General features: G+C 49.6%; 60 protein-coding genes (1 of these 60 running past the window's edge). 6 read left to right on the top strand and 54 right to left on the bottom strand.

Translation table 11 applies throughout. The features are described from left to right. From C8D98_RS03865 to nifB, 3 genes are all read right to left on the bottom strand, one after another. Window positions 1-38: the start of an ATP-binding protein gene (locus C8D98_RS03865; protein ID WP_132872196.1), read on the bottom strand. Its footprint begins 1792 nt before the window's first position; the window shows 38 of its 1830 coding nt (coding positions 1-38); it begins with the start codon at window positions 36-38; its stop codon lies off the left edge, out of view. A 186-nt stretch (window positions 39-224) separates the two neighbouring features. Then, on the bottom strand, window positions 225-509 hold the full coding sequence (locus C8D98_RS03860; RefSeq protein WP_132872194.1) for a hypothetical protein: 285 nt from the start codon (window positions 507-509) through the stop codon (window positions 225-227). A gap of 17 nt (window positions 510-526) precedes the next feature. Continuing rightward, window positions 527-1879 (bottom strand): nitrogenase cofactor biosynthesis protein NifB, encoded by a 1353-nt coding sequence (gene nifB, locus C8D98_RS03855; RefSeq protein WP_132872192.1) that lies wholly within the window; start codon window positions 1877-1879, stop codon window positions 527-529. Window positions 1880-2154: 275 nt separating this feature from the next. Here nifB and nifV point away from each other — a divergent pair, with 275 nt between their 5' ends. Together nifV and C8D98_RS03845 are read left to right on the top strand one after the other, a co-directional pair. Beyond that, window positions 2155-3276 (top strand): homocitrate synthase, encoded by a 1122-nt coding sequence (nifV, locus tag C8D98_RS03850; protein WP_132872190.1) that lies wholly within the window; start codon window positions 2155-2157, stop codon window positions 3274-3276. Window positions 3277-3545: 269 nt separating this feature from the next. Further along, a complete protein-coding gene (locus C8D98_RS03845; protein WP_132872188.1) occupies window positions 3546-4109 on the top strand; it encodes a MarR family winged helix-turn-helix transcriptional regulator in 564 nt (187 codons plus the stop codon). Window positions 4110-4163: 54 nt separating this feature from the next. On the opposite strand, the gene C8D98_RS03840 is transcribed toward C8D98_RS03845, so the two are convergent. The 8 genes from C8D98_RS03840 to nifH all read right to left on the bottom strand — a co-directional run bounded on the left by C8D98_RS03840 (window position 4164) and on the right by nifH (window position 11879). After that, complete coding sequence (locus C8D98_RS03840; RefSeq protein ID WP_132872186.1) at window positions 4164-4595, bottom strand: DUF269 domain-containing protein; 432 nt, start codon at window positions 4593-4595, stop codon at window positions 4164-4166. 3 nt (window positions 4596-4598) lie between these two features. Then, window positions 4599-4979 (bottom strand): nitrogen fixation protein NifX, encoded by a 381-nt coding sequence (nifX, locus tag C8D98_RS03835; RefSeq protein ID WP_132872184.1) that lies wholly within the window; start codon window positions 4977-4979, stop codon window positions 4599-4601. A gap of 10 nt (window positions 4980-4989) precedes the next feature. Continuing rightward, window positions 4990-6300 carry a nitrogenase iron-molybdenum cofactor biosynthesis protein NifN gene (nifN, locus tag C8D98_RS03830; RefSeq protein WP_132872182.1) on the bottom strand — a complete coding sequence of 437 codons (1311 nt, stop codon included), beginning with the start codon at window positions 6298-6300 and terminating at the stop codon, window positions 4990-4992. Further along, window positions 6293-7663 (bottom strand): nitrogenase iron-molybdenum cofactor biosynthesis protein NifE, encoded by a 1371-nt coding sequence (nifE, locus tag C8D98_RS03825; RefSeq protein ID WP_132872180.1) that lies wholly within the window; start codon window positions 7661-7663, stop codon window positions 6293-6295. The genes nifN and nifE overlap by 8 nt, the downstream gene beginning before the upstream one ends. 19 nt (window positions 7664-7682) lie before the next feature. After that, a complete protein-coding gene (gene nifT, locus C8D98_RS03820) occupies window positions 7683-7895 on the bottom strand; it encodes a putative nitrogen fixation protein NifT (protein WP_132872178.1) in 213 nt (70 codons plus the stop codon). Window positions 7896-7899: 4 nt separating this feature from the next. Next, window positions 7900-9408: a nitrogenase molybdenum-iron protein subunit beta gene (nifK, locus tag C8D98_RS03815; protein WP_132872176.1), complete on the bottom strand. Its 1509-nt coding sequence runs from the start codon at window positions 9406-9408 to the stop codon at window positions 7900-7902. A 21-nt stretch (window positions 9409-9429) separates the two neighbouring features. Beyond that, on the bottom strand, window positions 9430-10875 hold the full coding sequence (gene nifD, locus C8D98_RS03810; RefSeq protein WP_132872174.1) for a nitrogenase molybdenum-iron protein alpha chain: 1446 nt from the start codon (window positions 10873-10875) through the stop codon (window positions 9430-9432). 134 nt (window positions 10876-11009) lie between these two features. Then, window positions 11010-11879: a nitrogenase iron protein gene (gene nifH / locus C8D98_RS03805; RefSeq protein WP_132872172.1), complete on the bottom strand. Its 870-nt coding sequence runs from the start codon at window positions 11877-11879 to the stop codon at window positions 11010-11012. A 487-nt stretch (window positions 11880-12366) separates the two neighbouring features. Between nifH and C8D98_RS03800 the strand changes: the two genes are divergently transcribed. Together C8D98_RS03800 and C8D98_RS03795 are read left to right on the top strand one after the other, a co-directional pair. Continuing rightward, window positions 12367-12813, top strand: coding sequence for a hypothetical protein (locus C8D98_RS03800; RefSeq protein WP_132872170.1), 447 nt, complete (start codon window positions 12367-12369; stop codon window positions 12811-12813). A gap of 98 nt (window positions 12814-12911) precedes the next feature. Further along, complete coding sequence (locus C8D98_RS03795) at window positions 12912-13433, top strand: hypothetical protein (RefSeq protein WP_132872168.1); 522 nt, start codon at window positions 12912-12914, stop codon at window positions 13431-13433. A gap of 14 nt (window positions 13434-13447) precedes the next feature. Here C8D98_RS03795 and C8D98_RS03790 read toward each other — a convergent pair whose 3' ends face one another. Together C8D98_RS03790 and draG are read right to left on the bottom strand one after the other, a co-directional pair. Further along, complete coding sequence (locus tag C8D98_RS03790) at window positions 13448-13882, bottom strand: macro domain-containing protein (protein WP_132872166.1); 435 nt, start codon at window positions 13880-13882, stop codon at window positions 13448-13450. After that, a complete protein-coding gene (draG, locus tag C8D98_RS03785) occupies window positions 13860-14762 on the bottom strand; it encodes an ADP-ribosyl-[dinitrogen reductase] hydrolase (protein ID WP_132872164.1) in 903 nt (300 codons plus the stop codon). The genes C8D98_RS03790 and draG overlap by 23 nt, the downstream gene beginning before the upstream one ends. A gap of 35 nt (window positions 14763-14797) precedes the next feature. On the opposite strand from draG, the gene C8D98_RS03780 reads away from it, so the two are divergent. Then, window positions 14798-15622, top strand: a complete 825-nt coding sequence (locus tag C8D98_RS03780) for an NAD(+)--dinitrogen-reductase ADP-D-ribosyltransferase (RefSeq protein ID WP_132872162.1) — start codon at window positions 14798-14800, stop codon at window positions 15620-15622. Between the two features lie 349 nt (window positions 15623-15971). Here the strand turns inward: C8D98_RS03780 and C8D98_RS03775 are convergent, their stop codons facing one another. Together C8D98_RS03775 and fdxB are read right to left on the bottom strand one after the other, a co-directional pair. Continuing rightward, a complete protein-coding gene (locus C8D98_RS03775) occupies window positions 15972-16244 on the bottom strand; it encodes a nitrogen fixation protein NifZ (RefSeq protein WP_132872160.1) in 273 nt (90 codons plus the stop codon). 56 nt (window positions 16245-16300) lie between these two features. Continuing rightward, entirely contained in the window at window positions 16301-16564 is a 264-nt protein-coding gene (gene fdxB, locus C8D98_RS03770) for a ferredoxin III, nif-specific (protein WP_132872158.1), read from the bottom strand. A gap of 230 nt (window positions 16565-16794) precedes the next feature. Here fdxB and C8D98_RS03765 point away from each other — a divergent pair, with 230 nt between their 5' ends. Next, complete coding sequence (locus tag C8D98_RS03765) at window positions 16795-18354, top strand: sigma 54-interacting transcriptional regulator (RefSeq protein ID WP_132872156.1); 1560 nt, start codon at window positions 16795-16797, stop codon at window positions 18352-18354. A 72-nt stretch (window positions 18355-18426) separates the two neighbouring features. On the opposite strand, the gene C8D98_RS03760 is transcribed toward C8D98_RS03765, so the two are convergent. From C8D98_RS03760 to C8D98_RS14045, 39 genes are all read right to left on the bottom strand, one after another. Then, entirely contained in the window at window positions 18427-19743 is a 1317-nt protein-coding gene (locus tag C8D98_RS03760; RefSeq protein ID WP_132872154.1) for an HlyD family type I secretion periplasmic adaptor subunit, read from the bottom strand. Beyond that, window positions 19740-21485 (bottom strand): type I secretion system permease/ATPase, encoded by a 1746-nt coding sequence (locus C8D98_RS03755; protein ID WP_207891235.1) that lies wholly within the window; start codon window positions 21483-21485, stop codon window positions 19740-19742. The genes C8D98_RS03760 and C8D98_RS03755 overlap by 4 nt, the downstream gene beginning before the upstream one ends. Next, window positions 21485-22789: a TolC family outer membrane protein gene (locus C8D98_RS03750; protein ID WP_132872152.1), complete on the bottom strand. Its 1305-nt coding sequence runs from the start codon at window positions 22787-22789 to the stop codon at window positions 21485-21487. Before C8D98_RS03750 ends, C8D98_RS03755 begins: the two co-directional genes overlap by 1 nt. A gap of 48 nt (window positions 22790-22837) precedes the next feature. Beyond that, entirely contained in the window at window positions 22838-25543 is a 2706-nt protein-coding gene (locus C8D98_RS03745; RefSeq protein WP_132872150.1) for a glycosyltransferase, read from the bottom strand. Continuing rightward, window positions 25540-25755, bottom strand: a complete 216-nt coding sequence (locus tag C8D98_RS03740) for a hypothetical protein (protein WP_132872148.1) — start codon at window positions 25753-25755, stop codon at window positions 25540-25542. Before C8D98_RS03740 ends, C8D98_RS03745 begins: the two co-directional genes overlap by 4 nt. Further along, complete coding sequence (locus C8D98_RS03735; RefSeq protein WP_132872146.1) at window positions 25752-26969, bottom strand: ABC transporter ATP-binding protein; 1218 nt, start codon at window positions 26967-26969, stop codon at window positions 25752-25754. Before C8D98_RS03735 ends, C8D98_RS03740 begins: the two co-directional genes overlap by 4 nt. Beyond that, window positions 26966-27754, bottom strand: coding sequence for an ABC transporter permease (locus C8D98_RS03730; protein WP_132872144.1), 789 nt, complete (start codon window positions 27752-27754; stop codon window positions 26966-26968). The genes C8D98_RS03735 and C8D98_RS03730 overlap by 4 nt, the downstream gene beginning before the upstream one ends. Window positions 27755-27887: 133 nt before the next feature. Then, on the bottom strand, window positions 27888-41837 hold the full coding sequence (locus tag C8D98_RS03725) for a DUF4347 domain-containing protein (RefSeq protein ID WP_132872142.1): 13950 nt from the start codon (window positions 41835-41837) through the stop codon (window positions 27888-27890). 539 nt (window positions 41838-42376) lie between these two features. Continuing rightward, window positions 42377-42730 (bottom strand): 50S ribosomal protein L17, encoded by a 354-nt coding sequence (rplQ, locus tag C8D98_RS03720; RefSeq protein ID WP_132872140.1) that lies wholly within the window; start codon window positions 42728-42730, stop codon window positions 42377-42379. Beyond that, window positions 42731-43735, bottom strand: a complete 1005-nt coding sequence (locus tag C8D98_RS03715; protein WP_132872138.1) for a DNA-directed RNA polymerase subunit alpha — start codon at window positions 43733-43735, stop codon at window positions 42731-42733. A gap of 23 nt (window positions 43736-43758) precedes the next feature. Next, window positions 43759-44385, bottom strand: a complete 627-nt coding sequence (rpsD, locus tag C8D98_RS03710) for a 30S ribosomal protein S4 (protein WP_132872136.1) — start codon at window positions 44383-44385, stop codon at window positions 43759-43761. A gap of 12 nt (window positions 44386-44397) precedes the next feature. Next, complete coding sequence (rpsK, locus tag C8D98_RS03705; RefSeq protein ID WP_132872134.1) at window positions 44398-44781, bottom strand: 30S ribosomal protein S11; 384 nt, start codon at window positions 44779-44781, stop codon at window positions 44398-44400. A 13-nt stretch (window positions 44782-44794) separates the two neighbouring features. Then, the gene (rpsM, locus tag C8D98_RS03700; RefSeq protein ID WP_132872132.1) at window positions 44795-45163 is read right to left on the bottom strand and encodes a 30S ribosomal protein S13; all 369 of its coding nucleotides are present in this window, start codon (window positions 45161-45163) and stop codon (window positions 44795-44797) included. 13 nt (window positions 45164-45176) lie between these two features. Beyond that, window positions 45177-45290: a 50S ribosomal protein L36 gene (rpmJ, locus tag C8D98_RS03695; RefSeq protein ID WP_132872130.1), complete on the bottom strand. Its 114-nt coding sequence runs from the start codon at window positions 45288-45290 to the stop codon at window positions 45177-45179. Between the two features lie 11 nt (window positions 45291-45301). After that, window positions 45302-45526, bottom strand: a complete 225-nt coding sequence (infA, locus tag C8D98_RS03690; RefSeq protein ID WP_132872128.1) for a translation initiation factor IF-1 — start codon at window positions 45524-45526, stop codon at window positions 45302-45304. Window positions 45527-45533: 7 nt separating this feature from the next. Beyond that, entirely contained in the window at window positions 45534-46277 is a 744-nt protein-coding gene (gene map / locus C8D98_RS03685) for a type I methionyl aminopeptidase (protein ID WP_132872126.1), read from the bottom strand. Continuing rightward, window positions 46277-46924: an adenylate kinase gene (locus C8D98_RS03680; protein WP_132872124.1), complete on the bottom strand. Its 648-nt coding sequence runs from the start codon at window positions 46922-46924 to the stop codon at window positions 46277-46279. Before C8D98_RS03680 ends, map begins: the two co-directional genes overlap by 1 nt. Further along, on the bottom strand, window positions 46924-48234 hold the full coding sequence (secY, locus tag C8D98_RS03675; protein ID WP_132872122.1) for a preprotein translocase subunit SecY: 1311 nt from the start codon (window positions 48232-48234) through the stop codon (window positions 46924-46926). Before secY ends, C8D98_RS03680 begins: the two co-directional genes overlap by 1 nt. Window positions 48235-48237: 3 nt before the next feature. Beyond that, complete coding sequence (rplO, locus tag C8D98_RS03670) at window positions 48238-48687, bottom strand: 50S ribosomal protein L15 (protein ID WP_132872120.1); 450 nt, start codon at window positions 48685-48687, stop codon at window positions 48238-48240. A 12-nt stretch (window positions 48688-48699) separates the two neighbouring features. After that, window positions 48700-49206: a 30S ribosomal protein S5 gene (gene rpsE, locus C8D98_RS03665; protein ID WP_132872118.1), complete on the bottom strand. Its 507-nt coding sequence runs from the start codon at window positions 49204-49206 to the stop codon at window positions 48700-48702. Window positions 49207-49216: 10 nt separating this feature from the next. Then, a complete protein-coding gene (gene rplR / locus C8D98_RS03660) occupies window positions 49217-49582 on the bottom strand; it encodes a 50S ribosomal protein L18 (RefSeq protein WP_132872117.1) in 366 nt (121 codons plus the stop codon). An 11-nt stretch (window positions 49583-49593) separates the two neighbouring features. Then, window positions 49594-50133, bottom strand: a complete 540-nt coding sequence (rplF, locus tag C8D98_RS03655; protein WP_132872115.1) for a 50S ribosomal protein L6 — start codon at window positions 50131-50133, stop codon at window positions 49594-49596. 12 nt (window positions 50134-50145) lie between these two features. Continuing rightward, entirely contained in the window at window positions 50146-50544 is a 399-nt protein-coding gene (gene rpsH / locus C8D98_RS03650; protein WP_132872113.1) for a 30S ribosomal protein S8, read from the bottom strand. A 19-nt stretch (window positions 50545-50563) separates the two neighbouring features. After that, entirely contained in the window at window positions 50564-50749 is a 186-nt protein-coding gene (locus tag C8D98_RS03645; protein ID WP_132872111.1) for a type Z 30S ribosomal protein S14, read from the bottom strand. After that, window positions 50750-51298: a 50S ribosomal protein L5 gene (gene rplE / locus C8D98_RS03640; protein ID WP_132872110.1), complete on the bottom strand. Its 549-nt coding sequence runs from the start codon at window positions 51296-51298 to the stop codon at window positions 50750-50752. It lies immediately after the preceding gene. Between the two features lie 16 nt (window positions 51299-51314). After that, the gene (rplX, locus tag C8D98_RS03635) at window positions 51315-51641 is read right to left on the bottom strand and encodes a 50S ribosomal protein L24 (RefSeq protein ID WP_132872108.1); all 327 of its coding nucleotides are present in this window, start codon (window positions 51639-51641) and stop codon (window positions 51315-51317) included. A gap of 12 nt (window positions 51642-51653) precedes the next feature. Then, window positions 51654-52025 (bottom strand): 50S ribosomal protein L14, encoded by a 372-nt coding sequence (gene rplN, locus C8D98_RS03630; RefSeq protein ID WP_132872106.1) that lies wholly within the window; start codon window positions 52023-52025, stop codon window positions 51654-51656. 6 nt (window positions 52026-52031) lie between these two features. Continuing rightward, the gene (rpsQ, locus tag C8D98_RS03625; RefSeq protein ID WP_186434592.1) at window positions 52032-52307 is read right to left on the bottom strand and encodes a 30S ribosomal protein S17; all 276 of its coding nucleotides are present in this window, start codon (window positions 52305-52307) and stop codon (window positions 52032-52034) included. Continuing rightward, complete coding sequence (rpmC, locus tag C8D98_RS03620) at window positions 52307-52504, bottom strand: 50S ribosomal protein L29 (protein ID WP_132872103.1); 198 nt, start codon at window positions 52502-52504, stop codon at window positions 52307-52309. Before rpmC ends, rpsQ begins: the two co-directional genes overlap by 1 nt. After that, window positions 52501-52926, bottom strand: a complete 426-nt coding sequence (gene rplP / locus C8D98_RS03615; RefSeq protein WP_132872101.1) for a 50S ribosomal protein L16 — start codon at window positions 52924-52926, stop codon at window positions 52501-52503. The genes rpmC and rplP overlap by 4 nt, the downstream gene beginning before the upstream one ends. Then, window positions 52926-53582 (bottom strand): 30S ribosomal protein S3, encoded by a 657-nt coding sequence (gene rpsC / locus C8D98_RS03610; protein ID WP_132872099.1) that lies wholly within the window; start codon window positions 53580-53582, stop codon window positions 52926-52928. The genes rplP and rpsC overlap by 1 nt, the downstream gene beginning before the upstream one ends. An 11-nt stretch (window positions 53583-53593) precedes the next feature. Further along, a complete protein-coding gene (gene rplV, locus C8D98_RS03605) occupies window positions 53594-53926 on the bottom strand; it encodes a 50S ribosomal protein L22 (protein WP_132872097.1) in 333 nt (110 codons plus the stop codon). A 1-nt stretch (window position 53927) separates the two neighbouring features. Continuing rightward, window positions 53928-54209, bottom strand: coding sequence for a 30S ribosomal protein S19 (gene rpsS, locus C8D98_RS03600; protein WP_132872096.1), 282 nt, complete (start codon window positions 54207-54209; stop codon window positions 53928-53930). Between the two features lie 12 nt (window positions 54210-54221). Beyond that, on the bottom strand, window positions 54222-55049 hold the full coding sequence (gene rplB, locus C8D98_RS03595) for a 50S ribosomal protein L2 (RefSeq protein ID WP_132872094.1): 828 nt from the start codon (window positions 55047-55049) through the stop codon (window positions 54222-54224). 14 nt (window positions 55050-55063) lie between these two features. Further along, window positions 55064-55351, bottom strand: a complete 288-nt coding sequence (locus tag C8D98_RS03590; protein WP_165871172.1) for a 50S ribosomal protein L23 — start codon at window positions 55349-55351, stop codon at window positions 55064-55066. Continuing rightward, window positions 55348-55974 carry a 50S ribosomal protein L4 gene (gene rplD, locus C8D98_RS03585; protein WP_132872092.1) on the bottom strand — a complete coding sequence of 209 codons (627 nt, stop codon included), beginning with the start codon at window positions 55972-55974 and terminating at the stop codon, window positions 55348-55350. The genes C8D98_RS03590 and rplD overlap by 4 nt, the downstream gene beginning before the upstream one ends. Before the next feature lie 12 nt (window positions 55975-55986). Further along, window positions 55987-56625: a 50S ribosomal protein L3 gene (gene rplC / locus C8D98_RS03580; RefSeq protein WP_132872090.1), complete on the bottom strand. Its 639-nt coding sequence runs from the start codon at window positions 56623-56625 to the stop codon at window positions 55987-55989. Between the two features lie 18 nt (window positions 56626-56643). Further along, on the bottom strand, window positions 56644-56952 hold the full coding sequence (rpsJ, locus tag C8D98_RS03575; RefSeq protein WP_132872088.1) for a 30S ribosomal protein S10: 309 nt from the start codon (window positions 56950-56952) through the stop codon (window positions 56644-56646). Between the two features lie 11 nt (window positions 56953-56963). Next, a partial coding sequence (locus tag C8D98_RS14045; protein ID WP_430726980.1) for an EF-Tu C-terminal domain-related protein occupies window positions 56964-57075 on the bottom strand: 112 nt, incomplete at its 5' end.

Genomic DNA, 57075 nt, shown 5'->3' with positions numbered 1-57075 from the left:
CCAGCAAGCATGAAAATCGTTCTGTTTTTTACCTTCAAGTGAGGTCTCCGATGTGGAAGTTTTCATGATTAGTATACAACAAAACGATTACTTAGACCAGTGTTTAGTGAACAAAAAAAGCGGGGCGGAGGACAGAACACTCCTCCGATGTACAAAGAAGATTAATCTTTTGTGGGGGTGACGGATCTTCTTTGTACGCCCCGCAAACCTTGCGATTGTGTGATCTATTTATTCAGTATCTTCCGCATCATATAGTTGATGTCACGGAAAACCAGAACGTCTTTGCCGTTCATCAGGCAATAGATGGGTCTGCCTGTCTCTGCGCCCGAAAGTTTTACGTCTTTCACAGGCAAAAGCAGGGAAACCAGTCTGTTGCCGGAGCGGATGGACATGCTGGCCGTAACATGGCCTATGTCCAGATCTTCAACCACTCCCTTGATGAGCTTATATCCGTCCTTTTTAAGCAGTGCGGAGATATCCGCCCTGTTGGTCAGTTCTGACTGCATCATAATTACACCCCTCCGCCTCAGGCGGTCATTGTGCATCCGGTGTCGGACAGTATTCTGCTGCCCGCTTCCCATGCGGCCTCTTCAATGCCTTTATAAGCCTGCCTCGTATCCACAGCTATGCCCTTAGCGTGCATTCCGTCGTATGCGCTTCTGCCGACAACAGTGCAAACCATCACGGCGCAGTCGCCTATCAGCTCCGCAACGTTTTTCAGGTGACCTGAAAGCTTGATACACGCCTGAGAGTTGTCATAGTCCAGTGTGCGTATCTCACGAAGATGTGCGCCCCAGCCCGAAACTTCGTAAACATAGAAATTTCTGGCATTTTTGAACGAAATATCCGCCATGCGGTGATTGTCACTGGCAACGGCAACCAGAATATGCCTGCTGCGGTCGTATGTTCTGACCTTCCACTCGCTGTTCAGCTGAACGGAAAAGTCGTATCTTCTGTTATTTATCACCTGATATTTCATCAGGTTGGATTTCTCTCTGACCTCGTCCTCAACACTGTTGAAATCCCAGTCCTGCCCCAGTTTGCCTATGGCGTCCGCACGGCACTGACGGCAATGCTGCATCACCGCATCGAACCCGCCCATTACCTCCGCACACTGGAAACGAACCTTTCCGATAAGCTCCGGCGTGGGTTCGGGAACTCCGTCGTTTGAGAACTTCGTTCCGTATTCGGGGCGGCTCATCAGAGGGATTATGTTGTGAATGAAGACTCCCAGCTCCTTGATCTTTTTCGCAACCTCCTGAACGTGGTTCTCATTTATTCCGGGGATAAGCACCGTGTTTATCTTTACCAGTATCCCCCGCTCAACAAGCCCCTTTATGCCCTCTATCTGGCGTTCCATAAGAATGCGTGCGGCCTCGGCACCGTGATACGTCCTGTCGTTGTAGTGTATCCAGCTGTATATCTTCTGACCGATATCGGGGTCGACCGCATTCATGGTAACTGTGACGTGTCCTATCTTAAGCTCCGCTATCTCGTCCAGATGGTCGGGCAGTGCCAGACCGTTTGTGCTGATGCACGGGATAAGCTCCCTGTCGTATGTTTTGAGCAGTCTGAGTGTTTCGAAAGTCGCTTCGGGGTTTGCCAGTGCGTCGCCGGGACCCGCTATGCCTACCACGGAGAGATTTTTGAGGGAGTGCTTCACCATAATCACCTTTTCCAGAGCATGCTCGGGAGTGAGAATCGCACTGGTAACACCAGGGCGGGACTCGTTGGAGCAGTCGTACTTTCTGTTGCAGTAGTTGCACTGGATGTTGCATGCGGGTGCAACGGGAAGGTGTATTCTGGCAAATTTATTGTGGGCATCCTTGCAGAAGCAGGGGTGCTTATCAATTTTCGCCTTAACAGTGTCTCTGTCCATATATGTCACCTCACGGTAAATTTAAAAGCAATGGGGATGCCAGTTTAATAAACCGATACTTCTCCCTATCTCCGAAAGGGAGGAGAATAACGGATATCACTGGCAATAAAGACAAATAGCCGTCTATGCTTTGTTGTTTAACAGGGTATGACAGCGGCAGACACTTGCGGCTGAATTAATAAGAATAAGTGGTCATTAGTTGCGCATTTGGTTCTTTTTTAACCATTTTACCCTCTGGCACAGCAATTGCAACAGAAAGTGCAATGGAGGCGCATATGATAATAGATGACACCACACTGAGAGACGGCGAGCAGACCCCCGGCGTGGCCTTCACACGAAGGGAGAGGCTTGAGATTGCCCGCAGGCTGGACGCCATCGGTGTTCAGGAGATAGAGGCGGGAATACCTGTAATGGGGATAGAGGAATCCGCAATGTTCGCTTCCATCATGGACTTGGGACTGAAAGCACGCATCATAGCATGGAACCGTGCACTGATTAAGGACGTTCAGGCATCGGTCATTGCGGGTGCGGAGGCCATAGAGATATCACTGCCCCTTTCAGACATTCAGATAGAGACCAAACTGGGCAGGACAAGAGAATGGGTGCTTAAACAGATAGCAGAGGTGCTTGATTATTGTGCAAGATACAACCTCTATATATCTGTGGGCGGCGAGGACGCATCCCGTGCCCATCCGGACTTCATAGAGCAGTATGTCCGCACCATCGAAGAGCACGGAGCATCACGCTTCCGTTTCTGCGACACCGTCGGCGTGCTCGACCCGTTCAAAACATATGAAATGACAAAACGTATCCGTGAGGTCACAAAACTTGACCTTGAGGTGCATACCCATAACGACTTCGGAATGGCCACTGCAAACGCTCTGGCGGCTGTGCGGGCGGGGGCAACTCACGTCAACACCACCGTCATGGGGCTTGGCGAGCGGGCTGGCAACGCACCGCTGGAGGAAATAATCATGGCGGCACGCCACGTCTACGGAATGGAGGATGAGTTCAACACGAAGCATCTGCGTCCCCTTTCCGAATACGTCGCTCAGGCCGCAGGCAGACAGATGGATCCCCAGAGGCCAGTCATAGGTGAATTTATGTTCACCCACGAATCGGGAATCCACACCGACGGCGTTCTGAAAAATCCCAAGAACTACGAACCCTTCGATCCCGAAGAGCTGGATATGACACGACACCTTGTTTTCGGCAATCAGTCGGGTCAGCACGTTCTGGAACACATGCTGAATCAGGAAGGACTGCATCTGGAAAAATGGCAGCTGACAGGGCTTCTCTGTGAAGCTAAGAAACTCGCCAGAAAGAACAAGGCGATCCTGAGGAACAAGGACGTTCTGGGGTTATGCGAGAAGATGGGGCTGTGTATTTCGGCTTAAAATTCCTGAAAAGACTTATAAATGAGACTCTTCGCCCTGCTCAGAGTGACGCTTTATTGTCATTCTGAGCGAAGCGAAGAATCTACATCAAATTAATTATTAGCTTTTATTAAATCCTAACTTTCATGTCTTTTTTATATTAAAATACGAATTCAATTTTCCTCTACGACCAATTTACTTAGGTACCTAAAATTAATTCTTGACTTTCCAATACCGTTTCGCTATTTTTCATTTAGGTACCTAAGCAAAATAATTTCAGGAGAATACATATGAACAACTCATCGGCAAACATACTCAAGTCTTTCATAAGACTGGCAAGGATGGTTCACAGAGAGAGCCACAAACACGTTCACGACGTTCAGGACCACAGGATGCATCGTGCTCAGGGACACCTGCTCTCAATCATCGCCGAAAACAACGGCGCAAAACAGATGGAGCTTGCGGAACTGATGGACATGCGCCCTTCTTCAATGACGGAGATGCTTACAAAACTGGCTCAGACAGAACTTATCGAAAGGAAGCAGGACGAGAAGGATCAGCGTGTCATGCGTGTATACCTCACAGAAAAAGGAGAGAACGCATTGAAAGCATCAAAGGCGGCAATAGTTGATATGTCGGATTCGCTTTTCGGGGTTCTCACCGAAGAGGAGCAGGCACAGTTCGCATCACTGATGGACAAGCTCACCAAAAACCTCGAAGAAAAGTGCGGAGGGCTTTCACACCACGAAGATTTCATGGGACACAGAGGACACGGCGAACACCGCAGGGCGGATTTCGGTCACGATTTCGGACACTGCCGCCATCACGGACATCATAATTTCAGAGGAATATAGAGGGTCAGACACCTTCGGGGTTGAAAAACCCCGAAGGCACCCGAAAATAAGACATCAGGCGGGGATGACCCCAAGCCTTCCGGCGTTCTCCAGAGTCTTTGCCACAAGCTTCTCCCCCTCCTCCAATACCTCTTCAAGCGTTGCAAACCCGAACTTGTGGGCGTTGCGGTGGAATTTCTGGAGAAGGATAAAATCTTCGTAAATAAGCAAAGCTCTGCCGAAGCCTTCTGTGTTAATATCGAGAACGGTTATTATCATCTGTCCGCAGCTTTCCTCCACAGCAAGCGCAACCGTCTCGTAGTAAAGCCTTATCTTTGCCACCGTTTCAGGAGAGATGGCCTTGAAAGCATCTATCTTCTTCTTTTCTTCTTTGGTCACAACATAATATCGGGTGATTAGCGTATCGTCCGCCACGTTCTTCCAGATGTTATGCGGATCATGGGAACGTATCTTTGTTATGAGCACATCTCTGAATGATCTTGCCATGGGTTATTCCGGCTGTCTGTCTCTGTAGAGTGCTTTTTTAAGCCAGGGAGCTGGATTGCCCGCCAGAGTCTTTTTCAGATTTTCCAGAATCTCGGCGATGGGCATAGGGTCGTTCACCTTTACGGGGTGAATCTTATTCTTGATAACGTGCGCCGCCGCAGGGCCGCCTATCTGGGCAACGTACAGGATTGCGCAGTCGCTGAGCTTTTCGGCCTTTGAGCCGGTGTCCAGCTTATGCTCCGTGCCCTCCTCCTGCTCGGGAAATTCCCTGACCTCGCTGAGTGCATAGGCCTTTTCGTCTATCTCGTAAATGGCGACCTTCGTTGCTCTTCCGTAGTGCTCGTCAACGGTCTCCATGTCGTTTGTGCAGAATCCTATTTTCATTTTATCCCCCTTAGTGTCCCGACTTTTCAATGTCGAGTGTCATACAGATGTTCCCTATGTCAAAAGCAAGCTGCATAGCCCCGTAATAGCCGATAAATGTTCTGTGGAAGTGCCCCAGATAGTCCTTTATAGGGTATCCGGCCTTATAGAGCGGCTTATGCACCCTGTGGCACATGGGTATTGCGTTTGAACTGGCCACAATGAAATCCGAATCCTTCGAAAACTCTTCAAGATCGTCAAGGTCGCCCATAATTATATTCTCTGCTGGCAGGTTCTCAAACTTTCCGCTTCTGGCTGTGGTGACTGCCGTTTCAAGGCGTATGCCCAGCTCCTTGGTGAAAAATCTGCCCAGCCCGTATATCAGGTCGGGTTCCCCCGCTATGGAAAAGGTTTTTCCGCCGAAGCTGAAATGTCCGTCCAGAAGGGCATCAACAGCCCTCTGACGCTGTATGCGAAGCCAGTTGGGAGCCTGTTTTCCAGTGTAGTCCATCAGCCATGATATAAACTCATCGGATGCCTCAAGCCCCGTGAGGGTGTCGAATTTTTTATAGGGAACGGTGCATCTTTCAAGCAGTATATCCGCTGATGCCTCCATGCTGCCGCCTATCACTATGGAAAAATCGGCATGCGCCATATTCTTTATCATATCGGCAGAAGTTCCCTCTTCCGGCAGTCCGTAGAAGTGGTTCACCTGTCCGCCCATGCTTGAAGACAGGTCGGGAAAGACTATCACATCCAGACCGAAGGCCTCGAAAACCCTTCTCAGCCAGTCTATGTCGCCTGCTGTCAGGTGCATTCCCGCAAGGATGTTCACCATTTTTCTGGTCTTATAGTCCCTGCGCACCTCCGGTGTTATGAACTGGCTCAGGGTGGCGGCACATGCGGCGGCGTAGCCCGTTTCCGCATCCCCTTTGAAGTCGGGGCAGGATACGGGAACAACGGGTGTCGAAGCATATTCAGGATATTTCTCACGGAAGCGGATAAGGCTTCCTTTGATATCATCGCCCCGAACCTCTGTCATACCTGTGGTCACAAGCCCTATAAAATCGGGCTTCTGCTTGTCTATAACGTTCTTTATCCCTTCGTGGAGGTTGCTGTCGTCACCTATGATGGTGGCTATATCGAACACAGCCGTTGACTGCATGGGAGTGACCTCCCGATAGTGCTGTGTGAGAAAGTTCTTCGTAAACGCCATGCACCCCTGCGCACCGTGCACCAGCGGCATAACCCTGTGCATGCCCAGAAATGCGGTGACCGCACCCATGAGGGAGCTTTTTTTCAGCGGGTTGATGGCCATTGGCTTGTCAATTATCTTAACCAAAGCTGACCTCCCACGGAGCGGGCTTCTTGACCAGCTGAAACACCGGTGATTCCAGTGTGGCGCATATCTTCTGCGCCAGAACTACGGAACCTTCGTATCCCGCAAATGCAAAATGTCTCTCCTGATTCACGTCAACGAAGGGAACCTGCCCTTTCATAGCGTTGTACATGTTCCTGCCGCCTGCAAGAAACAGGTCGGCATCATATTCCTTCATATATTTCAGAAGGGTCTTTCCGTCCCCTTTGGGCATCAGACCGTCTTCGTTTCCTTCAAAGTAATTGAGGATCCTTGCGATGTCCTCTTCGGTGGATTTTCTGGTGCTGGATTTTATTACTTCCATGCCCATTTCCTCAAGCTGTTTCAGAACCGACCAGCTTTTGACCCCGCCTGTGTAAACAAGCACCTTTTTTCCCTTCATCTTCGGCAGATAGGGTGCAAGTCTTTCGTAAGTCTCCTTCTCCTTGCGGGCGGTAAGCTCTTCGACCTTTCTTTTCAGCAGGTCGCTTCCCATCTGCTCCGCAATGCTCATGAGTGTCCTTTTCGTTTCGCCCATGCCGTAGAATGAGCCTTCGAAATAGGGTATCCCGTATTTTTCGTCCAGTTGCCGTGCAATGGATATCAGCGCACGGCTGCATATGACCACGCTCAGCTTTGAGCGGTGGGCATGGCAAAGCTCCTCATAAGCTGCGTTGCCTGTCATTTTGCTGAACAGGGTTATTCCCAGTTCATCGAAAAGCGGCTGAACCTGATACAGCTCTCCTGCAATGTTGTATTCCCCGATGAGGTTGATGGGGAACATGGGGATGCTTTCAGGCTCTTTTGTGCCGATGACGTGCTCGAAAAGAGCATTCCCTGCGAATTTGTTGCCGAGGTTCTTGCTTCCGGAGAATCCGGGGGAATCCACAGGTATCACCTGCATGCCCAGTTCCTCGGTCATCTCCTTTGCAACGGTGTGAATGTCCTCGCCTGTCATGGCGGTGACACAGGTTGAATAGATAAATATTGCTTTGGGTTTGAACTTTGCGGCAACATGGCGCACCGATGCCTTGAGCTTCTTTTCGCCGCCGAAGACGATGTCCAACTCGCTCATGTCGGTGGTCATGCCGTATTGGTGGAGGTTTCCCGCTGTTGTGCGGGTGCCTCTGTTGTTATAGCTCTGACCGCAGCAGGTTATGGGGCCATGAATGATATGCGCCACATCCGCCACAGGCAGAAGAACTATCTGCGCTCCGTCAAAAGCACAGCCCCCTGCTGTTGCGCCGGGTGTGGGCTTTTTGCATGCCTCTTTTTTCTGCTCTGCGGTTTTCTTCTGGTTATGGTCACAGCCCGGCTCTTCCGTAAGCTGTTGAATTGCTAGTCTCATAGCTTCTTCCCCGGAGAAATCATTCCCCTCTGGTGAGCAATTTGGCCTCCATTGTCTTCGGCAGTGCAGGTACTTCGTCCAATGTTTCAAACTCCAGCACCCAGCCGTTTGCCAGAGTAAATTCACCGCCCCATGCGCCCTTCTGCTCGATGGAGACCACGATCTGTTCCATGTCTTTTTTGGGGACGTATACCGAGTATACGTCCCCCTTTTTGTTGAGTGTAACTTTCATAAGCTTATCGAAGGATATCGTAGCTTGTTGTGTACATAGTCTTTTTGTCTATGTCGTCAAGCATGCGGTTAACGATCCATGTCAGCATCTGCACGCCGCCTTTGTATCCTATGGTAGGGTATCTGTGCAGGTGGTGTCTGTCCTGCAGGGGGAAGCCGATTCTGCAAAGAGCAATGCCTGTATCTCTTTCGAGATATTTGGCGTAGGAGTTACCGATTATCATGTCCACAGGCTCAGTGAAAAGCAGTGAGCGGAAGTGCCACATGTCTTTTCCTGCCCATATCTGAGCACCTTTGGCGAACTCATATTTGGAGAGGTTCTCTTTTGTCTCCGCCTCCCAGTCTTTTGAACCGTTGGAAACGAGGATGTGGATAGGCTCGCCGCCCATCTCCATAACGAATCTTGCAAGACCGTATGCCATGTCGGGGTCGCCGTTGATGCCGAAGGTTTTGCCGTGTATCCAGTAGTAGGAATCGGCGATGGCATCCACGAACTGGCCTCTCTCAAGCTCAAGCTCTGCGGGAACAGGCTTGCCTGTGAGTTCGGAAATGGCCATGATAAGTTCGTCGGAACCTTCAAGACCCAGAGGGTTGACCACTTTAACGGGTTGTCCCCAGTCTTTTTCGATGAACTCCGCAGTTTTGATCATAGACCATTTCTGAAGCAGCAGTGTCGCTTTAGAGTTGGGAGCGTCTCTGAGGTCGTCAAGGGGAGTGCCGCCTCTGTACATTTTATATTCGCCGTTGGTGGGTGAGTTCAGCGTTTCAGAAGGATCTGAAAGCAGGTTTATCTCAGCTCCGAACAGCTTGAAGATGCGTTTGATCTCTTCATAGTTCGCAAGGTAGGTGTCAAAGCCCATAATGACGTTGATCTTGTCATTTTTGGTCTCTTTCTTAACACCCATCTGCTGGAGGATGGCAAGCATTGTGTTGTCATAACCCACTATGTGAGAGCCCACGAAAGAGGGCGTGTGTGCGAATGTCACAGGGAAATCCGCAGGTATGAAGCCTTGTTCTTTCGCATTTTTCACGAATGAGTTCATATCGTCGCCGATAACCTCAGACATGCATGATGTCACCATTGTTATCATTTTGGGGCTGTAGAGCTCATATGTGTTCTGCAGACCCAGATAGAGCGCATTGTGTCCGCCGAAAACCGCAGCATCCTCAGTCATAGCGTCGCATGACGTGGGGAAGGGTTCACGGAAGTGGCGCATAAAGTGTGAACGGAAATAGGATGCACAGCCTTGTGAACCGTGGACGAAGGGCATTGTGCCTTCGAAACCGATTGCGGCGAACAGACCGCCGGAGGGCTGGCAAGCCTTAAGGGGATTTATTACCAGATCCTGTCTTGCGAAGTTCAGGTCTCTGTATTCCTGTGTTTTTGTCCACTCAAGCGTTTCCTGTACTTTTGCGGCTGTTTCTGCGTTTTCATATTTTTCTTTCGCAGCAAACATATCCTGATATTCGCATCCGTTGAACAGGGAAACGTGGTCGTTTATTTTTTCGCTCATTTTCAGTCTCCTTTCCTTAAACTACTTCTTCCAGGGGGGAGTGATGTGTTTCCAGACCGCTCCGTTGATGGCCATGTCGATGTCTCTTGCGAATACTTTGAAGCCGTCCACGCCGTGGTAGGGGCCTGAGTAATCCCATGAGTGCATCTGACGGAAGGGGATACCCTGTTTCTGTGTGGAGTATTTCTCTTTGATACCGGAACCCACTATGTCGGGGCGGAAGTTCTCAAGGAGTTTTTCCATCTCGTATTCGTTCATGTCGTCAACGATAAAGGTTGTATTCTCCACATATTCAAGGGTTCTTGCGTAGTCGTCGTTGTGAGCGAACTCATATCCTGTGATAACAACGTCTATACCGAGGTCACGGAAAGCGGGGATGATGTGTCTGGGGCGAAGACCGCCGACAAACAGCATACAGCTTCTGCCTTCAACTCTGGGTTTGAACCTTTTCAGTATCTCGTCGAACTGAGGCTGATATTTTTCAGCGATTATCTTTTCAGTCTTGGCCTGAATTGTTTCATCAAAATGAGAAGCTATTTTTCTCATACTCTTAACGATCTGAGTGGGTCCGAAGAAGTTGAACTCAACCCACGGGATCTGGTGCTTCTCTTCAACATACCTTGCAATGTAGTTCATTGAACGGTAGCAGTGGAGCAGGATCACTTTCGCCTTGGTCATGTTGGCGATCTCGCTTACGGTTGAGTCGCCTGTCGACTGGCAGATAACGTTGAGTCCCATCTCCTCAAGAATTTTTCTGGAGCTCCATGCGTCGCCGCCGATGTTGTAGTCGGCAAGGAGCGCAACGTTGTAGGGGCTGTCTTCAACCTCTACGCCCTGAACGTCCTTTTCGTATATCCAGTCACGCAGTGAGTCGTTTGCGATGTGGTGACCCAGAGACTGGGAAACACCGCGGAAACCCTCGCAGCGGCAGGGGATAACGGGTTTGCCGATATCTTTTGAAGTGGCTCTGGAAACCGCCTCGATGTCATCGCCGATGAGACCGATGGGGCACTCGGAGAGGACGGACACACCTTTGTTAAGGGGAAACAGCTTGTCAGCCTCGTGGATGAGGTTTGTCAGCATCTTGTCGCCGCCGAAAACGATGTCCTTCTCCTGAAAGTCTGATGTGATCTGCATTGTAACAAAGTTGCTTACGCCGGGAACGCCGTTTGCAAAGTTACGTCTGGCAGACCATGAATACTGGCCGCATCCTACGGGACCGTGGCTGATGTGGATCATATCCTTGATGGGTCCGAAAACCACACCTTTCGCTCCCGCATAGGCGCATCCTCTCATGGACATTACGCCGGGGCGTATCTTTCTGTTGGCGTTAATGCCGCATTTAACGTCTTCGGCCTTAACAACCTCTATTTTCTTTTTCCTGTCTTTCGCTGTTGCGTCGTTGTATCCGTTAAGGATATCCTCCATAACTTCAACGCCGTGTTCATGCACATTTTTATTAGACATAGGTTGACCTCTTAAATTTCACTGAACGCTTCTTTTAACGTGGCGTCTTAAAAATGCCTGAAGAATCCGGCCGCTTACCGCCGAATGGGAAAGACACTTTTTCAGACACGCCACTCCTTTTAATTCCTATGGGGTTAGGAAACCTTTTTCTGACCAACGATGCTCTCGTCCTCTTCCTTGATGATTCCGAACTCCATAAGGAGGTCTTCCAGTTCCTGCATGGAAACGGGAGTGGGGATGTTAAGCATTTTGTTGTTGATGATCTTGGTTGCCAGAGTTCTGTATTCGTTTGACTGTGAGCAGTTGGGGTCATACTCAACGCAAGTCATTCTGCGAAGCTCTGCATGCTGAACTATGTTGTTTCTGGGAACAAAGTGGATCATCTGAGTGTTGATCTTTGTTGCCAGAGCTGTGATCAGTTCATCCTCTCTGTCGGTCTGTCTTTCGTTGCAGATGAGACCGCCAAGACGAACGCCGCCGGAGTTGGCATATTTAAGGATACCTTTAGAGATGTTGTTCGCCGCATACATTGCCATCATCTCGCCGGATGTAACAATGTAGATCTCCTGAGCTTTTCCTTCACGAATGGGCATTGCGAAACCGCCGCACACAACGTCGCCGAGAACGTCATATGAAACGAAGTCGAGATCTTCTTCATATGCACCCTCTTCCTCGAGGAAGTTGATAGCAGTGATAACTCCGCGTCCCGCACAGCCTACACCGGGTTCGGGGCCGCCGGCCTCAACGCAGCGGATGTCAAGAAATCCTGTTTTAAGAACGTCGTCCAGTTCAAGGTCTTCAACAGAGCCGACTTCAGCAGCCAGTTCCATGATTGTTGCCTGTGCTTTGGCATGGAGGATAAGACGAGTGGAATCTGCCTTAGGGTCGCAGCCCACGATCATTATCTTTTTGCCCATCTCTGCCATTGCTGCCAGAGTGTTCTGAGAAGTTGTGGATTTGCCTATACCGCCTTTTCCGTAGAATGCAATTTGTCTGAGAGCCATAATTTGGTTCCTCCTATTATATCGTTGACGCTTTCTAAATAGCATGGGCTGTGCCAGTTCCCGTAAGACACTGATAAATATTGATTTTCACAAACAAGACACTGGAAATGCCGTTTCCTGTCCATTCTTTGGGCAGAAAGGAGCAAAAACGGATTGTAATAAACGCTACAATCCGCCTTTCATGCTTTATCAACAGTCCCTTACATCATTTTAAAACAGGCATTGCAGATTTCATCAGACTCAAACGTAATCTTTAAGGTGTCCGGCGCAGTGGAATTGTAATCTTTATTACGTGTTCAAATAGCAGCTATTGATGATTAAAAAGTCACCAGATGGTCATTTTTTAAACCCGACAGTCAAACAACCCGTCTTAACAAATTTTTTCCCTCGAAATGTCAGATATTTCCGCATAAAACTCGCCGCAGAGGCAGATTTCGCATTGCATAAATTTAAAGTTCAACTATATAAAAATACACGGAGATAAAATATGCTACACAATTTAACACAGACTTTTCTTATTTTACTGATCGTAACCTTCCTGAACCCTGCCGCCCATGCCTTTGAAGTAGGCTCCAAAATAAAGGCGGTATGCAAGGCCACCGGAAAGGTTTATGAGGGCACGGTGGTCAACGTGGCTGACGCAAAAGCTGTCCTGCTCATCAACAAGGAGGGGACGCATTTCAGAATGCCCGTTGAACAGATACGCTCTGTTACATCCGTCGCAGGTGAACAGTACACAGCGGCAAACGGAACTAAGATGAACGTCGTAAAGATTGTGACCAAAGACGGTCAGACGGTTTACGGCGGAGTGAATGTCAGCGCAGTGATCGCTTTTGAATCGGTCAGCGGAGAATCCGCAAACCTTATGATTCCGGATATGCACCGTTTCCGGAGTATCGAGATTGAGGACTCTTCGGCAGTCAGCAAGCTTTAATCATTATTTTCATATCAGGGGCTTTTCAGCCCCGTTTTTTATCCTTCTTATTTCGCTGTTTTTACAAGCAAAGGTGTATTATTAATAAGGAGGATATTATGCGCAATATAAAATCACTTCTGTTTCTTGCGGTGTTTCTGATAACTATTCCGTCTTTTGCCGACGGCATGGATGTCGGGGCGAGGATAAAAGCTGTTCAGAAATCGGGCAATATCGTTGAAGGAACAGTTGCCGGATTCAACGGCGACAGCTTCATCTCACTTTTTGAAAGCACCGGACACTATTTTAAAGTTCCCATGAGCAAGATCAAATCGATAGTACATCTTCAGGGACAGTATTACTATTCGGCGGGCGGCACAAAGGCCGACGTTGTCATGGTCACCACCACAGACGGACAGACCGTCAACGGCGGGGTATATTCGAACTCGGTTGTGATTCTGGACATGGGCATCAAGGGCAAAAGGAATCTTTTCGTGCCCGATCCTTCGTCGAACCAGTCCATCGAACTGGTGGAACAGCCGGTGCAACCCGTCCCGTCAATGAAGATAAGACTTATGAACGGTGAGATAATCAGCGTTCCCGTCAACAAGGCTGATATACAGAGCATCTATTTCGAGTAGTCATAGGGGCTGTTTCAGCCCCTTTTATTGAGCACTATAAATCTGTCGTTCAGCAGAGGCGCAAGCACCGCTATCACATCAGACGGCCGCAAGCCCCCTTTTCCGCATCCCGGAAGAGGCATATAAACCTGTCCCCAGCCTATCTGGTCAACCAGCATGACAAGCTCTATGGCCGAACGCTTTATAAGCCCTATGTCTGCCCTCTCCTGCCAGCTGTGTTCAACGGGAAAGCTGACAACCATGCTGTCCAGATGGTGCACATGGTTTCCGAACTGATCCAGCAGATAGCCCAGTTTCGCATCAAGCCACGGCAGAACATCGCCCACCTGTTTCGCATTTCCCGAACCCAGATTAGCCTTACCGTTTTTCCGCACAGTTCCGTTGGTGGTTATCACCAGAGGAGCTTTCCCCACATAATCAAGAAGATCACCCGTTTGAAATTGCATCATGCACCCTCACTTCCAGATTCAAAAGCCGTCCCGTCTGTTCGCTGACAGAGTCCACAACCTTTGTCTCCAGTTTTCTAAGCCATTTGGAAGGAATATTATTAACACCGTAAAGTGCGCCTGCCAGCATTCCCGCCAGTGCGCCGTTGGTGTCCGCATCGCCGCCCTGATTGACGGTTCCCGTCAGTATCTGCTCAAAACTGTCGCCCTCTGCAAAAAAATGCATCACCGTCTTAAAAGTATCTATAACGTAGCCTGTGGCCTCGCCTTTATAATTTGAATATGAATACTTCGGATTCTCACGAACCAGCCTGTTGCCTATCTCTAGTGCTTTCAGCTTGTCGCCTGATATGAAAAGCTCACGCACCATTTCGCCGAACACAAGGGTGATCCTGTCCGAGTGCTCGTTGTTGTGGGTTATCCGCCCCTGCCGTATAGACATATATTCGAATCTGTCCCAGTCCTTAAAACAATAGAGCACCACAGGAAGGTTGCGCATTGCGGCTCCGTTGCCCGCAGACTGATCGGAGTACGGAGCTTCGGTTCTGCCCATAGTAACGTAGTCTCTCAGTCCCCTGCGGACTGTTGAACCGATGTCCACAGGTTTGGATTTCATCCATTTAACAAAATGATCAGCAACGGATGTCAGCAGAAAACCCTTCTGCTCAATGATGCTGCTGCCCAGCGCAAGGCTCATCTCGGTGTCATCGGTGACTCTGCCCGCCTTGAGCCTGAGCCAGCCGCCGCCGATTATCCTGTTGTGCACTCCGTATTCCTCTTTTATCTCTCTGGGGTTCATAAACTCAGTCGTCGCCCCCAGCGCATCGCCCACCGCAAACCCCAGATAGCTCCCCAAAGCCCTCCGCAGAAGCTCATTTTTCATTTGCAAACTCCTGCAAATTCATCTATTTGATGTATATGGGCGTTGAAAAACAAAAAAGCAGCATATCGAGGCTTAAAGATCTCAAGAGGTTCTATCACTACTCCAACCTCATCAATATCCCTACCTATATGTTTGTCAGCAATGAATATAATCTGAACGTTCTGCCCATAACCATAAGCGGGGTGTGGGAGTATTACGGCGAGATATTCAGGGCGATCCAGAAAGCCGACAGCATCGAAAACGCCTGCGGAGTCTTCACAAACGCAATGGACACCCTCTTCTCCCTTTCCGAAAAGCACAACGGCAAAAAGATGGGAAGCTATACCAGACTTCTGAAAGGCTGGCTTTTCGACTCCAACAGCATCGAGGGAGCCGTTATGAAGGGTTGGGTTGAAAGCAGATTCGGAATCACGCCTTTTTATCACAAAAACATTATTCCGGACGTCAACAGCGAGGAATATTACGAATACATGGTCGAAAAGATGGACAGCAAACACAACAAAAACCTTATCTTCCATCAGCTCGATCTCCTCTACACCTATACTCAGTGTATTCTGAAGACTTTCTATGCGGACAAACTGCCAAAACTGACTCTTTACAGAGGAGTTAACGATCTTTCAGAACACCTTGTCGTAAAGGAATATGACAAGACAAGACTCTGCATCGAACAGAATTCACTTGTGTCGTTCACATCCGACAGGGACATCGCATCCCAGTTCGGCGACTATATACTTACCTCGGAGATCCCCTTCACAAAGATAGTTTTCTTCTCGGAGGTTCTGCCCTCTTTAAGCTTCGTCGGCGAAAAAGAATACCTTGTCCTTGGAGGACGCTACGATACAGTTGTTACCTATTATTAAAAGCACGTCCTGTGCTTTTAATAACAACGCTCCGGTCGGTATAACCTCCCTGCGCTCACGTTCCGTCAGACTTCAGTGCAAAGCCCTGAAATCATCCTCCACGAAACTTCATCCTGAAGTTTTGACCTATTACTGACATAAAATCAGCCGTCATTCTGAGCACCAGCGAAGAATCTCAAATGTGACCTATTATTAAAAGCACGTCCTGCAGTTATCATCTTCCCCTGCTTATAAGAAAATCCCTCCAAACCTCCCTTTATAAAAGGGAGGCTTAAAGCCTCATACCGTCTGATAATTCATGATCTCAGCATAATGACAGTTTCGGGCGTCACTGCGAGAGCTGAGAGCCTCACGCAGTCTTTTTATCCAGAACTATCCACCTGCCCTCTTCCTCGTCATAGTCCTCGATGATCTCAAGCTCTTTGCCGCGGAATCCCAGCTTCTGGTTGGTCTCAAGGAAATGGACAACGTAAACCGGTTCGAAGTGGAACTCCGTAATGTCGCAGATGAATCCTTCCATCCCCTCGAAAGCCACGGGGGTGCCTCTTTTGCATCCCGCACAGGTTCCGTCGTCTCTTATCATTTTGGTCACTCTGACCTTCTGGTTATATTTCAGTTCCATATCATCACCTCATAAAAAAACGCCCTCCCGCAGAGGGGAGGGCACACGATTACAGATCACGCTTCAACAGGAGCGTGTGTGAAGCAGCTTTTGGGGCAGGCTTTTGCGCAGGCCTCACAGCCTATGCATGCGCCGTCATCCACTATAGACATGTAGGTTTTTTCACCGTCATCGTCTTCGTATTCCTCAAGTGCGAGGCAGGCGTATGCACACGCTTTGAAACAGCGTCCGCAGGCAATGCAGGACTCTTTGCTCAGTTCGAATATGAACTTGGGAGTCCACTCTTTTCCGTTCTTTCTGATTCCCGTAATGAATGCCATCTAGCTATCCTCCTAAAACGGTTGTCGTTGCGTACGCCCATATTCAAGCAATCTCTGTGCCGTTTGATTCTCAGCCCCGGCATTGCTTTTAAATGGCAGTTTTATGCAGTCTTCTGAATAATTTTTATGCTGTACCTGACCATTTTTTAATCACTTCACGACTATTAATCCTCCGCAGCCCCTGCCGTTGGGCGGTCGTCTCGTGGCATATATATTGCTCGTTTTTATCCATGAAATATCTCAACTATTTTAAGACGGCACTCAACACCATTTATGAGATAAGCGTTATCCTTAACAGCTCCACCAACAGGAGACATGCTCTCTACGGAGTTGTTAAGCAGATGCACGACACGCTGTCTTTTGAGCGGGCTTTTATCCTGATCCACGATTCACGAACCCACAGGCTTAACCTGACGGCATACGTCGGCATAGACGACACAACCTCCTCAGGCATATCCTACAACTGTGACGAGGGGATTGTCGGCAAGGTGTTCCGTCTCGGAGTGCCTATTCTAATTCCGGACATAGAGAAGGAGCCGCAGTTTCTGAACAGGCTCAGGCGTCCGGCGGCAGAGGAACAGACCAGCTTCATAGCCGTACCGCTGAAGTATGAAGGCAGAACACTGGGTGTTCTGGCTGTGGACAAGTTCAGCTCACAAATGAACAGCGTCGCCACCGAGGTTGAGATCATGAAAATGATAGCCAATCTGGTCGCTTCGTTTCTCCATAATTCCGAGTATTTCCAGAATACCCTTGGCATTATCAAAGACGAAAAGAGCAGAATAGAGGCTGAGAATCTGAGCCTGATAAACGAGCTTAAATCGAAATTCAGCTTCAAGGGGCTTGCGGGAAACAGCAAGCTGATGGAGAAGGTTTTTGATAAGATAACCATGGTCACAAACACTTCCGCATCGGTTCTCATCCGGGGCGAAAGCGGAACGGGTAAGGAGGTCGTGGCCAAGACCATACACTACAACAGCGACCGCAGCGGTAAACCTTTCGTTGCGGTGAACTGTGCGGCAATACCCGCCGACCTCATCGAAAGCGAGCTTTTCGGCTATGCCAAGGGTGCATTCGCCGGAGCATCCGCCGAAAAGAAAGGACGCTTCGAGCAGGCCGAAGGGGGAACCGTCTTTCTGGACGAGGTGGGCGATATGCCCCTTGATGCACAGAGCAAGCTTCTGCGGGTGCTTCAGGACAAGACCATCGAAAAACTGGGCACAATGGAGAGCACAAAGGTTGATGTGCGGATTCTGGCCGCAACAAACAAAAATCTGGAGGTGGCGGTTCAGGCCGGAAAATTCAGGCTGGATCTCTATTACAGGCTCAACGTTTTCACAATAGACCTGCCACCCCTGCGCAAGCGGAAAGAGGACATCCCCGCTATCTGTCTTCAGATAATCGAACGTCTCAACGAATCATACGGAAAGAATTTTTCAATAAACAGCAGCACTTTGGCTCCCCTTGCCAACTGCACATGGCCGGGCAACATAAGAGAGCTTGAAAACTGTCTGGAAAGAGCGGCTCTGACCGCAGGCGACGGACTGATAAAACCAGAACACGTGTCCTGTCAGAGCGGCGACATGTGCCTTTCACGCATAATGGAAAACTCCTCCGAAGAGGACGAACCTGTTTCGGCGGCAAAAGATGATTCCGATAAAACCCAGCTTCTCGAAGCTCTTCAGAGAGCCGGATGGGTTCAGGCAAAGGCCGCACGAATGCTGAACATGACTGTGCGGCAGGTGAACTACCGCATTGCGAAATACGGTATAGAGGTTAAGAAAATATAGAAAGTCACCCTGAGGCAATGCCTGGGGGTCTCGCTTTGAGACTCTTCGCAAAGCTCAGAGTGACATAAATTTTTACTGTTCCTTCATGGACATTGCGAATCTGTTGAAGAACGGCTTCATCAGATATTCCATAAAAGTTCTTTTTCCGGTCTCAATAATGACCTCCGCAGGCATCCCCGCCTGAAGTCTCTGTGTCGAACCAAGTTTGGCTTTCAGCTCGTTCTCCGGAATTCGTATCTGCGCCATGTAATAGCTGCGTCCGCTGCTCTGATCCACAAACACATCGGGTGACACCATGATAACCTCGCCGAAGAGCGAAGGGGTTTTGTGCATGTCCAGAGCCGATATCCGCACCTCTGAACGAAGCCCGAGACGGACGGAATCGATATCGTGGGGCATGACCTCCGCCTGAACAATGAGCGCTTCGTGCATGGGCGCTATGTCCAGAATCTTCTGGCCGGGTGTGACAACACTGCCCGCATTATGCACCGCAAGCCCGAGGACGATACCGTCATCCGGAGCCTTTATTATCATTGAGTTATAAGTTATCTGTGCGGCGTTATATTCCTCTTTAAGCCCCGCTATCCTCTTCTGAACCTCTGTCAGAGTGGCCTCAACGTCCTTGCTGAACTCGCTGTCAACCTGAAGAACTTTCAGATCAAGCTCGCCGACGCTCCTTCTGGTGCGTTCTATGGTGGCCAGTTCCTCGCTTCTGGTGGCCTCAATGCCCTGCAGATTCTGCTGAAGCTCAATCATCTTGTTGCGGGGGTAGTAGCCCTCGTCCGCTATGCTTCGGACTGACTCGATCTCCTTTTCAAGCAGAGCCACCTGCTTGTTTCTGGACTGGGCAAGCTGTTCCATGCGGCTTATGTATTCCGTAACGCCCTGTTTCTGGTTCATCAGAATCCGTTTTTCATTCACCAGAGAATCACGGCGCTTTCTGAAAAGGTCGTTCTGGGTGCGGATGATGTCTGCAACCTCCGGATCGCCCATGTTGTCGGTCAGCATCTTCGGATACTGAACGGAAGCCCTGCCAAGCCTTTCTGCCATCAGTCTGGACTCAAGAGCCAGATTTGTGAAATATTCCGAACGGACACCGGTCAGCCTTGCAAAACCGGAGGAATCGTCCAGCTTCATAAGCACCTGTCCGGCCTTGACCCTGCTGCCCTCTTTTATGAAAATCTCTTTTACAGTTCCGCCGTAAACATGCTGAACCGTCTTGCGCTTGTCCACAAACGCCAGACTGCCGGGAGCCACAACACCCTGACTGAGGGGAGCCGTGAAAGCCCACACGCCGAACAGACCAAGCCCCAGAATCATCACGCTGAGGCCGATGATCACATATTTTTTCGAATCTCTTTTAATCTCGCCGTCGCTGTATTTCATCATGCCCTCACCTCCGCCTGAGCGGGTCTGGCCGCCATTTTATTCTGCATGCCTTTCTGAATGGTCTGCATGACCTCTTCCTTTGTATTGTAGATCTGTATGGTTCCGGAATTCATTATCATTATCTTATCAACAACAGAAAGGGTGCTGGTTCTGTGGGTTATAACAAAAACGGTCTTTTTCTGCTGTTTCAGCCTTTTAAGGGTTTCAACCAGAGCCTGTTCACCCGGTTCGTCAAGATTGGAGTTCGGCTCATCCAGAACCACAAGCACCGGATCGCCGTACACAGCCCTTGCCAGTGCGATGCGCTGGCGCTGACCGCCCGAAAGCACCACTCCGCCCTCGCCAATGTATGTTTCATAGCCTTCCGGAAGTCCGAGGATCATCTCGTGAACGCCTGAAAGCTGTGCCGCCGCAACTATCTTTTCCGAATCCAGATCGCCGAAACGGGCGATGTTCTCCGCAACCGTTCCCTCAAGAAGCTCTATATCCTGCGGAAGGTAGCCGATGTACTGCCCCATTTCCGATTTATCCCATTTCGCAACGTCCGCACCGCCAAGCCTCATTTCACCTGAAACGGGCTTCCAGATGCCCACAAGCACTCTGGCCAGAGATGACTTGCCCGATGCGCTGGGGCCTAAAACAGCCACCATGTCTCCCTCTTCGGCATCGAACGATATGTTCTTGAGTATCTGCATGTTAACGGCAGGGGGTGTGGCGAATATACCTCTGGCGGCCACTTTTCCCTGCGGGCGGGGAAGCTTCATCTTTTCGCTCTCCTCAGGGAAGGCGTCGAAAAGTTCGCCCAGTTTTCTGTATGCGCTTCTGGCGGAAACAAAACCCTTCCATGACGAGGTTATCATCTCAACCGGGGCAAGCGCTCTGCCCATCAGAATGGAACCTGCTATCATCGCTCCGGCTGTCATGTCCATGTTGATAACGTAATATGCGCCCACGGCATATACCATGGACTGGGCGGATATCCTTATGAACCTTGTCATGGCGGATATGCCCGAAGCTCTGTCGCTGGCGACGCTCTGGAGCTTGAGGAAGGCAAGGTGCTTCGGCAGCCAGTGTTTCCTGACGTTGCCCAGCATTCCCATTGACTCTATGACCTCCGCATTGCGGAAGTTTGTTGTGGCGAACATTGTCGCCTTGCGGAAGTTCGTGTTTGCCTCTTCGATGGGCTTTTTGCTCAGATACTCAGTTGCAACTGTAAGCAGTATCAGAAATATTGCCGCAACAGTAGCCAGAATGCCTATCGAAGGATGGAGCATGTATATCACTATCAGATAGATAGGCGACCACGGAGCGTCCATGAATGCGAACATCCCGTGTCCTGTGAGAAACTGCCTTATTGCGGTTACGTCCTGAAACACCTGCGATGCACTTCCCGCACCGCTTCTAAGGGCGTTTTCAAACGCAACACCGAAAGCACGGCCCGAGAGCATCTCGTCCATCCTGTTTCCTGCGGTTATCATTATCTGCGAACGCACCCACTCCATCGCCGCAAGGACGATGAACATGAAAAGGGTGATGAGGGTTATTACCAGCAGTGTCTCCTTGTTGCGGCTGGTGAGTACCCTGTCGTATATCTGGAGCATATAGATGGAGGGAACGAGCATCAGCATGTTTATCACAAAGCTGAACCCCGCCAGAGCTATAAAGGTGCGTTTAAATGTCATCAGGATCTTTTTCAGCTCGCCTGCGGGCATCCTGCCCGGCATTTTGTTGACGCTGTTCATCAGTTCACCTTACATTCGGAGTTTATTATAGATTCCAGAAATCCCACATCCGAGGGTTTAAGCACCCCCGCATGATACTTGAGAGTGGTGTATCCGGTAAAATATTCATATTTTGCCTGAAGCAGGCGGGAGAGGCTGTCGAAGAGGTTGTTCTGGGCGTTTATAACGTCCACAAGAGTGACGACACCCGCCGTCATACTCTTTTTATTGGACTCATAGGCCAGACTGTTCGAGGCCGCTGTCCGCTCCAGAGCGGCTATTTTCGCCTTGCTTCCCAGAAGTGCCGTATAGCTCTCGGCCACCTTCTTTTTAACGTCGTTCAGTGCGGAGTTCATGTCGCTGACGGACTGATAGAACCGCTCCCTGTTCTCCTGAACACGGGCGGAGGTGTAGCCCCCGTTGAAAATGGGCACGGAAAGCTGTGCCGCTATGCTTTTATATGTGGTTTCGGTGCTCTTTATGTTGCTCACCTGGTCGGATTTTCTGTAGTTCAGAATCAGGTTCACGGTGGGCAGGTGCTGGCTTCTGATGATACGCACAGTGTCGTCGGCATATTTGCTCTGCGCCCTGTAATACTCCACGTCACTGCTGTTTGCCGCTGCTGTGGCGATCCATTCGTCAAGGGTGCCTATGTCGTGTACCCCATAGCCGAACTCACGGGCGAGGCATTTGACTCCGTCAATCTTTCCCGTGATGGATTCCAGATCCACCATTGCGTTGAGATATTCGTTTTCGGCATTCACAATGTCATAACCCACGGTGTCCAGATTCGCCTGTGCCTCGTGGATGCTGGTCACAGCCACAAGCCCTGCGGAGAACATCTTCTGAGCCTGAACAAGCTGTTCCTTCGCCCCGTCCTGCTTCTTTTTCATCAGCTCAACCTTGTCCTTCGCATACAGAACGTTGATGTACGCAGTGACCACCCGCACAATAAGGTTTGACTCTGCGGATTTCAGCTTTGCGTTGGACGATTCCAGAGTATATCTGCTCTGGCCGTGCTGAAGGTATTTACCCATATCGAAAACAGGCTGAACAAGGTTTATGCTCAGGTCTCTGGTGTCATATTTGTCGTATCTGTCGGTGTCGTATTTAGATGCTATGTACTGACCTGTGACACTGGGCAGAAGTCCCGCCCTTGTCTGGTCACGAACGGCCTCAGCCGCCTTCTGATAGTGTCTGGCCGACCGGAGGATGCTGTCGTTCTTCAGAGCCCTTTCATAGGCCTCCTGAATGCCCGTGCCTGCATGCGCCGCAGAGGATGCCAGAATCGCCAGGGAGATGAAAACAGAGATAAGTCTCTTCATAAACGCCACCGCCGTTTGAAATTATTAAGAATATATCATAAAATACAGTTAATATTTAACTATCAGTTCTTTTAGCTTCGCCGTGCTTTCGTCCCATGTCAGATACCCCATTGCGCCGCTTTTGGGGTGCTTGTCCGCTTCATAAAGTCTCAGCCAGTCAGCCATCCTCTGCGCCAGTCCGCTCGCAGTGGCTTCGGAAAAGAAGAAAGCGTTACCCCCCGCAACCTCACGGAACACGGGTATATCTCTGGCAATGACCGCCAGACCCTTCTGCGCCGCCTCTATCAGCGGAAGCCCGAACCCCTCGCCGTAGCTTGCCGCCAGAAGGCATGCGGAAGCGGAATAGAGCCGCTCCAGATAGTCGTCTGCGGCATTTTTCAGCCAGAATATTTTTTTGTTGTAATACCTGCTGTTCTCAATGGCTCTCACAGTCTCGTCCGCAAGCCAGCCGAACCTGCCCGCTACCACCAGTCGGGCATCTGCTCCGCCGTCCAGAAGAACCTCAAAGGCCTTCACCGCCTGATAGTGCCCTTTTCTGGGTTCCACAGTGCCCACCATAAGGAAAGTTGCGGTGTCTGCACACTCTGCTATGAATTTTTCCGCACCATCGGGCAGTCCCCTCTGCGGCATGGATGCATCAATATCCGCCCCCAGATGAAACCATCCGACCCTCGCCCTGCATTCGGGAATGTTGGTTTTCAGCCATTCCTTAAGCTCATCCGCAACTGCGGCGGATATACATATCAGGCTGTGGGCAGACATACCTATTGCATAGAGCCAGTCGGCATGGACACTTTCGGCATAGTGGGGAAAATACTGCGGAAATCTCAGCGGCAGAAGGTCGTACACTACGAAATGCACCCCTGCGCCCCGCTCCCGCCATCCGGCAAACAGTCCCTCTCTGTGGGCTTCGTAAACCTTGACAGCGTCAAAGTCCACCCCCAGAAAGATATCTCCCTGACAGGGTTCTATAATATCGCCGGAATCCTCAAGCTCCAGAAGCTCATCCATATAGGGTTTGCCTCCGAACTCTGTTATCAGCTTCGCCGCATACTCAGGGGCTTTGCGGTAGCATTTGCGCCCGCCCGCGTCGGCAATGTACACAGGCATGATGAAATGCCCGTAGACCCTGCCTGTGGCAAGTCCACGCAGAACCGAGCGCACCACCCGCTGAATCCCTGTGCGGTGGTCTGTTCTGTATACGACTGATATATCAACGTAAATATATTTTCTTTTAATCACCGAACGGCAGTGGATGATGGCTTTTGTCAGCCGCTCAAGCCCCTTGTCGTCCAGTTTTCTGATATCTTCCGCCCCGTCCTCAAGGAATCTGTCGAAATGCGTTTCGCAGTCCTCCGAGTAAAGGCTTTCAAGCTCCTCATAGACCCTGCGCCCTGCGGACAGAGGAGAACATTTCTTAATGTAGGTTCTGCCGTTTGCGGAGAGTTTTTCCATTTTGTCCTTATCGTCCATCAGTTCCGTTATGGCGGCCGCCAGCAGTTCGTCGGTGCAGTTCCCGTCCAGCACCTTCACACAATCGGACGGGATCTCCGCCATTGCGCCGTCAGCGTTTATGATCACCGGCAGACCGTTTGCCATGCAGTCCAGAACAGCACGGGAAGTTTCGCCCCTGTTTGCCGTTCTGAGCTGAACGGCCATATCGGCCGCCTTAAGGTAATCTGCATAGGTCTCGTCGGACACATTGCCTGTGACAACGATATCCGTTCCTTCAATGGTTTCGTTCATCAGCTTTTCATAGGCGGGGTCTGTATGACCTCCCACAAATATCAGCCTCATGCCGGATATGTTTCTGAAAACCCTTGCCAGCCGCACGCTGTCCTTCACACTGCCAATGTGTCCGAAGGAGCAGACAATGCGCTCAGAGCCGCTAAGCCCCAGTGTTTTTCTGGCAGATTCACGGCAGGTCTTTTCAGACTCACGGTGCACCTGCGGCACAACACGGACACGGTCGGAATATTCGCCGCCGTAGTATCTTTCAGCCAGTTTCCGGGCATATTCCGAGTGTACCAGAACGCCGACGCTCCCGGAAAAAATCTCTCTGTTGGCGGGCAGATGCCACATTGTCTTCTCGTGCCCGTTCTCAGCCAGATATCTGAGCCCGCCTATGCCGTGGGAAAACAGCACCGCTTCGGTCAGGTAGTCCGAAGCCAGCTCCATATACTGCATCCACGCCATAAGATGTCCCAGATAGAAATCGTGGAGGACAACAGCACCCGGACAGGTTCGCATCAGTTTCAGCATGTGGGCATGGTGTCCGGAGTTTCCCATCTGATAGAGCACTCTGTCGTATCGTCCATAATTCTTTTTGAAATACGAAACACTTCTGACCGTACAACCGGCAGGAACGGAAGTTACATCAGAAGTATCCTGAACGGTGATAAGGTCAACGTCATAAAACTTAACAAGCCCTTCGGCCAGCTCAGCAGTGTAGCCCGCAATGCCGGAGTTCACCGGGGGCAGAGGCGACACCACCGCTATTTTTTTAGTGTCCGCCGTTGAAGTATCCCCTCCCGAAACAGGATTCATCAGGGAAGCCGCATACTCAGCAAGCCCCTTTACGCCGACATCTTTAACGGCAACTATCCTTTCGGGCGGAAGAACTTCTGAGAAATACTCACGAACCCTCAGCGGCTCACTGCCCACATAGAGCAGGCGTACATCATCCTCTGCGGATATCTGCCTCTTTGCCCCTTCAAAATCCGAGCCGTCATTGAGCCTCAGCAGAACCCTCATGCTCTGCCGCTCCTGATGTCTTTAAGTTTTTTAAGAATACCAAGTCCCTCACGGCTCAGCCCCGGTTTCAGTGACGGGATCCCCAGACGGTAAAATATCCTGTCAGTCAGGGACTCCGGCAGAACCGCCAGAAATATTCTTTTTGCATAAGGCACTTTGAACAGCATGTCCGCCGTCCGCCTCAGTATCTTCTTAACCTTTTGTCTGTTCATCTCTTCTCTATCTCTATCACCGAGGGGATATGACTGTGCCCCTCGAAATGTGTTTTATCAGTATTAACAACCTCGAACATCAGGGCAAAATCCCTCCATTCGCAGTTGTGGTCCAGATGGGAAAGCCCGTCGGTAAGGGTTGTGGTGACCGAATAGCTGCCCACTCCCATGTCGGCGCTGAACCGTACGGTGAAAATGTATCTGTCTCCCGCCTCAGCGGAAAAAGCCTGTCCGGTGAACCATGTGTTTGTGCCGTAGACCGTCTGCCCCAGCCTGTCTTTAAGCATGTATCCGAAATTCAGCGTGCCCACATGTGCATATACCGCCACTTCTGCCCGCAGTTCAACAGCCTGCCCCACCTTGAGCACCGTCACCCTGTTTCCGTCGGCATCAAACAGACCCACCGATTCGGTCTTGGCCTCGCCTGTGCCTGAAACTGTCTGCATCCGTCCTCCGGTAACGGCTGTCTGGCTCACCGCCGCCGCACCCCGAACCGCCATCAGCCCGTTGTAATAGTCCAAAACGTCCGCCGGACTGCCGTCCATAACCTGCTTTCCGCCGTCCAGAAGAATGACCCTTCCGCAGACGCTCTGAAGCGCCTGCCTGTCGTGGGAGACCAGAAGAACCGCCGTTCCGCTGTCACGGAACTCCTTTATCCTGCCGAAACTCTTATGCTGAAAATATGCGTCGCCCACAGCCAGAGCCTCGTCAACTATCAGCACATCCGGTCTGAAAGCCGTTGCCGCCGCAAACGCCAGCCTTACCTGCATTCCGCTGGAATAGACCCTGAGAGGCATTTCGAAATACCCTCCCAGCTCCGAAAACTCCTCGATAAACGGAATCGCCCTGCGTATCTCATCCGGCTGAAAACCCGTCATACCCAGATAATGTGCGGCGTTCTGCCTTCCGGTGAACTCCGGGTTGAACCCCAGCCCCAGCTCAATGATGGCAGAAACAGTTCCCTTAAGCTCAATGCGCCCTTCGGATGGTCTGGTCATTCCCGCTATTATCTTAAGCAGTGTGCTTTTGCCCGCACCGTTGTGTCCGGCTATGCCCACGGCCTCGCCCGGCTCCATGGAGAAGCTGACTTCCTCAAGCACTCTGCTCTCACGGAATCCGCCACTGCCTATTCCGAACCATGAGGCAATGCGTCTCAGCTCCGAGCCGTAGGTTCTGTATGTTTTGCCGATACCCGAAACACTGAGCACCTTCACAGCACATCCGCCATTTCGCCCGCCGCCTTCCTGTAAAGCGTCAGGGCAAACAGAATAAGAACCGCACCCAGAGCGGCTGTCATCGCCAAATGCCCCAAGTCGGGCATTCTGCCGTATACAAGCACGTCCTGAAAACCGCTCACCACAGGATATGCGGGATTGAGCTTCAGAAGGTATCTGTATTTTTCGGGGATCATCCCTTCGGCATAGACAACGGGTGTCAGCCAGAACCACAGCTGCATCAGAATCTGCGCACCGTGCCTGATATCTCTTATAAAAACGGTCAGAACCCCCAGGATCAGTCCGAAACCCATGGCAAATATCAAGGAAACTCCGTAGATAAGAGGAATCCAGAGGATGTGGACGCTGAGCGGCCAGCCGGAGATGAAAAAAACGGTCAGAACTGCAAAAAGGAGCAGAACGGCATTGATACCTGCCGAAACAGCCGCAGAAAACGGGAGAACAATCCCCGGAAAGCTTACCTTTTTAATGAGATTGGCGTTACCTGTGAAAACGTTGACGCACGCAAGGATCACCTCGGAGAAGAAAGCCCAGCCCAGAGTGCCCGCAAGCAGATATGCGGCATAGGGATGAGACCCGCCGCCGAACCTGTCCGAAAGCACGGAGGAGAGCACCAGAGCATACACCGCCGACTGGCAGAGCGGCCCCAGAACACCCCAGAACCCGCCGAGTCTGCTTCTGGCAAATCTGGCCTGAAACTCGCCTGCTGCGGAGCTGAAAATAAAATATCTGTATCGCCACACACTGACCAAAATATCCTGCATAGTCCCCGTCGTCCCGAAAAAAATATATATTCGATAATGACATATCATTAAAGACACGGCAACGGCAATCAACAAAAAAACTCCGGAACCTGAAAGGCTCCGGAGCTTTCATTATATTTTTAAACTTCCGCCCTTAAGAGAAGAAGTTCCAATCGTCGGGCAGGTTATACACACCCTGCATCTCAACGGATGTAACGAAGCCTTCCGCAACATCCTGAATGGTATGACCTGAATCCAGAACACTCAGCCAGTAAGCCTTACCGTCCGCATCCGAAGGTCTTCCCAGCAGGGCAACATAGAGCTGCTCAACCTGATCTGCCGCAGAAAGGGTGTCGAAATCAACGCCCGCAGCCGTTTCATACTCTGCGGACTTCATGAACCAGATGGTCATATCGCCCACAGACAGGTTATGATCTTCAACCAGATCTGCCCAGTACTGGAAGCCGTCAACTTCGGGCTGTCTGCCGAGAATCTGGGTGTAGAGCGATGCGACATATGTCAGTTCATCGCTGTTATCGATATTGTATGTTCCGTCGGCAAACTCGATGTGCTCGGAGTTCAGGATAACATCCTTTTCTGACGGGTTGGAAACGGGGCTGATATAAGTCAGACCATGGTCACGGGTAATGATGTAGTCCTTCATATTGCCGCTGTAGACCACGGTATCCATTCCGTCTCCGCCGTGCATAAAGTCGTTTCCGTCGCCGCCGGACATGCGGTCGTTTCCGCCTTCGCCGAATATTCTGTCGTTTCCTGCCAGAGAGCCGACAAAGTCGTCGCCGTCGCCTGCATGGAGTTCATCGTCATCCGCACCGAGCAGAATGTTCTGACTGCCCTCTCCCGCAAACACGATGTTGGCTCCGTCACCACCCCTCACGGTGATTCCGCTGCCTATGATGACCGCAAACTCAATGTTCTGCAGGTCAAGGTGTGTTCCGGCGGGAAGAGCGGAGGCATCAATAACGATCGCCTCTTTGGGAGTTGCGGTTCCTGCGGGTGTGGTTACACTGTTTGCCGTACCGCTTATGACGACAGGTGTTGCAGGAACGTCCGTTCCGGCAACTGTCAGGGTCACCTTGTTCACTATCAGAGTGTCGGTGGAGTCTGAAAGTGTCTGGAGGAAGCCCGAACCGCCCGCCAGCATTCCTGTTCTGGCTCCGTCTGTTGTGGGTGCGGTCGTATCGATATAGTAAAGCAGGTCGCCTATTGCGTCGTTCAGCGTTCTGTTGTCAACAGGTGAGCGAACGCCGCTGGTGGCTATACCCACGCCAACGGGAAGGCTCGCAACCGTAGCCCACTCCGTTCTTGAGCTTTCGCCCCAGAACAGCGGGATCTCAGCTGTTGCGGCGGGTCCTTCCTGATTCACTCTTGTGTCGGTGACGGGTGCAACGGTCACCGTTTCGGTCTCAACCTCACGGGTCACTGTGTTTCCGTTCAGGTCGGTGTATGTCTGGGTAACGGTAGTAGTTTCAGTTGTAACCGCAACTCCGTCTACAGTTTCAACAACCTTGACACCGCTCACCGTTATGGGGTTTGTGGTGTCGGCAGTGTTGCCGCCAGTTACAGGTCCGTTCCAGTCGTCGGCCAGAGAAAGGTTATATGCGGTTCCGCCGGAAGAGGCAGTTCCGTTTTTGTCCAGAAGAGCATTCACAAGGGCTTTGTCGGCGGTGCTCAGGGTCACTGAGAAAGTTGAACCGGAGCTTGTCTCAACCTTGGAAGTGGTTGAGAGTGTCACACTGCCGCCCTGACCTGTGAAGGTGAACTTGGTCACGTCTATGTCGTTTGCCGCACCGGGCTGTTTAACAAAGTTAGAACCGGTAACGGTGATAACTCCGGTTTCGGCGTTGTATGTTGCGGATGAAACAGCGGGCGATGCTGAACCGCTCACTGTCACAGCGTTTGATGCATCCGCAGCCGCAGGTTTCGTAACACTCCAGCCGGAAGCCGCCGCAAGGTTGAAGGTTCCGCTTCCGCCTGCCGTTGTTCCGTTGGAGTTCAGAATACCTTTAACGTTCAGAAGGTCGGTCTCTGTCAGTGTCAGGCTGAATCCGTTTGCAGTTGCCGCAACGGTGTAAGTTCCGGCCAGCGTATAGGTGTTTCCGCCCTCGCCCGTCAGGGTCAGCTTGGTGGCATCGATAACATCGCCTGCCGCCAGTCCGGTTCCTGTGACTGTAATAACCCCTGCCGCCGCATTGAACGCTGCATTGGTTATTGCGGGGCTTGCTGTCACGCTCACTGTTGAGGACACGTTTGGTGTCACAGTGTTGTTCTCCGCACCGCTGTCGCTTATTTCCGTGAGGGTGACAACCCTGTTGCCGCCTGTGGGTGTTATTCCGGTATTTTTATATGCCGCACCATCCACAAGAGTTCCAAGCTCTGCTGCGTCAAGATCGAGTCCGGTGAGTGTCACTGTGGCAGTGCCGTTTACGACTGTAACCGAAGCTGTTCCGCCCGCAACGCTGACACTGGTTCCGTTGGTAAGCGCAACGTCCACTCCCCCTATGGTTATGATTTCCGTGGAATCGGAAACGTTTGTCACTGTCAGTTTCAGCCCGGTGAAGGATTCGCCTTCATCGCCTGTATCGGCGGATGTTACCGTTCCGAACAGGTCTACGGGGGTTGTGGCGGCATATGCCAGAGTGCCTCCGGCAGCCGCAACAGTTACTGTGGGTATAGTGAACAGATCCTCAACGCTGACTGTTGCCGATACGTTGGGAGTGCTGACATTGCTTACGGTTCCGCTGTCTGTGACCTCGGTGATGGTTATAACCCTGTCTCCCGCAGTCAGTGTGGTATCTGTATTCAGGTAGCTTATTCCGCCCACCAGTGCGGCCATCTCTGTGTTATCCAGATCTATTCCGCTGAGAACCAGAGTGGCGGTACCGTTTACGACTGTAACCGAAGCTGTTCCGCCCGCAACACTGACGCTGGTTCCGTTCACCAGAGCAACCTCTGCGCCGCCTATCACAAGATATTCAGTGGCATCGGCAACGTTTGTTACCGTAAGCCTGATTCCTGTGAAGGTCTGACCGCTGTCCCCTGTGTCGGCGGCTGTTATTTCAAACAGGCTCACCGCATCCTCGCCTTTTTCGGTGAAGGTGACATCAGAACCTGTCACTGTGAGTTCAGGTTCTGAATACAGGTTGACGCTGACGGTTGAGGCAATGTTGGGGGTTACGGTGTTCGCCGCATTTCCGCTGTCCTTTATCTCCGTAAGGGTGATGACCCTGTCGCCAATGGTGGGTTCATCTTCATCGTTCGTATATGCGATGCTGTCAATGAGCGACAGTATCTGGCTGTTTGAAAGGGCAAGGCCGGAGAGCACAAGGGTCGCTGTGCCGTTAACAAGGGCGACAGATGCTGTTCCCCCTGCAACGGAGACAGAGTTGCCGTTTGTCAGTGCTATCTCGACGCTGTCTATAACTATATATTCAGCCGCATCCTCAACACCTTCAACCGTGAGGGTGAGGGATGAGAACGTCTGTGAATTGTTGCCTGTATCCGCCGCTGAGGCATCAAACAGTGCTATAGGTGCCGTTGTGGTCTGATCCGAAGTTCCGCCCAGTGCCGTCAGTGAAACGGTCGGAGCTACGTTGACCTCGTATCTTATGTCGGTTCCGCTCATCAGGAAATCCGTTGCTTCGAACTCTCCGTCCAGTTTCACAACAAGGTCAGCACCGTTGATGCCGTCCGTGTCGATGTAAAGGGTGGTTTTGTCCGTTCCGGAGTCGTAGCTGACCTGCATGGTGTCGGCCAGAACGTTGGTTCCGTTGCCTGCCACTGCATTATGATTGTCGAAATCTGCTCCTGAAATGCGGATAATATCATCTTCAGAGAAATCTTTTATCAGGTCTGTGCCGAAGTCGGTCACATTGTACATAACTTCCGTTGTGGATTCGGGATAGTACTCAACCGCTTCAAACAGGAATACGTCATTGCCGTCACCGCCTGTCAGCGTGTCGTCACCCAGACCGCCCACGAGGATGTCGTCCCCGCTTCCGGCTGTGAGGGTGTCGTTTCCGCCGCCGCCGTAAATAACCGAATCCACTGAACCCGTGTCGGTGAGCGTATCGTCACCGTCGAACAGATAGTAGGAGAGCTTTCCGCTCATCGGTGTTCCGCTGCTGTTCACTGTCAGGCTGGTGGCCGAGCTGCCGAATGTGTTGTTACCCCATACTGTGTCGGGCAGGCCGTGGCTGTCCAGAATGGCCAGAACAGAGCCGGAGAAATCGTTGCCGTTCACATTCAGGATTACGCCGCTGGACTGGAACTCGTTGAATATCGCATAGTCGGTGTTGTTGAAAACGTTGTCCTCAACTGTAATGGTCACACCGTTAAGTCCCTGATATACAGTAACGCCGGCACAGTTGCCCGAGCCGTCCACAGTACCTGATATCGTGTTGTCTGAAACGGTGACATCACCTGTCTGTCTCAGGATTATACCTGTGGCACCGTAGACGTTGTTTTCAAAGCCGAGATCGGAGATCGTGTTGCCTGTTATTGTGGCTGTTGTTCCATAACGGTCGGTATTTGAAGAGCCTATCTGAATACCGTTCTGGCCACATGTACCGTCAACTCCAGCTCCGGTTATATCGTTGTCCGTAATTGTAATGTCAAGATTCGGTCCCCAGCCTACGATTCCCGTCTTCTGGTAGTTGTAAATATCAGAATTTGTGACCGTTACGCTGACCGGAGTGAACAGTGCGCTTCCGGCCTCCGCAAGGATACCGTAGTTTTCGCTTTCGCCCCACATATCGCTGTCGGAGCTTCTTATATTCTTAATCGTCACTCCGTCCACAACAACATTGCTGTTGGCTATTCCGATACCGATAAAATCGCCGCTTCCGTTGTTCAGATCCATAACAGCCTGATCACGGCCGTCTATGGTGATATTTTTGATTATGACTGTTCCGGCTGAGCCGTTGGTGTCAACGTTTATGACGGGCATACGCCAGCGTCCGTTATTGGTAAGCTCTGTGGGATTCACAGCCTGAAGGTCTGCTGTGTCCGGAGATTCGATCACAACGTTTCCGCCCTGGAAGGCATCAATGGTGACAGCCTTCGTTATGCTGAACTGTCCTCTGTAAACACCCTCATGGATAAGGATAGTGTCGCCGTCCTGAGCCATTGCGAGTGCTTCGGCAAGGCTGAATCCGTCTGCGGCATCGCCGTCGGTGTCGAAGTCAGTCTGGGTGACGTGGATAATGTTGCTGGTCACTGTAACTTCGGATGTCACAGTTCTGACTCCGTCATCCAGAGTTACCTGAATGTTTGCATCGCCGAAAGGCGTGTCGTTTGTATAGCTGATGGCCTCGGCCGCACTCTGAACGAGAGCGGTCGTGGCGTTTCCATTAAAATCGATAGTGAGTTTGCCGTCTGCCGATGAGTAGCTCCATGTGGCAAATGACGTTCCGCCGGATGAAAGAGTTCCGTTGGAATCAGCACCCTCTGTGATCGAACCTGTGACGGTAATTCCGCTTGCGGCGGCAAAACCGAACACGTCATATTCGCTTCCGTCGGCATTGCCTGAGGAATCGACCCGCTGAACGGTAAGGCTTGCGCCGTTCCATCCTGCGATATCGTTCTCCGCATCGCTTATCTCAACAGCAGGAATAAGCCCTGTTGCCGCAGAAGCGAGGGTCACGGAAACGTCTGTTCCGCCGCCCGCACCGTTCAGGTCGAGGGTGGGAGCACCAATGAAAATATCTGCGCCGTTGAAGCCGAACTGGCTTGCGCTGAACTCACCGGACAGATTTATCTGAAGATCTGCTCCGTCTGAGCCGTCGGTATCAATGAACAGGCTGGTGGTGTTTGTTCCTGAATCATAGCTGACCTGCATTGAAGCAGCCTCAACGTTGGTTCCATCGCCTTCCAGAACGATATGATCCGAGAAGTCAGCACCTGTGACCCTGATGGCATCGCTCTGGGTCATATCGGTGATGGTGTCCACACCGAAATCCGTGATGTCGTATACAACAACAGTAGGAGCTTCGGGAACTGTCTCCTGAGCCTGGAACAGGAAGACGTCCTCTCCTGCGCCGCCTGTGAGGGTATCATCCCCCAGACCGCCCGCAAGAACATCGTCTCCGCTGCCTGTGGTGATGGTGTCGTCTCCGCCGCCGCCGTAAACAACTGAGTCAACAGAGCCTGTGTCTGTGAAGGAGTCGTCTCCGTCATACAGATAGTATGCCACTGCTCCCACTGCCGGAGAGGCAGTGCTGTGAATGCTGATGGTAGTGGCATTGTCGAAGGGCAGTTCAGTTGAGGGATCAGCAATGATATAGCTGTCGTGAACCGCTATTGTTGCGCCGCTGAAATCGTTTGTGCCGACTGTCAGAATATGTGTTATATAAGCTTCGTTCAGGATGCCGTAGTCAGCGTTGGTGAAGGTGTTGCCGGAAACGTTCATCTCAATGGTGCCGTTCAGAACATCATTTATGCCCACACCTGAAAATCTGCCGGAACCATCTGCTGTGCCTTCAAATGTATTGCCTGTAATTGTTAAATCACCGGCATTTACAATAAGCACACCGCTTGCGGCGTATACACTGCTCAGAAATCCGAAATTGGTTATGGTGTTGTTGGTTATCGTTGCCGTTGTTCCTGTGCGCAGACCGCCTGAACCCACCTGAATGCCGTTCTGACCGGCTACTCCGGCTGTTCCGGAACCGGTTATGGTCGTGCTATCCACAGTGAGATTCAGCATGGGTCCCCAGCCGACTATACCTGTTTTCTGGAAGTTGGATATATCGGAGTTCTGGATTGTAACGTTAACAACACTGCTGAGTGAGGAATCCGCCTCGGCCATTATCGGGAAGTTCTCTCCCCAGCCCCATTCGCCGCTGTCCTCACAGCGGAAGTTGGACAGGGAAACGTTGTCTATCAAGACATTAGAGTTTACTATGCCTATGCCGAGGAGGTCTTTATTGTTGGCAAAGCCGTCAGCCAGACCCTGATCACGGCCGTCAACCGTGATGTTTTTTATGGTCACTGTTCCTGCATCGCCGCTGGTGTTGACGTTAAGAACGGGCATACGCCAGCGTCCGTTGTTGGTCATCATGTCGGGAAGAACCTGAACAAGATCGTCGGCATCGGGCGATTCTATCACAACGTTGCCGTTTTCGCCGTTCAGAGCATCAATGGTCACAGCCTTGGTTATGTCGAACTGGCCTCTGTATACCCCGTCATGGAGAAGGATCGTATCGCCGTCCTTCGCTATTGCCAGAGCTTCGTAAAGGCTGAGACCGTCAGCCGCATCGCCGTCGGTGTCGTAATCCGTCTGGGTAACGTGGATAATGTTGCTGGTGACGGTTACTTCGGATTTTGTAGTTATCATACCGTCATAAAGTGAAAATTCTATAACTGCATCACCGTAGGGCGTTGCATTTTCATAACCGATGGATGAAGCAACCTCCTGAACAAGTGCAGTTGTCGCATCGGAATCGAAGCTGATAAGCAGTTTGCCGTCGGCAGTGGTATAGCTCCATGTGGCAAACTGAGTGCCTCCGGTTGTCGAAAGAGTACCGTTTGAGTCCGCCCCATGTGTAATGCCTGATCCGTTGACTACAAAATTATCAACAGATACGAACGAGAATACGTCGTGTGCGCATCCGTCGGCAGCACCGCCTGAATCCACACGCTGAACAGTAAGGGTTGAACCGTCCCATCCGGAGACATCGTTCTCAACGTCGCTGATTACAACAGAAGGAGCAAGCCCGCTCTCTGCCGCACCGAGTGTCAGTGTCACATCCGTTCCCGCTGTGCCTCCGTTCAGATCCAGAACAGGAGCAGTACCGTGTCCCGTAACGTTAACGGCTGTGGTGGAATCACTGATATCGCCGCCTGTAACAGGCCCGTTCCAGTTATCTGCAACGGCAATGTTATAGACCGTGCTGTCGGATGAGCTTGTTCCGTTCGCATTGAGAATTGCTTCCACTGCGGCTTCATCTGTAGCACTGAGCGTTACAGTGAAGGATGTGGCCGAAGTTATCTCCACATCGGATGTATTTGTAAGAGAGTAGGTCCCGCCGCCCTCACCTGTGAAGGTAAATGCAGAGACATCTATGTCGTTTGCCGCACCCGGCTGATGAACAAAATTTGTTCCTGTTACGGTCAGAACACCTGTGAAAGCATTATAGCTCACACCGGATATGGCCGGAGCGGAAAGGTTGCTCACGGTTACACCGTTTCCGGTTGAATCCGCAGGAGCGCCTGCCGTCCATTCGGCAGCTGCGCCAAGATTGAACGTTGTTGAGCCTGCTGATGAGGTTCCGTTCTTGTTCAGCAGCCCCTCCACAAACAGCTGATCTGTGGCATCAAGTGTAACGGTGAACGATGTAGCGCTTGAGGCCGTTACAGTGTATGAACCTGCAAGGGTATAAGTATTTCCGCCCTCTCCGGTTATCGTAAGTTTAGTGGTGTCAATGGAATCTCCGGCAGTAAGCCCCGCTCCGGTGACAACCAGTTCACCTGTGGAGGCGTCATAGGTTGCAGACGTGATCGAAGGCTCTCTGACAGTTACAGTGGAGCTTATGCTTAAGGCTGCCGTATTGGCAGATGCTCCGTCATCGGTTATCTGGGTGATCGTTACCACACGGTTGCCCGCAGTGGCAGTTGAATCATCATTTTTATATGTTATGCCGTCGACAAGGGTTCCCATATCCGTATTGGAAAGGCTGAACCCTGTCAGGGTTACGGTTGCTGTTCCACCGGATATACTGACTGATGCCGTTCCGCCGGAAACGGAAACCGAGTTGCCGTTCGTAAGCGCAACATCCGTGCCGTCTATGGTAAGATATTCCGTGGTGTCGGCAACGTTTGTAACAGTGAGCTTAAGCCCTGTGAATACCTGTCCGCTGTCGTTTGTATCTGCTGTGACAGTACTGAAAAGATCAACTACTGTGCCGCTTGCTTCATCAAACACGGGCGTTGCGCCTGTGGCCGAAAGTGTGGGAGCCGCAAATGCGGAAGACACCTTTTCAATTATGATAAAATCATCAAACTGAGCTCTGAATGTTCCGGCCACTCTGGTTATCCAGACAACATCCACATCGTCAAAGTCGGATGAAAGTACGATATTGTTCACAGAGTTGCTCAGTGCCGCCACAGACTGTTGTGCAACCTGAACCCCGTCTTTGTATCCCACAATGTTCATACCTGATAAAGACATGACGGACCCTTTCACTGTGAAGCCGTGGAATTCGAACGATTCGCCGTTTTCGGATGCGATAACCAGACTCATAACGTTTCTGATGGTTGTCAGATCCCATGCGTTGTTTACAGAAGCGTACATGGTGTCGTCAGTAGCATTATACTGCAGACCGCCGCCGGAATCACTTTGTGTAACTATACTGCCGAGGCTCGTTCCCACTGCGCTGGCAGTCATTATAAATTTAATATTGTCAAGGTTTGATGACGCTACGGAACATTCACCAGCCCACCCTGACTCTGCAAGGCCGGTCGGCATTGATGCAAAGTCGACAATCACAGTCTCACTTTCACTGTCAGCAATTGCAACGGAAGCAAAAGCATTAAGGTTAGTTGCGGAGGATGTCGTTCCGCTTTCGTCGGTCACCCTGAGAAGCAGAACCCTGTCTCCGGTCTCATCGGCCGCCGTAAGTTCAAGTGTACGCAGAACCGCCTGATATTCGGCTATGGTAGCTGTTCCGGACAGAGTGAGAACACCTGTGCTTGAATTATAACTTGCGGTTATACCGCTGGCTTCGGTTATGGCAAGCAGGTCGCCTGCCTGAAATCCTTCAGAAAATTCAACTGTCGCACCTGTGATATTGTTCCCGTCAACGTCAGTGATAACAAGGTTCGGAGCAACAGTTATCACGTCTCCTGATTCTCCGTAAACGATACCCCGTGCGCCTGTAAGAAATGCAGCCATATTGCCGTTGAATATATCAAGGGGAGTTGAATTGTAAATATCGTTCACAAGTTCGTTGCGAATACCCGAGCCGCCAAGATCGGTATATGAAACAATAAGCTCTGTGCTTGTGCCATCGTAAGCATATAGACTTCTAAGGTTATCTATTCCTGCCGTGGCAAGGAAATAGATCTTACCGTCATGGTAGGTAAGGTTCGTTATTCCGTATGCGTTGTTTGCAGTATTGATATTTGTAATTTTGTTAAAAGCGGAACCGTCGTATTTATAAAGGTCAAGGGCATAAGCAGACGCACCTCCGACAACATACAGCTCACCATTCAGAACAGTTGCTTGATATACACGGGTGCCCGCCCATTCGAGCTGGGGTGTTTCCGAGGCTCCGGTTCCGATGGAATACAGATAGCTGGTTTCAGAAGATGGAGTAAGGTCGGTCAGTGTGAAATAAAGTCTGCCGTTGTATTCACACATCTGTCCCGGGTGCAGATATTGATTGGCGTTGCTGGTCACTTTTACAGCGTTACCGGAACCGTCTATTTTGTAAATATTTTTTATGCTGTTGCCGCCGACGGTTTCACTGCCGACAATATAGGTTGTTCCGTTGAACTCAACAACATAACTCGACTGGTTGGACGGTGCGCCTAGAATAGTAGAGCCGCCGCTTATGGTCAGTGCGGAAACGGTTGTACCGTCGTAGGTGTAAACTCCGCCGCTAATATAAGAGCCTGATGCTTCATTGCATGCGAAATAAAGCTTTCCGTCAGCATATTCAAATATTATGCTCTGGTGGGATATGATATCTATAACCTTTGAAACGGTCTCCGTCTGAGCATCGAATTTGTATAAATAGTATTTTGACGAATCTGTAGATGCTGTGGCAAGCATGTAAACGTCGCCGTCATCAGCCGCCACCATGGTTGAAACAGCGGAAAATGTTATCCCCTCATAAAATGTAAAATCCACTCCGTCGAACTTTGCAAATGTTGCATAAAGATTTGCATTATTATCATATATTACCGCATAAATAAGGTTGCCGTGCACAAGCATGTTTGATGAAAGTCTGTCCGGCATAGCATATCTGCTGTCTGCAATTGCCGACCCTTTATCGCCGTCAATATTATACCCTGCCATTGTGTTGAAGTTAGCGTTCAAAGTGTCTGTTAATCTCAAAAGAATAGTGTACGGAAGCGAAGAAACACTATCCGCTACTGTTACCGTTGATGTTATATTCGGAGAATATGTGTTATTTGAACTGCCTTCATCAGTCACCTGCGTAACTGTGATCACACGGTTGCCGATGGTCACACTGCCTGAAGTGTTTTTATAAGTCATGCCGTCAATCAGTGAGCTGAAAGCTGAATCGTTAAGATTGAGCCCTGTCACTGTCACCGTGGCTGTTCCGCCGGATATACTGACTGATGCCGTTCCGCCGGAAACGGAAACCGAGTTGCCGTTCGTAAGCGCAACATCCGTGCCGCCTATGGTAAGATATTCCGTAGTGTCGGCGACGTTTGTAACGGTGAGCACAAATCCTGTGAAGTCCTGTCCGCTGTCGTTAGTATCCGCTGTAACAGTATCAAAGAGGTCAACATCAGAACCGCCTTCGGTAAACGTAGGAGTTTCACCAGTTGCTGAAAGGGTGGGAGCAGTCAGAACAGGTGTGGAGCTGATATTGACAAGTTCAATATTATCAATCACCAGCTGCATAGGCAGGCCGTTTGCGTATATGTAAAAACTGGTAATATTGTCAAAACCCGCAACACCTGACAAATCGACAGTAACCCCGCCGTTATCATCCCCTTCGTAGTCTATTACAACTGTGTATTCGGTACCGTTGCTAGCTATGATCTTGATATCCTGACCGATGTGGTCAACATTGTAATTGTCGAATATGGATATGGATTTCAGGGTGAAATATTTGCCCGACTGAAGATCAACATCTATCCGTGTCGAAGCATATTCAGAATCCAAATCGCCGTCCATCATGTCAAATGAAAGAATATCCCCGCTGAATCCGGCACCGATATCCATTCCAAAAATAGCAGATTCCGCTCCGACAGAAAAATCTCCCCCTGTTGAAACTATCTCAATGGTTTCACCATTTTTCGTCTGGGTTGCTGTTGAGTCAACCGTTGCTCCTGTATCGTCACTTACAGGTGAAGTGTTCGCTTCAAAATCAAAGGTGATATCGATAGGTCCGCTGACGTTAACAGTAGCAGATATGTTGGGAGCCGCCGTATTTGAGGAACTGCCGTCGTCCGTTATCTGCGTTACGGTAACCACACGGTTCCCGTTTGTTGCTGTCGTATCAAGATTTTTATATGTTATTCCGTCAATGAGCGTTCCCATGGCAGCATTGGCAAGGCTTACACCGGACACTGTCACAGTGGCCGTACCGGCTGCTATACTGACAGAGGCTGTTCCGCCGGACACAGCAACTGAGTTGCCGTTAGTAAGAGCTACGTCGGTTCCGCCTATGGTAAGATACTCTGTGGTGTCGGAAACATTAGTAACCGTAACTATAAATCCTGTGAATACCTGTCCGCTGTCGTTAGTGTCCGCTGTAACAGAGCTGAACAGGTCAACTCCGGTGGTGCTGCCCTCTGCATATGAAGGTGTTGCGCCGGTGGCTGCTAAAGTAGGGGCTGCATCGGCAGCCGCAGCAGTGATATTTTCTACGCTTATGTTATCGAGCTCAATAAAAGCACCACCTGCCGGAGATGTTATGGTAAACCATGTGATACCGTTAAAGTCAGCATCTCCTGCAGGAATTGTTACAAGCTGTTTCGTGATCGATCCGGTATCTATAAAGGTGAAAGTATATGACCCGCCGCTATCAGTTGTTATTGTAAAATCTTCATTTCCCGCACCGTTCTGGTTGCTTATATAAAATGAAACAAGGTCAAACGCCTTGCCTGATTCCACTGAAACCTTTATTGATGTTTCTTTTTCATCCCAACCGAAATACAAAGCCTCCGCATCCGCACGCCCGTCAGGAGCACCGCCGACAGATGAGCTTATGATCTGGGAAGCAGTCGCCTCAACCGTAAATTCAACACCTGAACCAGTATCGTCATATGTAACTGTTTTCGTTCCCAGTCCCGATGTAGTGCCGTCTCCGGCTTCAAAAGTCAAAAGAGCCGTGTCCGAAGGTGCAGGTGTGTTATCTAAAACAAGATCATCGAGCATCAGATCTGCTCCGGTTGTTGAGACCACAATCTTATAAACAGATCCGAACGATGAAAGATCGAATGTCACAAAACCCTGAGGTGAAGTAACATCATGTATTGTAACTGATTTGCCGGGAATAGCATCCCCGTTCTCATCATATGCCGTAACAGTTATATCGGGTGTCGGTCTTCCATCAACAGGGTTGCCGATGTAATTTCCAGCTGCGTCCCATGCAGCCTTGATGGAAGTGGGGTTGAAAGCGCCTCCGCCTTCCATGGCTATGCTTATTGAGTGAGGGTGTGATGAATACGAGTCATTCTCGCCGCTCCAGAGTAACTCACCACCAGTCATGGGCTGAAATATAGAGAAACCTGCATTATCAGGATCATCAAGGGTAAATACCAGTGTATTGCCGTCAGGTGCACTATACTTCAGACTTGAAGGATAACCATCGGCAAACCCGCCGGAGACAGTTGAAAGAACTGACCACAGAGGATCTTCAACTTCAAACGTATAAGTTACGGAATCGAGTACACCTGCATATTCCGCTGAGACCGAATCAACATTGATCTCTGCGCTTCTGAACTCCAGCACCCAGTCGCCGCCCTTATCTGCCGCACCTGTAAGGTCTTCTGAAGCCGCAATATCTGCTCCTGTCGCCTGTGCAAGTGATGCTATCAGAGACTTGCCTTCATATCCGGATGCTACATTACACCCATAGACCAGAATGTCACCCTCTTCTGAAAGCGATGAGCCTATTACCGAAAGAACTGCTGAATACTCATTTATATTAGTGTCCGAAAGCTGCACCGAGCCCAGGTTTATGACTCCGCTGCTGCCGTGGGATATTATGTGCAGAGCATCAAGATCACTATAATCTTGCAGAATTTCAGCCATCTGCTCAAGGGCATCAAGTTCAGAGTTGATTATAAAAACTTCAGAATTTGCTCCGGCCTCGGCTGCCAGCTGTTGATAATTCTCAACATTATTAAGAACGAAGGATACTTGTTTGAACGAGCTCATATGTCACCTTTTAATCCTTTTAACGCATTTGTGTATGCGCCGGATAATCATTTTTGATTTTAAATGGTGACTTTTGCTTGTGGTATGTTTATAGCCGCCACCTTCAAACAGATACCGCACTGAATGGTTTGACGTGATAAGCACAACTATGCATAAAGTGCGTAATAATCTACACCTATTGTACAACATTATACCATAATTCTAACCACCAACTCTGGTAGGTTTGAGTGTTTTTTCACACTTTTTTTCACGTTATATGTAAAATAGATTTACACCCATACATGATTTCCAACGCTTTTAAACACTTGTTAAGTAACCCATATTCAGATAAGAATAGCGCTAACTGCATATTAAGGCTTATATTTGTCACTATTATTTCCACGCTCAGAACATGCCATGCGTGAACTTTACATACAGATATAATTAATCAGCAAAACAAAATATTTTTATAAAAAAATTTGCTGGTGAAAAAGAAGTGAGATAGTGAAGTCTGAATTTTGATTTGAAGAACAAAAAAGGGAGCCGAAGCTCCCTTTTGATTAGTCTACGAATTCGATGATCGCCATTGAGGCGTTGTCGCCCTGACGAAAACCGGTTTTGATTATTCTTGTATATCCGCCGGGACGCTCTTTAAATTTAGGAGCTATCTCGTCGAAGATTTTGTGAACAATCTTGATGTTGGGGAGCTTGCTGAGTGCTGTTCTGCGTGCAGCAAGGTCGCCTTTTTTACCAAGTGTAACGATGGGCTCGATGAACATACGCAGCTGTTTTGCTCTAGCTACGGTTGTTTCGATACGGCCATTGTCCACAAGAGATGTGGCAAGGTTGCGAACCATTGCCTTTCTGTGGGCAGGTTTTCTGCCGAGTCTGTTTCCGCTCACACCGTGACGCATCTATTCTTCCTCCGAATCTATACTGTTATAGCCGATAGCTTCCAGATCCATGCCGAGTGAGAGGCCAAGTTCGCAGAGAACTTTTTTGATCTCTTCCAGAGACTTGCGGCCGAAGTTCTTAGTCTTCAGCATTTCTGCATCTGTTTTCATGCAGAGTTCTGCAAGTGTCTTGATGTTGGCGTTCTTCAGACAGTTGTAAGCACGAACAGACAGCTCAAGCTCTTCAATGCTCTTGTCGAGCAGGTCGAGCAGGTGGTCGTTCTGGCTTGCGTCTTCAGACACGGAATCGTCCACTACGGGTTCATCAAAGTTGATGAAAAGGTTCATCTGATCTTTGATGATTTTTGCCGCAAAACCTATTGCGTCCTCAGGATTGATAGAACCGTCAGTTTCGATTTCCAGAGTAAGCTTATCGTAATCAGTACTCTGGCCGACACGGGCGTTTTCAACATAGTAGTTTACTTTTTTGATGGGTGTGAAAACCGCATCAACAGAAAGCATGTCCACTTCGTCGTTGTCTTTTTCAATCTCTTCGGCAGGCACATATCCGATACCTCTTTTAACAACGAACTCCATGTAGAGCTCTTTGTTGGGGTCGGTTATTGTGCAGATATGCTGGCCGGGGTCGAGTATCTCCACCATTGTGTCACCGGTGATGTCACCGGCTGTAACGGGGCCTTCGCCTCTTTTTCTGATATACACACGTCTGGTTTCGTGAGTGTGCAGTTTCAGTTCCAGCATTTTGATATTCAGAAGGATGTCTACTACATCCTCATAAACACCTTCGAGTGCGGCGAACTCGTTGCTTACGCCGTCGATCCTAACAGCTGTGACAGCCGTGCCCTCGATTGAAGAGAGCATAACACGTCTGAGGGCGTTGCCCACAGTTGTGCCGAATCCCTTCTCGTAGGGTTCTGCGACATACACGCCTTTTCTGTTAGTGACTTCACCCAGAGCTTCAATCTTTCTGGGTTTTATGATTTCATGAAAATTCATGATGATCATTATCTTAACCTCCGTGTAAAACGTTACTTGGAGTAAAGTTCCACTATCAGGTGTTCCTGAATTTCATATCCGATGTCGTCTCTTGCGGGAAGTCTGTGAACAGACGCTTTGTAGGCACCTTTATCGAGTGAGATCCACTCGGAAACGCCCCTGCCTTCCGCAGTGTCAACGCATTCTTTAATTCTAGAGTTTTCGCGTGATTTCTCGCACACGGAAACTATGTGTCCAGCTTTGATAAGGAAGCTGGGGATGTTAACGGGTTTGCCGTCCACAAGGAAATGACCGTGACCGACCATCTGTCTTGCTTCTTTGCGGCTGCCAGCGAATCCTGCTCTGTAAACGATGTTGTCCAGTCTTCTTTCAAGAAGCTGAAGCAGGTTTTCACCGGTGATGCCCTGCATCCTGGTTGCTTTGTCGAAGTAGCGGCGGAACTGTTTTTCAAGAACGCCGTACAGTCTTTTAACTTTTTGCTTTTCACGCATCTGAGTACCGTAGTCGCTCAGTTTCTTGCGTGCCTGGCCATGCTGACCGGGAGCGTAAGGTTTTTTCTCAAAACCGCATTTATCTTTGTAGCAACGCTCGCCTTTAAGGAAGAGCTTCATGCCCTCTCTACGGCAAAGTTTGCATACTGCACCTGTATACCTAGCCAACTTAAGCCTCCGTTACACTCTTCTCTTCTTTCTGGGTCTGCATCCGTTGTGGGGAACGGGTGTAACGTCCCTGATAACGGTGATTTTCATGCCGGCAGCGGCGATAGCACGGATTGCGCTCTCACGGCCTGCGCCGGGACCCTTAACGTTAACTTCCACTTCGCGCATACCGTTGTCGGCCGCTTTTTTAGCAGCCTGCTCAGCGGCTATCTGTGCTGCGAAGGGAGTGGACTTACGTGAGTTTTTAAAGCCCACGCCGCCGCCCGCTGCCCAGCAAACAGTGTTGCCCTGTGCATCGGTGAATGTTACGATAGTGTTGTTAAAAGTTGACCTGATATGAGCAACGCCTCTGGGGACGTTTTTTCTCTCTCTTTTTTTAGAGCCTCTTTTAGCCATCTTTGTTCAATCCTTACTTTTTCTTGATACCGCGCTTTCCGGCGAGACCTTTTCTTGTTCTTGCGTTGCTTCTGGTCTTCTGACCTCTGCAAGGCAAGTGCATTTTGTGTCTCTGGCCGCGATAGCAGCTGATTTCCATAAGTCTCTTAACGTTCAGAGATATCTCTTTGCGGAGATCACCTTCAACGGTAAGATTTTCCTCGATATACTTTCTGATAGCGGATATATCCTGCTCAGAAAGATCACCTATCCTTTTGGACAGGTCCACGCCGATTACGCCAAGTATTGTTTTAGCAGTTTCACGACCTACGCCGTAAATTCCTGTAAGGCCAACCTCGACTTTTTTATTGTTGTGAATGTCAACACCAGCAATACGTGCCACAAAAAGCCTCCTTTTAGCCTTGTCTCTGCTTATGTCTGGGGTTTTCGCAGATTATACGGATTACCCCTTTACGTTTGATTACTTTACACTTAGCGCATATAGGCTTAACACTAGCCCGAACTTTCATTTTTCACCCCGTCATTTCTTATGTCGGTAAGTAATTCTGCCTCTGGAAAGGTCATAAGGGGAAAGTTCCACTGTGACCTTGTCTCCTGGGAGAATTCTTATAAAGTGCATCCTCATTTTTCCAGAGAGATGCGACAGGATTACGTGCTTGTTTTCAAGCTCGACCTTAAACATTGCGTTCGGCAGAGCTTCAAGCACCGTCCCGCTGGCTTCGATAACGTCTTCTTTTTTTCCCATATGCCTTTTACATGGTTAATATTTCCGGTCCGTTCGGGGTGATGGCCACAGTGTTTTCATAATGTGCCGCTAAACTGCCGTCTTCTGTGACTGCGGTCCAGCCGTCTTTGAGGGTTTTAACACTGTAATGTCCTGCGGTAACCATAGGCTCCACAGCCAGAACCATCCCTGCACGCAGCCGCAACCCGCGATTCGGTTTACCATAATTGGGAATCGCCGGTTCTTCGTGCATTTCTCTTCCGATTCCGTGACCGAAAAAGTCTCTAACAACTCCGTATCCGTGGGACTCGCAATGTACCTGCACAGCGTGCGAGATGTCCGTGAGTCTTCCGCCGTCTACGGCCTTTTCTATACCTTTAAAGAACGACTCTTTGGTCACTCTTATAAGATCTTCAGCTTCTTTGGAAATTTTGCCCACCGCATAGGTTCGGGCAGCGTCTCCGTGAAATCCGTTTTTAAATGCCCCGACATCAACACTGATGATGTCTCCCTCGACAATTTTTCTGTCGGAGGGGATCCCGTGCACCACAACTTCGTTAATTGACGCACATATAGAGGCCGGGTATCCTCTGTAACCCTTAAAAGAGGGCAGAGCATCCCGAGAGGATATAATATTCTCTACAAATTTGTCAATATCTAATGTTGTGAGTCCGGGCTTTATAAAGTCTTCCAACTTCTCCAGCACCTCTTTCACTATGTGGCAGGGTGCCTTCATCAGCTCGATCTCGGATTTGGACTTGATTACAACCATCAGTCCAGTATCTTCTTTATCGCCGCAAAAACGTTGTCGGTTGTGTCGTCACCGTTGAGTTCATGGAATTTTCCGCTCTTGCCGTAATAGTCTTTCAGCAGTGCGGTTGTCTGGTGATAAACAGCCAGTCTTTTGCGGATTGTCTCCTCCCTGTCGTCGTCTCTGTGAACGAGGGTCTCCCCGTCGTTGTTGCAGACTCCGCCTGTCTTGGGAGGATTGAATTTAATATGATAGGTTGCTCCGCATTTGGGGCATACTCTTCTGCCTGTGTTGCGGGTAACCACCACTTCATCATCAACCTCAAGGCTGATGATATGGGTAATGGAAGTTTTAAGGTCGTTGACAAGCATTGAATCCAGAGCTTCAGCCTGAGCCGTTGTTCTGGGAAAACCGTCAAGGATGAAGCCGTTCTTGCAGTCGTCGGACTGGAAGCGCTCCTTCATCATGTCGATTATCAGCCTGTCGGGGACAAGCTGTCCGCCGTCCATGTAAACCTTAGCTTCTTTGCCAAGTTCAGATCCGGCCTTAACGGCGGCTCTGAGAAGGTCGCCTGTGGATATCTGGACAACCTTGTACTCGTCTATTATCTTCGCAGACTGTGTGCCCTTGCCCGCTCCGGGAGGGCCTAAGAAAATGAGATTAATCATTACATCTCACCTCTGGCTTTAATTCTGCCCTTCTTCAGGAAACCGTCATAATTGTTGGTCACCAGTGAAGCTTCAATTTTTGATATAACATCCATACCAACCCCCACAACGATCAGAACCGAAGTTCCGCCGAAGTAGAAAGGCACGTTGAAACCCTGAATGATTAGCTGAGGCAGAACGGCCACAGCACCAAGATAGATAGCGCCCACAAATGTCAGTCTTGACAGTGTGTAGTCTATGAATCCGGAAGTTTCCGCACCAGGTCTTTTACCGGGAATAACGCCGCCGGACTTGTTGATGTTGTCAGCGATGTCATTCGGGTTAAAGATGATGGACGTATAAAAATATGTAAAGAACACTATCATCGCCACGGTTATAACATAGTAGAACACGTGGCTGGGGGAGAAGTATAAGCTTATCTTCTGCACCACAGGGTTCTGGCTGAATGTAGCCAGAGTGCTGGGGAATGCAAGAATAGACATAGCAAAGATTATCGGGATAACCCCGGCAGGGTTAAGCCTCAGCGGCAGATAGGATGTTGTTGCAGCCGAACTGCCGCCTCCGCCTTTTCTTACATATTGAATGGGTATTCTTCTCTGTGAAGTTTCCATGAAGACAATAGCAGCGGTGACAACAAAAATGAGTGCCAGAACTATCAGCAGAACAATCAGCTGAAGCTCGCCGGACTGAAGCAGAGTAGCAGAACGGCTGACCGCAGAGGGGAAGCCCGCAATGATACCTGCAAAAATTAAGACCGACATACCGTTGCCAAGACCTTTTTCGGTAATCTTCTCGCCAAGCCACATAAGGAATACCGTACCGGTGGTCAGGGTGAGCGCCGTGAGAAGTCTGAACCCAAATCCGGGATACATAACTATAGGCGACCCTGTGGGGGACATCATCCCCTCAAGACCGATTGCGATACCGAGACCCTGTATCATACTGATAAGGACCGTACCATACCTTGTGTACCTGGTTATCTTGTCCCTGCCCTCCTGGCCTCTCTTTTTGAGTTCAGCAAGGTGAGGAACCGCAACGCTCATAAGTTCGATGATGATCGATGCGGAGATATACGGCATTACACCGAGACCGAAGACCGTCAGCTTTGACAGTGCCCCGCCCGTGAACATGTCGAAGAAACCGAGAAGGTTTCCTGACTGCTGGGCAAAAAACTGGCTGAGTGCTTCGCCGTCGATGCCGGGTGTGGGCACGTGAGCGCCCACCCGATAAACGAACAGGAAGAAAAGAGTCCAGAGGATCCTCTTCCTGAGTTCTGCTATTGAGAAGATTTCTTCTATTTTTTTAAACATTAATTACCCCAGAACAACGACTTCGCAGCCGGCTTTTTCCGCTTTCTCTTTTGCGGAGCCAGATATCTTGTCAACTTCGAGTTTCAGCTTTTTAGTGATCTCGCCGTCGCCAAGAACCTTGATACCGTCCTTATTGCCTTTCACAATACCTTTTTCTTTGAGGGTGACGAAGTTAACCAGATCACCGTCTTTGAAGTTATTGCTGATGACTTCAAGGTTTACAGTTTCATACACTGTAGCGAATTTTGCGTTGTTGAAACCTCTTTTGGGCAGTCTTCTGTTAAGAGGCATCTGACCGCCTTCAAAACCGGGTCTTGTACCGCCGCCGCTTCTGGCTTTCTGACCTTTTGTACCTTTACCGGCAGTAGTTCCGTGTCCGCTACCGCTGCCTCTTCCGAGTCTTTTTCTGTCTTTATTGGCACCGGGAGCCGGTCTCAGATCATGAAGTTCCATCTGTGTATCCTCTTAGTACTTAATGATTTCCTGAATGGTTTTGCCTCTCATTTCGGCAACCTTCTCCAGGGTTCTGATGTTCTTAAACCCGTCCATAACCGCATAGAGCGAGTTATAGGGGTTTCTGCTTCTGGTTGACTTGCAGAGGATGTTCTGAACGCCTGCCAGCTCAAAAAGTGAGCGGGTCACGCCGCCGGAGATGATACCCGTACCGGCAGCGGCGGGTTTCATTACGATTTCGCTTGAAACGAAACGTCCGATGACATCGTGGGGGATAGTGCCGTTTACAACGGGCACTTCCACCATGCTTTTCTTAGCGTTCTCGAGCGCCTTTTTAATAGCGTCCGGAACTTCTCTCGCTTTGCCGTGACCGATACCGACTTTGCCGTTCATGTCGCCGACAACAACAAGAGCTGTGAACTTGAATATACGACCGCCTTTAACGACTTTCGTAACTCTGCCTATGTTAACCACTTTATCTACAAGTTGATTTTCGCCGTTTACGTTAGCATTGTTCATAGGTTACTCCTTAGAAATCCAGTCCGGCTTCACGAGCGCCTTCAGCAAGTGCTCTGATTCTGCCGTGATACAGGAAACCGCCTCTGTCGAAAACGACCTTGCTGATTCCCTTTTCGGAAGCTCTTTTAGCAACCTCTGCGCCGATGGCTTTGGCAACTGTAAGGTTAACTTTACCTTTGAACTGCTCTTTCATCTCTTTTTCAAGAGAGCTTGCAGTTACAATGGTTGTTCCTTTCGAGTCGTCGATCACCTGTGCATAGATGTATCTGTTGCTTTTGAAAACAGCCAGTCTGGGTCTGATTTCTGAGCCCTTTACCTTTTTTCTGTTACGAACATGCCTTCTTATACGGGCAGTCGCTCTTGAAAATCCAGCCATTTCAACTCCCCTTATTTCTTACCGGTCTTGCCGGCTTTTCTAAGAATGTATTCGCCTTCGTATCTGATACCTTTACCTTTGTAAGGCTCGGGCTCTCTCAGCTTGCGGATGTCGGCAGCTACCTGACCGACGAGCTGTTTGTCGATACCGATTACGGCGATCTTTGTCTGAGTTTCCGCCTTAAGCTCGATGCCTGCGGGGGGAGTCACGACAACGGGGTGTGAGAAGCCGAGGGACAGATCAAGATCTGTTCCCTTCTGAGCAACCCTGTAACCCACACCAACAATGTCAAGCTTCTTGGTGTACCCTTGAGTAACGCCTGTCACCATGTTGCTGATGAGAGTACGTGTAAGGCCGTGAACGGATTTGGAGATTTTAGTTTCGTCCTTTCTGTCCACGTTCACTACATTACCGTCGACTGATACGACGGCTTTGTAGTGGAGTTCCTGTTCCAGCTTGCCTTTGGGGCCTGCAACGCTGACCGTGTTTCTGTCGATAGTGACGGTCACGCCTGCGGGAATATCTATAGGTTTTTTACCGATTCTAGACATTAACGCTCTCCATTACCATATCTGGCAAATGTACTCACCGCCGACTTTCTCAGCGATGCACTGCTTAACGGTCTTGATGCCTCTGGAAGTAGAAACGACACCGTTTCCAAGTCCGCCAAGTACAGGTTTAAGGTTTTTAGTGTTAATATACACTCTCTGGCCGGGTTTAGAGATTCTCTTAAGCCCGCGGATAACGGACTCGCCGTTATCATGATATTTAAGGTGTATCACCAGATTCTTTTTGTTTCCGTCTGTTACCACACGGATATTTTTTACGTAACCCTCTTCCTTAAACAGGCCTGCAACAGCCTCTTTCATTTTTGAATGAGGCATTACGACTTCTTGATGTTTAACCATAAGAGCATTACGTACTCTTGTAAGCATATCAGCGATAGGATCTGTCATTCCCATGACTTTAGTCTCCTTCTTATTACCAGCTGGACTTTCTTACGCCGGGGATTTCTCCCTCAGCGGCGAACTTCCTGAAGCAAAGTCTGCACATGTTGAACCTGCGCATGAAAGAACGGGGTCTTCCACAAATAGGGCAACGATTGTATTCCTGAACTTTGAATTTCTTCTTCTGAAATCCGCTGTGGAATTTAGCCTTAGTAGCCACTTACGCCTCCGGATTTTCGAAGGGCATGCCGAGTTCCCTGAGGAGCTCTCTAGCCTCTTCGTCAGTTTTAGCTGTTGTTGTGACGATGATGTCAAAACCTCTGATCTTATCGATTTTATCATAATCGATTTCAGGGAAGACGATCTGCTCTTTCAGACCCATGGCAAAGTTGCCTCTGCCGTCGAAAGATTTAGGGTTTACACCCGCAAAGTCTCTAACCCTGGCCAGAGCGATTCTGGTCAGCCTGAACAGGAAGTCGTATGCTGCGTCGCCGCGAAGGGTGACTTTGCATCCGATGGGCATACCTTCTCTCAGCTTGAAGCTGGCGATGGACTTTTTAGCCTTGGTGACAACCGGTTTCTGTCCCGCGATGAGGGTCATGTCTCTCAGGGCGCCTTCAACGGCTTTGGAGTTCTGAACTGCCTCGCCGACACCCATGTTAAGAGTTACCTTGTCAATTTTCGGGACCTGCATGACGTTAGCGTAGCCGAACTTTTTAATAAGTTTCGGCATAACTTCTTCTTTATAGATTCTTTTAAGTTCCGCCATTTCTTTTTAGTCTCCGTTACTTATCGATTATCTCGCCACAGGCTCTGCAAAAGCGGACTTTTTTGCCGGATTCGAGAACCTTGAGTCCAAGCTTTACGCCTTTACTGCATTTGGGGCAGTAGTACGCAACATTGGATATTGCCAGAGGCATTGTTTTGTCAACGATGCCGCCGTCGGGGTTGAACTGGTTGGGTTTAACGTGCTTTTTGGAGACGTTAACGCCTTCGCAAAACACTTTGCCGCCTTCCCTGTCCATTTTGACGACCTTAGTCTTCTTGCCTTTATCCTTACCGGTGGTAACGATAACAGGGTCGTCCTTCTTGATTTTCAGTTTAACACTCATTGAAAAACCCTCTTAGAGTACTTCGGGAGCCATTGAAACTATTTTCAGATAGCCTTTTCCGCGCAGCTCTCTGGCAACGGGTCCGAAAACCCTTGTTGCGATAGGTTCAAGGTTGTTCTTGCCCAGGATAACACATGCATTGTCATCAAACTTGATGTATGTGCCGTCGGGGCGGCGCTGTTCTTTCGCAGTGCGAACGATAACCGCTTTAACGACAGAACCTTTTTTGATGTTGCTGTCGGGTCCGGCTGCTTTCACTGTGCACACGATGATGTCGCCTATTCTTCCGTAGCGGATTTTTGATCCGCCGAGGACTTTGATGCAAAGCACTTCCTTGGCTCCTGAGTTGTCTGCAACTCTGAGTCTGGATTCAACCTGTATCATCTTATCTTACTCCTGGCTTGCGGCTTCTATGGAGCGTTGAAGAATCTTAGCCACTCTCCAGCGTTTGTCTTTGCTGAGAGGTCTAGTCTCTACGATTTCCACGGTATCGCCAACTTTGCATTCATTGTTCTCATCATGAGCCTTAAAACTTTTAGTGCTCTTGATGAACTTCTGGTAACGGGGGTGGAGTTTCAGGCTCTGGACTTTAACAACGACTGTTTTGTCCATCTTGTCGCTGACTACCACTCCTTTCCTTACTTTTCTAGCGTTTCTGGCTTCCATTATTTGCCCTCGGTGCTTTTCTCGTTCAGGATGGTCTGAATACGAGCTATGTCTTTTTTAGCCTTTCTGATAAGTGAGGAATCCTCAATATCGCCTGTGGCCAGTTTAAACTTCATTCTGAAGATATTTTCGCTGAGCTCAAGCTCTTTCGCTTTCAGCTCGGCAACACTAAGTGCTTTCAGTTCTGCTGCTTTCATTGTGCTGCCTCCACTGTTTCACGTCTTACGAACTTGGTCTTAACGGGCAGTTTGTGAGATGCTCTTCTGAACGCCTCTTTTGCCTGTTCTTCTGTAACACCGCCAACTTCATAAAGGATGGTTCCTTCTTTAACGGGAGCCACATAGTACTCAACCGCACCCTTACCTTTACCCTGTCTTACTTCAAGGGGCTTAGAGGTTATGGGTTTGTGAGGGAAGATGCGGATAATAAGGTTTCCGCCTCTTTTCAGGTATCTGTTGATAGCGATCCTCGCGGATTCTATCTGACGGCTGGTAAGCTTTGCTTTGCCGTCTGCAGCAAGACCGAAGTCGCCGAAAGCCACATAGTGACCTTTAGACGCAACACCTTTGATGCGGCCTTTGAACTGCTTTCTGTATTTCATTCTATTGGGTGTAAGCATTACTCACCTGCCTCTGTTCTGCCTCTGTCCTCGAGAACTTCACCTGTGAAGACCCAAACTTTGATACCGATGATACCGTAAGTTGTAAGGGCTTCCGTGGTGCCGTAGTCGATGTCCGCACGAAGCGTCTGAAGCGGAACTCGTCCTTTGATGTACCATTCTGTTCTTGCCATGTCAGCGCCGGCAAGACGGCCGGAACAAGCAACTCTGATTCCCAGAGCGCCTGATTTCATAGCCTGAAGAACGGCTTTTTTCATTGCACGTCTGAAAGCTACACGTCTCTGGATCTGCATAGCGATGTTCTCGCCGATGAGGAGAGCGTTGATTTCGGGTTTCTTAACTTCTCTGATAACCAGAAGAACTTCGGAATCCGTAAATCTTTTCAGATCTCTTTTCAGTTTATCGATTTCAGCGCCTTTTTTACCGATAACGATACCGGGGCGTGATGTGTTAAGAGTGATGCGCACTCTGTTACCCATACGCTCGATCCCGATTCTGGCAAGACCGGCCTGAGCAAGCTTTTCTTTAAGATACTTTCTGATCTTGATATCTTCAAGAAGCTGCTGTCTGTATTCTTTTTTATTGGCATACCAAGTTGATTTCCAGGGCTTGTTTATGCCAATTCTGTATCCGTTAGGATTAACTTTTTGTCCCACCGAATCCTCCCTTAGTCTGAAAGCACGACAGTGATGTGGCTTGTAGGTTTGCGGATAAGGGATGCTCTTCCGTAGGCTCTGGGTGTGAACCTCTTCATAGCGGGACCTGAATCCACTCTAACCTCTTTTACAACCATACGGCTGGCATCTGTGTGACCATGGTTTTCCTCTGCGTTGCTTGCAGCGGATTTGATGGTTTTATACAGAATCTCTGCGCCTTTGTTAGGGGTAAACTTAAGGATAGCAAGAGCTTCCTCAACTTTTTTACCTCTGATAAGGTCAGCTACAGGGCGAGTTTTTCTGGTGGAAACTCTCTGAAACCTTGCGTAAGCTTTAGCTTCCATGTTATCTGCCCCTTACCTTTTTGTCGTCTTTCTTGTGACTTCTGAAAGTTCTGGTGAGTGCAAATTCACCAAGTTTATGGCCAACCATGTTCTCTGTTACGAAAACAGGGATGAACTTCTGTCCGTTGTGGACCGCAAATGTCAGGCCGACCATCTCAGGAATCACGGTGCTTCTTCTAGACCAAGTCTTAATGACTTTTTTATCGCCGCTTTCTTTGGCAACCATCACCTTCTTTTCGAGGTGATCATCCAGGAAAGGGCCTTTCTTTAATGACCTAGGCACTTGTCAATCCTCCTACTTCTTCCTGCGGGAAACTATGTACTTGTTAGAGGGCTTGTTTTTGGCTCTTGTTTTGTAGCCCTTAGTAGGAACGCCCCAGGGGGTCACAGGGTGACGGCCACCGGAAGTTCTACCCTCACCACCACCATGGGGGTGATCAACAGGGTTCATCGCAACGCCTCGAACAGTAGGTCTTACGCCTTTCCAACGAGTTCTACCCGCTTTACCGATTTGAATGTTCTCATGCTCGGTGTTGCTTACCTGACCGATAGTGGCTTTGCACTCGGCTTTGATAAGTCTGATCTCACCGGAAGGCATGCGGACGTGGCAATAGGTTCCCTCTTTAGCGAGAAGCTGTGCGTATGTTCCTGCGGAACGGGCAAGCTGACCGCCTTTACCGGGCCTCATCTCCACGTTGTGCACAACTGTACCCACGGGCATGTCTTTCAGCATCTTAGCGTTGCCGAGTTTGATATCCGCTTCCGTACCGCTGTGGATCTTGTCTCCAACTTTAAGACCAAGGGGAGCAAGGATATATCTTTTCTCACCGTCAGCATAAAACACAAGAGCGATTCTTGCGCTTCTGTTAGGATCGTACTCGATTGTTTTAACACTTGCTTCTATGTTGTCTTTGTTTCTCTTGAAATCTATCAGACGATATTTTCTTTTGTTCCCGCCGCCTTTGTGTCTGACTGTGATGCGACCGTTGTTAGTACGGCCTGCATGTTTAGACAGGGGCGCCAGCAGGGACTTTTCAGGCTGATCGGTTGTCACATCCTGGAAGTCGCTGTTGGTTCTGAACCTTACACCGTCTGAAGTCGGTTTAAACTTCTTGATTCCCATTTAAGATTCCTCTCTTACACAAACTCCAGTTTTTCGCCATCAGCCAGAACAACAATGGCTTTTTTCCAGTCGCTTCTTTTGCCCATTGTGCGGCCGAAACGCTTTGCTTTGCCTTTGTAGTTCATAGTTCTGACATCTTTCACTTTCACGTTGAACAGTTTTTCAACTGCCAGTTTGATGAGCTTTTTAGAAGCTCTCGCATCAGTTGCGAAAGTTACTTGATTAAGGTTCTCTTTCATCTCAACAGCCTTCTCAGTGATGAGGGGCTTTTTGATTACGTTGTACATTGAAAGCAGACTCATACGAGAACCTCCTGAATACGTCCGATTGCATCCTGGCAAAGCAGGATTGTGCGGGCGTTAAGAACGTCATAAACGTTCAGACCGTTAACGTTGAGAAGGTCAACATAGGGTACGTTGCGGAAAGCTCTTTCTGATTTCTCATCAAGCTCGCCGTATACCACGAGAACCTTTCTGTCAGCAGAGAAATTCTTAAGGATTTCAACTGCTTCTTTGGTCTTACCGTCAGCAACGTTCAGCGCATCAATAACATGAAGCGCGCCGGCTTCGGATTTTGCCCTGATTGCAGATTTAAGAGCGTTCTTAACCTTTTTCTTGGGCATAGTGTAAGCATAGTCTCTGGGATGGGGACCGAATGCTATTGCTCCGCCTCTCCAGAGGGGAGACTTTTTAGAACCGGATCTTGCACGGCCTGTGCCTTTCTGTCTCCAGGGTTTCGCACCTTTACCGCCGTCCATTCTGGCTCTGTTGAGTGTGGAATGCGTGCCTGCTCTCTTAGAGGCAAGCTGCATAATTACCACCTCGTGCATCAGGGTAGGTTTTACAGGATACGACATTATTTCGTCGCTCAGATCAACCTGACCCACTTTTTCGTTTTTCACGTTTTTAACGTCAAAAGTAGCCATTAGTTCCTCAGATTACTTTTTAGCCTTAACTGCTTGTTTGATGTAGACGACTCCGTCTTCATGGCCGGGTACCGCACCTTTAATAAGCAGCAGGTTTGTTTCAGGTATTACTTTCACCACTTGCAGGTTCTGAACGGAAACAGTTTTTCCGCCCATTCTGCCAGGCATCTTCTTTCCCTTCGCTGTTTCGCCGGGGAATTCGCACATCCCTATTGAGCCGGGTACGTTGTGGAAGTGTGAACCGTGGGTCTTGGGACCGCCCGCAAATCCATATCTCTTAACAACACCCTGAAAGCCCTTACCAATGGATGTTCCCTGAACATCAATGAGATCGCCTTCCTCAAAGATCGTAACATTGACCTGCTCGCCGACAGCTTTATCCGAGCCGGATTCAGTTCTGAATTCCTTCAGATACTTGTGGGGCTTAACGCCCTGTTTCTTGAAATATCCGGCCATGGGTTTGTTTACTTTGCCGTCTTTGACGATTTCTTCATAACCCAGCTGAATGGCACAGTACCCGTCTTTGTCCTTGGTTCTGACTTCGGTAACGACACAGGGGCCAGCTTGCACAACGGTGACAGGCACTACGGTTCCGTCTTCTTTAAAGACCTGTGTCATACCCACTTTTTTGCCGATAATTGCTTTTGCCATTTTCGTCTTTTCCTACTCTTAGAGTTTTATTTCTACGTCAACGCCTGCGGAAAGTTCCAGTTTCATAAGGGCATCAATAGTTTGAGGGTTGTGCTCAAAAATGTCGATGAGCCTTTTATGAGTCCTTACTTCATACTGGTCTCTCGCGTCCTTGTTAACGTGAGGGGACTTGAGGATAGTAAACTTTTCAATCGAAGTAGGCAGCGGGATGGGTCCCACTACCTCTGCGCCTGTACGTTTCGCAGTGTTGACGATGTCTTTCACTGCTTTATCCAGAATTCTGTAATCGAAAGCCTTAAGCTTTATTCTGATCTTTTGATTTTCCATTACTTCGCCTATTACTCAGAGATCTCAACAACCACGCCTGCGCCAACAGTACGTCCGCCTTCACGGATTGCGAAGCGAAGACCGGGGTCCATAGCGATGGGTGTGATAAGTTCAACATCACAA

It is taken from the genome of Seleniivibrio woodruffii (assembly GCF_004339245.1).
GTDB classification, from domain to species: domain Bacteria; phylum Chrysiogenota; class Deferribacteres; order Deferribacterales; family Geovibrionaceae; genus Seleniivibrio; species Seleniivibrio woodruffii.
Note: the sequence above shows the minus strand (reverse complement) of the source record. Positions and strands in the feature narration are given on the sequence as shown.

Excerpts from the sequence above, each read along its gene's own strand:
- C8D98_RS03860 (WP_132872194.1), bottom strand. The coding sequence starts at position 509 with ATGATGCAGTCAGAACTGACCAACAGGGCGGATATCTCCGCACTGCTT.
- nifB (WP_132872192.1), bottom strand. The coding sequence starts at position 1,879 with ATGGACAGAGACACTGTTAAGGCGAAAATTGATAAGCACCCCTGCTTC.
- nifV (WP_132872190.1), top strand. The coding sequence starts at position 2,155 with ATGATAATAGATGACACCACACTGAGAGACGGCGAGCAGACCCCCGGC.
- C8D98_RS03845 (WP_132872188.1), top strand. The coding sequence starts at position 3,546 with ATGAACAACTCATCGGCAAACATACTCAAGTCTTTCATAAGACTGGCA.
- C8D98_RS03840 (WP_132872186.1), bottom strand. The coding sequence starts at position 4,595 with ATGGCAAGATCATTCAGAGATGTGCTCATAACAAAGATACGTTCCCAT.
- nifX (WP_132872184.1), bottom strand. The coding sequence starts at position 4,979 with ATGAAAATAGGATTCTGCACAAACGACATGGAGACCGTTGACGAGCAC.
- nifE (WP_132872180.1), bottom strand. The coding sequence starts at position 7,663 with ATGAGACTAGCAATTCAACAGCTTACGGAAGAGCCGGGCTGTGACCAT.
- nifT (WP_132872178.1), bottom strand. The coding sequence starts at position 7,895 with ATGAAAGTTACACTCAACAAAAAGGGGGACGTATACTCGGTATACGTC.
- nifK (WP_132872176.1), bottom strand. The coding sequence starts at position 9,408 with ATGAGCGAAAAAATAAACGACCACGTTTCCCTGTTCAACGGATGCGAA.
- nifD (WP_132872174.1), bottom strand. The coding sequence starts at position 10,875 with ATGTCTAATAAAAATGTGCATGAACACGGCGTTGAAGTTATGGAGGAT.
- nifH (WP_132872172.1), bottom strand. The coding sequence starts at position 11,879 with ATGGCTCTCAGACAAATTGCATTCTACGGAAAAGGCGGTATAGGCAAA.
- C8D98_RS03800 (WP_132872170.1), top strand. The coding sequence starts at position 12,367 with ATGCTACACAATTTAACACAGACTTTTCTTATTTTACTGATCGTAACC.
- C8D98_RS03795 (WP_132872168.1), top strand. The coding sequence starts at position 12,912 with ATGCGCAATATAAAATCACTTCTGTTTCTTGCGGTGTTTCTGATAACT.
- C8D98_RS03790 (WP_132872166.1), bottom strand. The coding sequence starts at position 13,882 with ATGATGCAATTTCAAACGGGTGATCTTCTTGATTATGTGGGGAAAGCT.
- draG (WP_132872164.1), bottom strand. The coding sequence starts at position 14,762 with ATGAAAAATGAGCTTCTGCGGAGGGCTTTGGGGAGCTATCTGGGGTTT.
- C8D98_RS03780 (WP_132872162.1), top strand. The coding sequence starts at position 14,798 with ATGGGCGTTGAAAAACAAAAAAGCAGCATATCGAGGCTTAAAGATCTC.
- C8D98_RS03775 (WP_132872160.1), bottom strand. The coding sequence starts at position 16,244 with ATGGAACTGAAATATAACCAGAAGGTCAGAGTGACCAAAATGATAAGA.
- fdxB (WP_132872158.1), bottom strand. The coding sequence starts at position 16,564 with ATGGCATTCATTACGGGAATCAGAAAGAACGGAAAAGAGTGGACTCCC.
- C8D98_RS03765 (WP_132872156.1), top strand. The coding sequence starts at position 16,795 with ATGAAATATCTCAACTATTTTAAGACGGCACTCAACACCATTTATGAG.
- C8D98_RS03760 (WP_132872154.1), bottom strand. The coding sequence starts at position 19,743 with ATGATGAAATACAGCGACGGCGAGATTAAAAGAGATTCGAAAAAATAT.
- C8D98_RS03755 (WP_207891235.1), bottom strand. The coding sequence starts at position 21,485 with ATGAACAGCGTCAACAAAATGCCGGGCAGGATGCCCGCAGGCGAGCTG.
- C8D98_RS03750 (WP_132872152.1), bottom strand. The coding sequence starts at position 22,789 with ATGAAGAGACTTATCTCTGTTTTCATCTCCCTGGCGATTCTGGCATCC.
- C8D98_RS03745 (WP_132872150.1), bottom strand. The coding sequence starts at position 25,543 with ATGAGGGTTCTGCTGAGGCTCAATGACGGCTCGGATTTTGAAGGGGCA.
- C8D98_RS03740 (WP_132872148.1), bottom strand. The coding sequence starts at position 25,755 with ATGAACAGACAAAAGGTTAAGAAGATACTGAGGCGGACGGCGGACATG.
- C8D98_RS03730 (WP_132872144.1), bottom strand. The coding sequence starts at position 27,754 with ATGCAGGATATTTTGGTCAGTGTGTGGCGATACAGATATTTTATTTTC.
- C8D98_RS03725 (WP_132872142.1), bottom strand. The coding sequence starts at position 41,837 with ATGAGCTCGTTCAAACAAGTATCCTTCGTTCTTAATAATGTTGAGAAT.
- rplQ (WP_132872140.1), bottom strand. The coding sequence starts at position 42,730 with ATGCGTCACGGTGTGAGCGGAAACAGACTCGGCAGAAAACCTGCCCAC.
- C8D98_RS03715 (WP_132872138.1), bottom strand. The coding sequence starts at position 43,735 with ATGATCATCATGAATTTTCATGAAATCATAAAACCCAGAAAGATTGAA.
- rpsK (WP_132872134.1), bottom strand. The coding sequence starts at position 44,781 with ATGGCTAAAAGAGGCTCTAAAAAAAGAGAGAGAAAAAACGTCCCCAGA.
- rpmJ (WP_132872130.1), bottom strand. The coding sequence starts at position 45,290 with ATGAAAGTTCGGGCTAGTGTTAAGCCTATATGCGCTAAGTGTAAAGTA.
- infA (WP_132872128.1), bottom strand. The coding sequence starts at position 45,526 with ATGGGAAAAAAAGAAGACGTTATCGAAGCCAGCGGGACGGTGCTTGAA.
- map (WP_132872126.1), bottom strand. The coding sequence starts at position 46,277 with ATGGTTGTAATCAAGTCCAAATCCGAGATCGAGCTGATGAAGGCACCC.
- C8D98_RS03680 (WP_132872124.1), bottom strand. The coding sequence starts at position 46,924 with ATGATTAATCTCATTTTCTTAGGCCCTCCCGGAGCGGGCAAGGGCACA.
- secY (WP_132872122.1), bottom strand. The coding sequence starts at position 48,234 with ATGTTTAAAAAAATAGAAGAAATCTTCTCAATAGCAGAACTCAGGAAG.
- rplO (WP_132872120.1), bottom strand. The coding sequence starts at position 48,687 with ATGGAACTTCATGATCTGAGACCGGCTCCCGGTGCCAATAAAGACAGA.
- rpsE (WP_132872118.1), bottom strand. The coding sequence starts at position 49,206 with ATGAACAATGCTAACGTAAACGGCGAAAATCAACTTGTAGATAAAGTG.
- rplR (WP_132872117.1), bottom strand. The coding sequence starts at position 49,582 with ATGGCTGGATTTTCAAGAGCGACTGCCCGTATAAGAAGGCATGTTCGT.
- rplF (WP_132872115.1), bottom strand. The coding sequence starts at position 50,133 with ATGTCTAGAATCGGTAAAAAACCTATAGATATTCCCGCAGGCGTGACC.
- rpsH (WP_132872113.1), bottom strand. The coding sequence starts at position 50,544 with ATGGGAATGACAGATCCTATCGCTGATATGCTTACAAGAGTACGTAAT.
- rplE (WP_132872110.1), bottom strand. The coding sequence starts at position 51,298 with ATGGCGGAACTTAAAAGAATCTATAAAGAAGAAGTTATGCCGAAACTT.
- rplX (WP_132872108.1), bottom strand. The coding sequence starts at position 51,641 with ATGAGTGTTAAACTGAAAATCAAGAAGGACGACCCTGTTATCGTTACC.
- rplN (WP_132872106.1), bottom strand. The coding sequence starts at position 52,025 with ATGATACAGGTTGAATCCAGACTCAGAGTTGCAGACAACTCAGGAGCC.
- rpsQ (WP_186434592.1), bottom strand. The coding sequence starts at position 52,307 with ATGGAAGCCAGAAACGCTAGAAAAGTAAGGAAAGGAGTGGTAGTCAGC.
- rpmC (WP_132872103.1), bottom strand. The coding sequence starts at position 52,504 with ATGAAAGCAGCAGAACTGAAAGCACTTAGTGTTGCCGAGCTGAAAGCG.
- rplP (WP_132872101.1), bottom strand. The coding sequence starts at position 52,926 with ATGCTTACACCCAATAGAATGAAATACAGAAAGCAGTTCAAAGGCCGC.
- rplV (WP_132872097.1), bottom strand. The coding sequence starts at position 53,926 with ATGGAAGCTAAAGCTTACGCAAGGTTTCAGAGAGTTTCCACCAGAAAA.
- rplB (WP_132872094.1), bottom strand. The coding sequence starts at position 55,049 with ATGGGAATCAAGAAGTTTAAACCGACTTCAGACGGTGTAAGGTTCAGA.
- C8D98_RS03590 (WP_165871172.1), bottom strand. The coding sequence starts at position 55,351 with ATGAGTCTGCTTTCAATGTACAACGTAATCAAAAAGCCCCTCATCACT.
- rplD (WP_132872092.1), bottom strand. The coding sequence starts at position 55,974 with ATGGCTACTTTTGACGTTAAAAACGTGAAAAACGAAAAAGTGGGTCAG.
- rplC (WP_132872090.1), bottom strand. The coding sequence starts at position 56,625 with ATGGCAAAAGCAATTATCGGCAAAAAAGTGGGTATGACACAGGTCTTT.
- rpsJ (WP_132872088.1), bottom strand. The coding sequence starts at position 56,952 with ATGGAAAATCAAAAGATCAGAATAAAGCTTAAGGCTTTCGATTACAGA.